58 protein-coding genes, 1 tRNA gene and 1 pseudogene (1 of these 60 running past the window's edge) are annotated in these 57,671 nt (G+C 40.1%); 46 read left to right on the forward strand and 14 right to left on the reverse strand.

Features of this window, described 5'->3' with window-relative positions; genetic code table 11:
- The 8 genes from BFJ94_RS24405 to BFJ94_RS24440 form a co-directional block, all read left to right on the forward strand.
- The coding region (locus tag BFJ94_RS24405) for a stalk domain-containing protein (RefSeq protein WP_240431929.1) at positions 1-931 on the forward strand (931 nt) is incomplete at its 5' end.
- Positions 932-1,246: 315 nt separating this feature from the next.
- Positions 1,247-2,386 (forward strand): copper amine oxidase N-terminal domain-containing protein, encoded by a 1,140-nt coding sequence (locus BFJ94_RS24410; RefSeq protein ID WP_120464936.1) that lies wholly within the window; start codon positions 1,247-1,249, stop codon positions 2,384-2,386.
- Positions 2,387-2,658: 272 nt separating this feature from the next.
- Positions 2,659-2,916, forward strand: coding sequence for a hypothetical protein (locus BFJ94_RS24415; protein WP_120464937.1), 258 nt, complete (start codon positions 2,659-2,661; stop codon positions 2,914-2,916).
- Positions 2,917-3,339: 423 nt separating this feature from the next.
- Positions 3,340-3,435 (forward strand): competence inhibitor ComI, encoded by a 96-nt coding sequence (comI, locus tag BFJ94_RS26005; protein WP_229717244.1) that lies wholly within the window; start codon positions 3,340-3,342, stop codon positions 3,433-3,435.
- Between the two features lie 392 nt (positions 3,436-3,827).
- Positions 3,828-4,403 carry a hypothetical protein gene (locus tag BFJ94_RS24425; protein WP_120464938.1) on the forward strand — a complete coding sequence of 192 codons (576 nt, stop codon included), beginning with the start codon at positions 3,828-3,830 and terminating at the stop codon, positions 4,401-4,403.
- A gap of 208 nt (positions 4,404-4,611) precedes the next feature.
- The gene (locus BFJ94_RS24430; protein ID WP_120464939.1) at positions 4,612-5,541 is read left to right on the forward strand and encodes a 5'-nucleotidase; all 930 of its coding nucleotides are present in this window, start codon (positions 4,612-4,614) and stop codon (positions 5,539-5,541) included.
- Between the two features lie 126 nt (positions 5,542-5,667).
- Positions 5,668-6,795, forward strand: a complete 1,128-nt coding sequence (locus BFJ94_RS24435) for a phosphotransferase (protein ID WP_120464940.1) — start codon at positions 5,668-5,670, stop codon at positions 6,793-6,795.
- A 48-nt stretch (positions 6,796-6,843) separates the two neighbouring features.
- The gene (locus BFJ94_RS24440; protein ID WP_120464941.1) at positions 6,844-7,533 is read left to right on the forward strand and encodes an MOSC domain-containing protein; all 690 of its coding nucleotides are present in this window, start codon (positions 6,844-6,846) and stop codon (positions 7,531-7,533) included.
- A gap of 252 nt (positions 7,534-7,785) precedes the next feature.
- Here BFJ94_RS24440 and BFJ94_RS24445 read toward each other — a convergent pair whose 3' ends face one another.
- Complete coding sequence (locus BFJ94_RS24445) at positions 7,786-8,640, reverse strand: IS3 family transposase (protein ID WP_120462979.1); 855 nt, start codon at positions 8,638-8,640, stop codon at positions 7,786-7,788.
- A 20-nt stretch (positions 8,641-8,660) separates the two neighbouring features.
- Positions 8,661-9,350: a helix-turn-helix domain-containing protein gene (locus BFJ94_RS24450; protein WP_162944263.1), complete on the reverse strand. Its 690-nt coding sequence runs from the start codon at positions 9,348-9,350 to the stop codon at positions 8,661-8,663.
- A 194-nt stretch (positions 9,351-9,544) separates the two neighbouring features.
- On the opposite strand from BFJ94_RS24450, the gene BFJ94_RS24455 reads away from it, so the two are divergent.
- The 5 genes from BFJ94_RS24455 to BFJ94_RS24475 all read left to right on the forward strand — a co-directional run bounded on the left by BFJ94_RS24455 (position 9,545) and on the right by BFJ94_RS24475 (position 15,918).
- A complete protein-coding gene (locus tag BFJ94_RS24455) occupies positions 9,545-11,179 on the forward strand; it encodes an AraC family transcriptional regulator (protein WP_120464942.1) in 1,635 nt (544 codons plus the stop codon).
- A gap of 106 nt (positions 11,180-11,285) precedes the next feature.
- The gene (locus BFJ94_RS24460) at positions 11,286-12,290 is read left to right on the forward strand and encodes an ABC transporter substrate-binding protein (protein WP_120464943.1); all 1,005 of its coding nucleotides are present in this window, start codon (positions 11,286-11,288) and stop codon (positions 12,288-12,290) included.
- 33 nt (positions 12,291-12,323) lie between these two features.
- The gene (locus BFJ94_RS24465) at positions 12,324-13,331 is read left to right on the forward strand and encodes a FecCD family ABC transporter permease (RefSeq protein WP_120464944.1); all 1,008 of its coding nucleotides are present in this window, start codon (positions 12,324-12,326) and stop codon (positions 13,329-13,331) included.
- A 1-nt stretch (position 13,332) separates the two neighbouring features.
- Positions 13,333-14,343, forward strand: coding sequence for a FecCD family ABC transporter permease (locus BFJ94_RS24470; protein ID WP_229717238.1), 1,011 nt, complete (start codon positions 13,333-13,335; stop codon positions 14,341-14,343).
- A gap of 18 nt (positions 14,344-14,361) precedes the next feature.
- Positions 14,362-15,918 carry an alpha/beta hydrolase gene (locus tag BFJ94_RS24475; RefSeq protein ID WP_120464946.1) on the forward strand — a complete coding sequence of 519 codons (1,557 nt, stop codon included), beginning with the start codon at positions 14,362-14,364 and terminating at the stop codon, positions 15,916-15,918.
- A gap of 124 nt (positions 15,919-16,042) precedes the next feature.
- Here the strand turns inward: BFJ94_RS24475 and BFJ94_RS24480 are convergent, their stop codons facing one another.
- A complete protein-coding gene (locus BFJ94_RS24480) occupies positions 16,043-16,660 on the reverse strand; it encodes a nitrogen regulation protein NR(II) (protein WP_120464947.1) in 618 nt (205 codons plus the stop codon).
- Positions 16,661-16,912: 252 nt separating this feature from the next.
- Between BFJ94_RS24480 and BFJ94_RS24485 the strand changes: the two genes are divergently transcribed.
- From BFJ94_RS24485 to BFJ94_RS24540, 12 genes and pseudogenes are all read left to right on the forward strand, one after another.
- Entirely contained in the window at positions 16,913-17,263 is a 351-nt protein-coding gene (locus tag BFJ94_RS24485) for a helix-turn-helix domain-containing protein (protein WP_120464948.1), read from the forward strand.
- 174 nt (positions 17,264-17,437) lie between these two features.
- A tRNA-Leu gene (locus BFJ94_RS24490) sits at positions 17,438-17,520 on the forward strand.
- 299 nt (positions 17,521-17,819) lie between these two features.
- Positions 17,820-18,098 carry a hypothetical protein gene (locus BFJ94_RS24495; RefSeq protein ID WP_120464949.1) on the forward strand — a complete coding sequence of 93 codons (279 nt, stop codon included), beginning with the start codon at positions 17,820-17,822 and terminating at the stop codon, positions 18,096-18,098.
- Positions 18,099-18,761: 663 nt separating this feature from the next.
- A complete protein-coding gene (locus tag BFJ94_RS24500) occupies positions 18,762-19,190 on the forward strand; it encodes a thiol-disulfide oxidoreductase DCC family protein (RefSeq protein WP_120464950.1) in 429 nt (142 codons plus the stop codon).
- Between the two features lie 151 nt (positions 19,191-19,341).
- A complete protein-coding gene (locus BFJ94_RS24505; RefSeq protein ID WP_229717237.1) occupies positions 19,342-20,487 on the forward strand; it encodes a P-loop NTPase family protein in 1,146 nt (381 codons plus the stop codon).
- Positions 20,484-21,344 (forward strand): annotated as a pseudogene (locus BFJ94_RS24510) (TadA family conjugal transfer-associated ATPase); the annotation flags it as partial. The gene BFJ94_RS24505 and the pseudogene BFJ94_RS24510, both read left to right, overlap by 4 nt.
- A 28-nt stretch (positions 21,345-21,372) precedes the next feature.
- Positions 21,373-21,582, forward strand: a complete 210-nt coding sequence (locus BFJ94_RS24515) for a hypothetical protein (RefSeq protein ID WP_120464953.1) — start codon at positions 21,373-21,375, stop codon at positions 21,580-21,582.
- A gap of 8 nt (positions 21,583-21,590) precedes the next feature.
- Complete coding sequence (locus BFJ94_RS24520) at positions 21,591-23,375, forward strand: recombinase family protein (protein ID WP_120464954.1); 1,785 nt, start codon at positions 21,591-21,593, stop codon at positions 23,373-23,375.
- A gap of 161 nt (positions 23,376-23,536) precedes the next feature.
- Positions 23,537-24,730 (forward strand): transposase, encoded by a 1,194-nt coding sequence (locus BFJ94_RS24525; protein ID WP_016311143.1) that lies wholly within the window; start codon positions 23,537-23,539, stop codon positions 24,728-24,730.
- A gap of 324 nt (positions 24,731-25,054) precedes the next feature.
- Entirely contained in the window at positions 25,055-25,852 is a 798-nt protein-coding gene (locus BFJ94_RS24530; protein WP_120464955.1) for a hypothetical protein, read from the forward strand.
- Between the two features lie 209 nt (positions 25,853-26,061).
- Positions 26,062-27,492 (forward strand): hypothetical protein, encoded by a 1,431-nt coding sequence (locus tag BFJ94_RS24535; RefSeq protein ID WP_120464956.1) that lies wholly within the window; start codon positions 26,062-26,064, stop codon positions 27,490-27,492.
- A 1,279-nt stretch (positions 27,493-28,771) separates the two neighbouring features.
- Positions 28,772-29,137, forward strand: a complete 366-nt coding sequence (locus BFJ94_RS24540; RefSeq protein ID WP_120464957.1) for a hypothetical protein — start codon at positions 28,772-28,774, stop codon at positions 29,135-29,137.
- Between the two features lie 773 nt (positions 29,138-29,910).
- On the opposite strand, the gene BFJ94_RS24545 is transcribed toward BFJ94_RS24540, so the two are convergent.
- The 3 genes from BFJ94_RS24545 to BFJ94_RS24555 form a co-directional block, all read right to left on the reverse strand.
- Positions 29,911-30,675 (reverse strand): hypothetical protein, encoded by a 765-nt coding sequence (locus BFJ94_RS24545; RefSeq protein ID WP_120464958.1) that lies wholly within the window; start codon positions 30,673-30,675, stop codon positions 29,911-29,913.
- A gap of 879 nt (positions 30,676-31,554) precedes the next feature.
- Positions 31,555-31,857 (reverse strand): hypothetical protein, encoded by a 303-nt coding sequence (locus tag BFJ94_RS24550; RefSeq protein WP_120464959.1) that lies wholly within the window; start codon positions 31,855-31,857, stop codon positions 31,555-31,557.
- A gap of 199 nt (positions 31,858-32,056) precedes the next feature.
- Positions 32,057-32,236 carry a hypothetical protein gene (locus tag BFJ94_RS24555; RefSeq protein ID WP_120464960.1) on the reverse strand — a complete coding sequence of 60 codons (180 nt, stop codon included), beginning with the start codon at positions 32,234-32,236 and terminating at the stop codon, positions 32,057-32,059.
- Positions 32,237-32,558: 322 nt separating this feature from the next.
- On the opposite strand from BFJ94_RS24555, the gene BFJ94_RS24560 reads away from it, so the two are divergent.
- The 4 genes from BFJ94_RS24560 (at position 32,559) to BFJ94_RS24580 (ending at position 36,475) form a co-directional block, all read left to right on the forward strand.
- Positions 32,559-33,428 carry a tyrosine-type recombinase/integrase gene (locus BFJ94_RS24560; protein ID WP_120464961.1) on the forward strand — a complete coding sequence of 290 codons (870 nt, stop codon included), beginning with the start codon at positions 32,559-32,561 and terminating at the stop codon, positions 33,426-33,428.
- Between the two features lie 126 nt (positions 33,429-33,554).
- Positions 33,555-34,949: an ATP-binding protein gene (locus BFJ94_RS24565; RefSeq protein ID WP_120464962.1), complete on the forward strand. Its 1,395-nt coding sequence runs from the start codon at positions 33,555-33,557 to the stop codon at positions 34,947-34,949.
- 290 nt (positions 34,950-35,239) lie between these two features.
- Positions 35,240-35,977, forward strand: a complete 738-nt coding sequence (locus BFJ94_RS24575; protein WP_120464964.1) for a DUF4365 domain-containing protein — start codon at positions 35,240-35,242, stop codon at positions 35,975-35,977.
- Positions 35,978-36,148: 171 nt separating this feature from the next.
- Positions 36,149-36,475, forward strand: a complete 327-nt coding sequence (locus tag BFJ94_RS24580) for a hypothetical protein (protein ID WP_120464965.1) — start codon at positions 36,149-36,151, stop codon at positions 36,473-36,475.
- Positions 36,476-36,609: 134 nt separating this feature from the next.
- Here the strand turns inward: BFJ94_RS24580 and BFJ94_RS24585 are convergent, their stop codons facing one another.
- Together BFJ94_RS24585 and BFJ94_RS24590 are read right to left on the reverse strand one after the other, a co-directional pair.
- A complete protein-coding gene (locus tag BFJ94_RS24585) occupies positions 36,610-39,645 on the reverse strand; it encodes a hypothetical protein (RefSeq protein WP_188831509.1) in 3,036 nt (1,011 codons plus the stop codon).
- Positions 39,638-39,901: a helix-turn-helix domain-containing protein gene (locus BFJ94_RS24590; protein WP_120464966.1), complete on the reverse strand. Its 264-nt coding sequence runs from the start codon at positions 39,899-39,901 to the stop codon at positions 39,638-39,640. Before BFJ94_RS24590 ends, BFJ94_RS24585 begins: the two co-directional genes overlap by 8 nt.
- 341 nt (positions 39,902-40,242) lie before the next feature.
- Here BFJ94_RS24590 and BFJ94_RS24595 point away from each other — a divergent pair, with 341 nt between their 5' ends.
- Entirely contained in the window at positions 40,243-40,584 is a 342-nt protein-coding gene (locus BFJ94_RS24595; protein ID WP_162944393.1) for a hypothetical protein, read from the forward strand.
- Between the two features lie 383 nt (positions 40,585-40,967).
- On the opposite strand, the gene BFJ94_RS24600 is transcribed toward BFJ94_RS24595, so the two are convergent.
- The 5 genes from BFJ94_RS24600 to BFJ94_RS24620 form a co-directional block, all read right to left on the reverse strand.
- Positions 40,968-41,588: a chromosomal replication initiator protein DnaA gene (locus BFJ94_RS24600; RefSeq protein ID WP_120464968.1), complete on the reverse strand. Its 621-nt coding sequence runs from the start codon at positions 41,586-41,588 to the stop codon at positions 40,968-40,970.
- A gap of 76 nt (positions 41,589-41,664) precedes the next feature.
- Positions 41,665-42,066 (reverse strand): hypothetical protein, encoded by a 402-nt coding sequence (locus BFJ94_RS24605; RefSeq protein WP_120464969.1) that lies wholly within the window; start codon positions 42,064-42,066, stop codon positions 41,665-41,667.
- A gap of 259 nt (positions 42,067-42,325) precedes the next feature.
- Positions 42,326-43,807, reverse strand: a complete 1,482-nt coding sequence (locus BFJ94_RS24610) for a recombinase family protein (protein WP_090725977.1) — start codon at positions 43,805-43,807, stop codon at positions 42,326-42,328.
- A 15-nt stretch (positions 43,808-43,822) separates the two neighbouring features.
- Entirely contained in the window at positions 43,823-44,302 is a 480-nt protein-coding gene (locus BFJ94_RS24615) for an ImmA/IrrE family metallo-endopeptidase (RefSeq protein ID WP_120464970.1), read from the reverse strand.
- Between the two features lie 113 nt (positions 44,303-44,415).
- Positions 44,416-44,847, reverse strand: coding sequence for a helix-turn-helix domain-containing protein (locus BFJ94_RS24620; protein ID WP_009226488.1), 432 nt, complete (start codon positions 44,845-44,847; stop codon positions 44,416-44,418).
- Between the two features lie 161 nt (positions 44,848-45,008).
- Between BFJ94_RS24620 and BFJ94_RS24625 the strand changes: the two genes are divergently transcribed.
- The 6 genes from BFJ94_RS24625 (at position 45,009) to BFJ94_RS24645 (ending at position 49,536) form a co-directional block, all read left to right on the forward strand.
- Positions 45,009-45,203: a helix-turn-helix transcriptional regulator gene (locus BFJ94_RS24625; protein WP_009226489.1), complete on the forward strand. Its 195-nt coding sequence runs from the start codon at positions 45,009-45,011 to the stop codon at positions 45,201-45,203.
- A 67-nt stretch (positions 45,204-45,270) separates the two neighbouring features.
- Positions 45,271-45,411 carry a hypothetical protein gene (locus BFJ94_RS25525; protein WP_156124767.1) on the forward strand — a complete coding sequence of 47 codons (141 nt, stop codon included), beginning with the start codon at positions 45,271-45,273 and terminating at the stop codon, positions 45,409-45,411.
- 28 nt (positions 45,412-45,439) lie between these two features.
- On the forward strand, positions 45,440-46,234 hold the full coding sequence (locus BFJ94_RS24630) for a transcription termination/antitermination NusG family protein (protein ID WP_036715676.1): 795 nt from the start codon (positions 45,440-45,442) through the stop codon (positions 46,232-46,234).
- A complete protein-coding gene (recD2, locus tag BFJ94_RS24635) occupies positions 46,234-48,465 on the forward strand; it encodes an SF1B family DNA helicase RecD2 (protein WP_052147469.1) in 2,232 nt (743 codons plus the stop codon). Before BFJ94_RS24630 ends, recD2 begins: the two co-directional genes overlap by 1 nt.
- On the forward strand, positions 48,458-49,123 hold the full coding sequence (locus BFJ94_RS24640) for a hypothetical protein (RefSeq protein ID WP_036715675.1): 666 nt from the start codon (positions 48,458-48,460) through the stop codon (positions 49,121-49,123). The genes recD2 and BFJ94_RS24640 overlap by 8 nt, the downstream gene beginning before the upstream one ends.
- Before the next feature lie 194 nt (positions 49,124-49,317).
- Positions 49,318-49,536, forward strand: a complete 219-nt coding sequence (locus BFJ94_RS24645; RefSeq protein WP_090725962.1) for a hypothetical protein — start codon at positions 49,318-49,320, stop codon at positions 49,534-49,536.
- Positions 49,537-49,603: 67 nt separating this feature from the next.
- Here the strand turns inward: BFJ94_RS24645 and BFJ94_RS24650 are convergent.
- A protein-coding gene (locus BFJ94_RS24650) for an IS3 family transposase (RefSeq protein ID WP_205571051.1) occupies positions 49,604-50,754 on the reverse strand; the annotation gives its coding sequence in 2 pieces (ribosomal slippage) (positions 49,604-50,499 and positions 50,499-50,754; 1,152 coding nt in all).
- A 281-nt stretch (positions 50,755-51,035) separates the two neighbouring features.
- On the opposite strand from BFJ94_RS24650, the gene BFJ94_RS24655 reads away from it, so the two are divergent.
- The 10 genes from BFJ94_RS24655 to BFJ94_RS24700 all read left to right on the forward strand — a co-directional run.
- Positions 51,036-51,281, forward strand: coding sequence for a DUF3850 domain-containing protein (locus BFJ94_RS24655; protein WP_036714832.1), 246 nt, complete (start codon positions 51,036-51,038; stop codon positions 51,279-51,281).
- 122 nt (positions 51,282-51,403) lie between these two features.
- Positions 51,404-51,679, forward strand: coding sequence for a stage V sporulation protein S (locus tag BFJ94_RS24660; protein ID WP_036714833.1), 276 nt, complete (start codon positions 51,404-51,406; stop codon positions 51,677-51,679).
- A gap of 41 nt (positions 51,680-51,720) precedes the next feature.
- A complete protein-coding gene (locus BFJ94_RS24665; RefSeq protein WP_036714835.1) occupies positions 51,721-52,134 on the forward strand; it encodes a DUF2538 family protein in 414 nt (137 codons plus the stop codon).
- Between the two features lie 22 nt (positions 52,135-52,156).
- A complete protein-coding gene (locus tag BFJ94_RS24670) occupies positions 52,157-52,996 on the forward strand; it encodes an HNH endonuclease (RefSeq protein WP_090725959.1) in 840 nt (279 codons plus the stop codon).
- On the forward strand, positions 52,993-53,535 hold the full coding sequence (locus BFJ94_RS24675) for an HD-GYP domain-containing protein (RefSeq protein WP_009225538.1): 543 nt from the start codon (positions 52,993-52,995) through the stop codon (positions 53,533-53,535). The genes BFJ94_RS24670 and BFJ94_RS24675 overlap by 4 nt, the downstream gene beginning before the upstream one ends.
- Complete coding sequence (locus tag BFJ94_RS24680) at positions 53,532-53,984, forward strand: metal-dependent hydrolase (protein WP_052147358.1); 453 nt, start codon at positions 53,532-53,534, stop codon at positions 53,982-53,984. Before BFJ94_RS24675 ends, BFJ94_RS24680 begins: the two co-directional genes overlap by 4 nt.
- A gap of 181 nt (positions 53,985-54,165) precedes the next feature.
- Positions 54,166-54,558 (forward strand): hypothetical protein, encoded by a 393-nt coding sequence (locus BFJ94_RS24685; RefSeq protein ID WP_036714838.1) that lies wholly within the window; start codon positions 54,166-54,168, stop codon positions 54,556-54,558.
- 338 nt (positions 54,559-54,896) lie between these two features.
- Positions 54,897-55,682: a hypothetical protein gene (locus BFJ94_RS24695; protein WP_120464971.1), complete on the forward strand. Its 786-nt coding sequence runs from the start codon at positions 54,897-54,899 to the stop codon at positions 55,680-55,682.
- A complete protein-coding gene (locus tag BFJ94_RS26375) occupies positions 55,675-55,848 on the forward strand; it encodes a DUF8096 family protein (RefSeq protein WP_498043782.1) in 174 nt (57 codons plus the stop codon). The genes BFJ94_RS24695 and BFJ94_RS26375 overlap by 8 nt, the downstream gene beginning before the upstream one ends.
- Before the next feature lie 9 nt (positions 55,849-55,857).
- Positions 55,858-57,671, forward strand: partial view of a VirB4 family type IV secretion system protein gene (locus BFJ94_RS24700; protein WP_120464972.1) — the 5' portion only. It continues 184 nt past the right edge of the window; only the first 1,814 of its 1,998 coding nucleotides appear in the window; its start codon is at positions 55,858-55,860; its stop codon lies beyond the right edge, outside the window.

Consider the following 57,671-nt stretch of genomic DNA (forward strand, 5'->3'; position numbering starts at 1 on the left):
GAAGCTAGGGGCCGATGTCAAGTGGGATAACGCAAACCAAATCGTAACTATTATCCATAAGGGGAATACGATTGTAATGCCAGTAGGGTCGAAAAAGGTCACTGTGAATGGCAGCGAAATCACTCTCGATACAATGGCGATTAAGAAAGAGGGTCGTGTTGTAGTTCCTCTTCGTTTTGTGAGCGAAACTCTCAATGCCGAAGTTAAGTGGGACGGTGCATGGAGTGCGGTGAATATCGTAAGTCCAGAATACCAAGAAAAGGTTAATGCTGGTTCTGTAACTCTGGATAAGTGGGGTAGAGAGCTTCGTGCGAACCAAAACTCTAAAAAGTGGATTCTTATGAGCGACACTCCAGATAATGTTTATGAAATTAAGAAATATAAGATCTATCATATTGACGGGGAACAGGTAGCTAAAGAGTTTGGACAAGGCTTCCATAAAGACGAATTGGATCGTATTGTGAGGAACGTCAAAGAGTACTACAAGCTAGCTCTTAACATAGATTATAGAACAATAAATTACAGTACTTACTATAATAGTAGTTTCAAGCTACTTGGGCACAATGGGTACATGAATCCTGAACCTTTCCAAGAGTTCGTAAGCTATATTAAGAAGATTAAAGTTATCGTAGAAGGTTATGCATACCCAGATCCGACGACAATCTACTCTTATTATGGTACACCGTTCATTAGAACTAAATTTAAGTTTCGTGTATTAAGCGCTACTGATTATAATCAGTTCAATGCTGACAGCTACAAGCCTGGAGATAAGTCAGAAAAAGTGACATGGGTTAAACCAGGTCAGTGGTATGAAACTTATTCAGACGTGTCCCTATTTAGTAATAGCCAAGATTTCAGAGCTACACTTAAAATAGGATCTACTGCGAATATGTTTACAAAAGGAGCGTATCGGCATAAGGAGTTGAAATAATTGAAACAAAAACTGTTCAATATCTGTATGATATTGGTATTACTAATTACGATGATTCCAACTACAACAAGTGCCGATGGTGCGAGGCGGTGGGGGTAATGACGGTATCGCTGTACAGGATCGCTAGGTCTTACGTTCATAAAGGAACCATATAATCCAAAATATGGAGATATGCATTGCGAAGCTCTCGACACGACAGCGACCACTAGCATACATACAAAGCCGTATGAGAATAAAGAAGTCATGGCCGTATTTGAAGAAGCATGTCGGTAAATTAGCAATAGATTTAAACGTCTAAAAGGAGATGTGATAAATATGTTTAAGAAAACGTTGATGGCAATTATTGTGGGTACTACTGTATTTACCTCTGTTGGTGTGGCGAGTGCAGCGACTTTACCACCTGTACAAAAGCCTTCATTAGCTATTGATCTTATTGTAGACGGAAAAAGAGTTACTCTTCCAGACACTGAGCCATTTATCGACAATGCTGGAAATACGATGGTTCCTATCCGTTTCGTGAGTGAGAAACTGGGAGCCGATGTTAAGTGGGATAATGGAAAACAAATCGTAACTATTATCCACAAAGATAATACAATCGTTATGCCGGTTGGTTCGAAGAATGTTACTGTAAACGGAAATACTACCACTCTTGATGCAATGGCAATCAAGAAAGAAGGTCGGGTGGTAGTTCCTCTTCGGTTTGTGAGTGAGACTCTCAATGCCGAAGTTAAGTGGGACGGTGCATGGAGTGCGGTGAATATCGTAAGTCCAGAGTATCAAAGTAAGATTGATAATGGTGCTGTAACACTAGATCGCTGGGGTCGTGAGCTTAGAGCTAATCAAAACTCTGATGAATGGATTCTTATGAGCGATACTCCTGATAATGTGTATAAGATTGGGAAGTATAAAATTTATCATATGAAAAGTAGTATTAATGCCCCAGAGTTACAAAAAGACTTTATAAAAGAAGATTTAGATCGTATAGTCAAGAATGTTAAAGAGTACTATAAGTTAGCTTTGAATATAGATTATAGATCGTTTAACTTTAGTACATACTATAATACATCATTTAAATTAACAGGACATAATGGTTACGTAGATCCGACTTCTTACCAGAAATTGGCGAATTTTGTCAAGAAAAATAAAGTAATAGTAGAGGGGTATGCATTTCCTGATCCTGATACGATCTACTACTATCATGGTACTGAATTTATCAGAACTAAGTTTAAATTTAGAGTACTGAACTCTAATGATCTTAGCCAGTTTAATATGGATAGTTTTAATCCAACCGAAGCATCAGAGTCTCCTAAATGGATAAAGAAGGGCCAATGGTATGAGACGTATTCTGATGTGTCTTTATTCTCTAACAGTCAAGACCGAAATGGTACGTTAAAAGTAGGGTCTGGTGAAAATATGTTTAGAAAGGGATACTATGTTTACAAGGGGTTGAAGTAATTGTAAATCAATGTTTTCACCTGTCTAATTCTTCTAATAACAACGATGCCCACAGCCTATGGTGCAGGTGCTGGTACCGGAAACGACAGCTTTCAATTAATAAGGTCCGTAGATTCAATCGTATTTTGTGAATTTACGAAGTTCGTGAATGTTATGTTATGAAATCGGCGGAAATAAGGTGAAGTAGTAAATGTATTCTGAGAACGCTCGACTATAAGTAATAAAATTAAGATTGAAAGAAGAATTAGGGCGAATTTGTAGGAGGTAGAACGATGAAATGGCAAGAAGTGAGAGAACTGTTCCCTGACCAATTTGTTCTGGTTTCCATACTTAATTATCATGAAGAAGGCAATAAAAAAATAGTAGATGAAGTTGCTCCGATTCGCTCAATACCCGAAGAAAATGCTACTAAAGAGCTTTTCCAAGCAAAGCCAGGGAATTTAGTATACCATACTTCAAATCAAGACTTCGTGATTCATCTTCGCCGGGATCCATTAATGAGAGTGAGACGTAATAGTAATGAAAATTAACTATGACGGACGGTTAATTACGACATTACATACCGTGATATTCAGAGGACGAGTGAAGCATAACGGATTGGCGGAAGCATTCCTTCCTATGCCTAAATTACGGACAAGATTGAAATTGGTGCATGAAGCATTAAAAATATAGCAATAGATGTAGATTCTGCCTAAGGATCATATAGGGCTACTTGGATTAGATAACGAAATTGAAGAGTATTCAGACAACACACGACCCGACCTAAGATAAAAGCTATCTAAGGTCGGGTCGCGTCATAGATACAGGACGTTATATGACAGGGATACAGGATAAAGACTGTAAACAAATAAAAAGAAATATAGGAACGCTTGTACGCAGATGTAAATAAAGGTAAAATATAACTACAATTGAATCTTGGGTGGGCATGGTTTCCCTTGAAAGGAGGTGAAGCCATGGAAGTTAAGGATGCAATAACGATTATGTTCCTATTTGGATCATTCATTCTTGCTCTTTTAACTTACATTAATAATAACAACAAGAGAAAGTAAAAACCCACCCCAAGGTTACGAGCCAAAGGTGGGTTTTCGTTCTTAACTGACTAAGAAGGGAATACCTATCCAAGCCAATTGTACTGGCCAAGTGTTCGCCGCACTTGGTCTTTATTAACTATATAATAACACATGTAAAAACATGTATCAAAACAATATTGAAAAATGATAAAAAATGATTTATTTAAGTAAATCAAGGAAGGCATCACCATCATATAACACAGTATCTATGCCGCCTTGATCTGCTAAGGAATTTCGAGGAAGCAGACTCAGCAGACAACCCTGCAAGGCTAAGTAGCGAAGCCACCAGTCGCATACGCTCCTTTAAGCCTTTCGTAGATACAATAACGTTATCGATGATGCGAAGAATGTAATAAATGGAGGTATATGCTATGAAGTTATATGAAGAGCTTAAAGCAAGAAAAGAAGCAGGTGAAAAATTAAATCTAGAAGAACTCACCCCAGAACTACTTAAGAAACTGTTTTTTGAAGAAGAACTGTCTGATTACCTTATCTCACAATTATATGATGTAAAAGAATCTAGTATTGCGTATAGAAGAAGGAAGTACGGGATCACAATAAGGAATTCTATACTTGATGAATTACTTCTAGCGAAGACTGATGAAGCAAAGAAAATTAATGAAAAATATAAAAATAATCTAATGGTTAATGATAATTTAACAATGATTTCAAAAGCAATTACGCATTTTGCTTTTAGAAATGGTCCTATTGAAGATATGCATGCGAGCCCGAAAAATCAACTTTCTCAAGATGATATGAAAACGCTTAATAAGTTTATGGTTAATAAAATAGCATATGTTTTTAAGTTGATTATTGAGAATCGATGGATTGAACTTGACTTTCTTATTAGACACACTGATATGATGTATGGTCAAGATTGGGATAATGCTGAACCAGATGATGGTGATAATAGAGAACTCATCCAAATGATGATAAAAAGGCAATGATGCGGGTATATTCAAAGTATCATAGTATAACACAATACCTATGCTGCGGAGGTAAGCCCCTTAATCTGACGAAAAATTTTTAGGGAAAGTAAATTCAGCAGATAACTCTGCAGTCGCTAAGTTCGTCGAATCTGGGCGATGTTCCTTAAGCCAGTGGTGGTTTATGAATAACGGACGTTATACATCATGAAAAGGAAGAGATTTTACTATGGCATATAAAATTGAAGAAAAAATAGTTATAGCAGTAGCATCGAGTGCTTTATTTGATTTAAGTGATTCCGATAAGGTTTTTCAAGAACAAGGTGAAGATAAATATAGAATATATCAAAGGGAAAATGAATCGAAAATATTGGGCCAAGGTGTTGCATTTCCACTAATAAAAAGACTTTTAAATATTAATACGAAAACAACTCAGCCTGTGGAAGTTGTCTTATTGTCGAGAAATGATCCAGATACAGGCTTAAGAGTATTTAAGTCAATTGAACATTACAACTTACCTATAAGTAGAGCGGCGTTTGTTACAGGTAATAATCCGTTTCGTTATATGGAGGCATTTAATGCATCACTATTTCTCTCAGCTAATAATGAGGATATAGAGAAGGCTGTAGCAATGGGGTACCCCGCGGGGTGTGTTTATCCTAGTGAATTTGTAGATAATGAGAATGATCATGAATTGAGATTAGCTTTTGATTTTGATGGAATTGTAGCAGATGATTCAGCAGAAACGATCTTTCAAGAAGGAGAACTTAGGGAATTTCAAATCCATGAAACAGAAAAAGCTAATGAACCTTTGCCGGAAGGTCCATTATTTAGATTCTTTCATGAAATATCTAAATTACAAAAGAAAGTTTCTGAGATTAGAAATAATGATCCGCAATATAAAATGAAAATAAGAGTTGCAATAGCAACTGCCAGAAATGCACCAGCACATGAAAGAGTAATAACAACATTAAGAAAATTTGATATACGTGTTGATGAGGCATTTTTTTTAGGCGGTATTGATAAGGGGAGGGTATTAAGTATATTTCAGCCCCATATTTTCTTTGACGATCAAAAAAGTCACATTGAACGCGTTGCTAAAATCGCACCGTCTGTGCATGTTCCGTTCGGAATAACTAATCTAAAAGTTGAACAATAAAGCTTATAATTACTTATAACACCTAATTCACAACAAGGGAGTACCTCTGAATCGGAGCTAAGATAAGATTTATCCAAAGATCAGAATATTCCCTAAATAACCCTAAAGTGAGGGATCATTATCAAAATGATAATAAACAATACCACCAGTTTACCTATAGAGAAGAAAGTAGACCAGCTCTATGCTTGTATCCATAAGATGATCGGTGAGAATGATTTTGAGATAGATGCCTTCACGTGTGATGCCTTAGACAATGAAGCTCTGAATTTTACTACAAAAGGTATTTATCATTTATACGGTTTCTTAGAAGCTGGCAATGAACAGCTACCATGGTCTATTATTCTAAAAGTAATCAAGCCAGATAGTGAAGAAAAGGATGATATCCAACATCACAATTATTGGCGTCGGGAGGCGCTTTTGTTTGAATATAACCTTCTTGATGATCTTTCTGAATATATCATAGCTCCCAATATTTATCTTGTTGAGGAACAGGATGATGGAACTATCTGGTTGTGGATGGAGCGGGTAAATGGTCGTTTTCCTCATTCAAGGGAGCAATTCAATTCTATTGCACATCGACTTGGTATGTTTAACGCAGAGTACCTTACTGCTGCCAAAGCCCTACCAGATGAGATATGGATCTGCAGAAATTGGCTTAAATCGTGGACAATCTCAAGTCGAATGTATGCGCCTAATCCAGAGTCGTACATATATAAGTTACAAGATGAAGAGACAAAGTATATTTGGGATTGGTTCAAGAATCTGAGTGAAAACACAAATGAAATGTTGGATTCTCTTAGCCAATTGCCACGTGTGTTAGCACATCAAGACCTAGGACAAAAAAATATGATTTTAACTTCAGATGATCAATTGGTGTTCATTGATTGGCAATTCTTGAGTATCTCAGGTATTGGAGAAGATCTGGGTAAAATGTTTGGCGTAAATATGAGCCTGGGCATCATTCCTACAGATCAATATGAAACTTATCGAGAATCTTTGTTCTACTCCTATATTAAAGGAATGAGGGAATTGGGGTGGAAAGGAGATGAAGGGTTAGCTAGATACGGTTATTGTATAAGTACCGCTTTACGAAGTGTCTGGGAAGTTCCTCAGCTCTGCTCTTTAGCTGCCGAGCTTGAAAGTAACCCAACGAATGCTAAACTGCAAGAAAGGGTATATCAGCTAAAACAAATAATCAATATTCATAAAGCAATGGATTACGAAGCAGAATCATTAAAGAGGACTTCACTATAGTTTGCACAGCATTTCTCATCCTAAATTCACAAACCGAGGTGATCACTTATGGAAAATGCCAAAATCATATCCATCAATATAGGTAAACCGATACAGGTGCAGTACAACAATAGAGAAGTCTCCACAGGTATATTCAAGAAGTCCATCGATGAGCCGGTGTTCTTGACTTCACTCAATTTTGAGGGGGACGGGCAGGCGGATCTTGTCCACCACGGGGGCAGAGATAAGGCGGTCTGTGTGTACCCCTATGAACATTATCCCTATTGGGAACAGGAATTGGGGAGGGCGTTGAAATACAGCGCCTTCGGTGAGAATTTAACGACCCAAGGTTTGCTGGAGACGGAGGTTTGTATCGGCGATATTTTTCAGCTGGGAGAAGCGGTCGTGCAGGTGAGTCAGCCCAGGCAGCCATGCTTTAAATTGTCTGTAAGATATGGGGCGCCCGACATGCCGATGAAGGTGCAGGAAACTGGCTATACTGGCTTTTATTTTCGCGTGCTTCAGGAAGGGCTTGTATCAAAGTCGGATAATCTGATTAGGACCAGCCGTCATCCGAAGGGGATTTCGGTTTCCTATGCTAACCAGATCATGCACCGGGATAAGAATGATAGAGAAGGAATTAAGAAGATCCTTGAAGTGGAGGAGCTCTCGGCAAGCTGGAGAAAAACTTTTGTGAAGCGTCTGGAAGGAAACGTGACGGATACGAAGGAAAGACTAACAGGGGATAAGAGGGAGTAGTGTGCCACTAAGGGACCACTCCTAAGCTTAGCGTTATAAAATGAGTTATATTAAGGTAAGAATGAGTAAGGAGCCGTGCGGTAACACGACTCCAGTGTACAATAACTGCATAAAGAGCAAGTCGGCCACATAAGATGGGTCGGAAATAGACCGTTATCCTAGTGAAGTGCTCCCTGTCAAGTAGACAGTGTAAAAAACAAAATAGTTAGTTTGCATTCCTCAGCTCGGTTAAACCGAGCTGAGTTTTTTTCATTATGCAGCACGTCGGTATTCGTTAGGTGACAAGCCATCCAAACACTCTGTATAGCGATAGTTGTTGTAATAATGAATATATTCCTTAACGTCTTTGAGGACGTCTTCATAGGTATCGTGCTTTGTAAGATAATAGCTTTCTGATTTGTAAGTGCCCCAGAATCGTTCAATAGGTTGGTTGTCCAAGCATCGGCTTACACGAGACATGCTTTTCATAAATCCGTATTTTATATGGAGCCAATTATACTCATGTGAGGTATATTGGAAGCCTCTATCGCTATGAAGAAGTGGAGTGACCCCCGAATTCTTACAGTAGGCTTTCTTCACCGTATCCATGACGAGTTTATTGTTGTTGGAGGGGCTTAACACCCATGAGACGATAGAGTTATCGTATACATCGAGAATAGCACTCAGATAGGCTTTACGACCGTTCCCGTACTTCAATTCTGTAACGTCGGTACACCACTTCATATTAGGAGCATCTGCTTGAAATTCACGGTTCATTACATTTTCCGCTACATGAATTTCTGAAGCTTTCACATAGTTGGGTCGTTTCCTGCGAATGACTGCTTTCAATCCAAGAGCACACATGATTCGATAGTAACGCTTTTTGTTGTAATTTTTCTTGAGTTTTCGGTTTAATTGGGTGCGGATTTGACGGTATCCGAGTGCTCCTTTTCTCTTGTCATAGCGCAGCTTTACTTCCTTAGCGAGTGAAATCATTTCAAGTTCTCTGGTGGATGGCTTCCATTTCAGCCATTTATAATAGGCAGACCTAGCGACTCCAGCTAGCTTACACAGCTTTGTGATGGCGTAGCCTTTCTCCGAGTGCAGTTCTTGGATGGCTTGATACAAGTCTACATGTCGAACTAAGGTTAACGTGTATTTCGTCGCCGGATCTCTGCCAACTTTTTTGCAAGGGCGTTCTCCATTTCCAGGTACTCATTTCGCGCCTCTAGTTCTTTGATCCGAAGCTTGAGCCGTTCATGATCATTTAGCTCTTCTACAGGCTTATTACGTCCCCGATGATCATGAAGCGCATCCTCACCGCCAGATTGATATTTACGAACCCATGCATACACCTGTTGATAAGAAACTTTGTATTTCTCAATCGACTTCTGATAATCGAAATCATTAGCGATCGTATATTGAGCAATTTCAATACGTTCTTGGAGAGTGGTTTTACGTCCTTTATTCATATGAGATAGTCCTTTTCCTTTACGAGTAGGTTTCATTTCTTCCCCACTAGTATACTTGGAAATCCATCTCGTCAAAACACTTTTACTCGAAATATGATATTTCTTCGTCGCCTCCCGTATGGAATGATTACCGGATAGGACATCCATGATTGCAGTAAGCCTCAGATCCTTTGAATAGGCTTTCCACCCTCTAGACTTCTTTAATCCCTCAAAACCATCTGCTTTATATTTTCTAACCCATTCTGTGACGGTGTGCCTATCTACCCCAAGCCGTTTCGCTTCATGAGTTGGGTTAGTTTCATTCTGAAGACAACGTTCTACGACATGTAACTTGATCTCAAAAGAAATTGGACTCTTTTTGGACATTAGAAAAACTCCCATCATTATAGAAGTAGAAGTTTTTGTTTTTTTCTACTGTCTACTATGATGGGAGCATATCAGGATGATAGGGGGCTTTTTTATGTTTTTGCCAAGGTATGAGGGGAGATGTGGGCAGCCGTTTATGATAGAATGAGTATGCAAATGATAACCATTCTCAGCATAAGGCGATAAGGTGGTACATGATGATCGATTCAAAATATAGTGTTACGGATTTTCACCCCAGCGCTGTAAGACTGTGGGATGTAGATTTCTTCCACCGAACGGTATTGAATATGGAGCAGCAGCTGGCGATCCAGAATGTGCTAATCATCATCTTAAAGGGGGAGCTGGATCTTGATCTGAAGGAGCGGACGATCCGTATCAGTGAAGGAGATATTCGATTATGCCCTAGTGGCAGCACATTTGGAGTGAGAAGCAAGGGATCGCATGGAGTGACAGCGGCTCTGTTTCATTTCAGTCTGTATCAAGCTGATACCTCGCGCAAGGACAGGCTGATCGAGATGGAGGATGTAGCGGCTGATATGTTTTGGACAGCTGGCGCGACGACGTGTCCGGCGGAGAACCTGCAGGCGATTTGCCGCAAGGTATATAGGCATTTCCATCATAGTCTTCCGCATAAGCAGTGGCGGGCCCAGCTTGATTTCCAGGAGCTGCTCTATGAGCTGCTGACAGAGAGCGGGGGCGGGGACAGGAATGACAAGGTTCAAGCCATCGAACGGGCTAAAGCTTATATCGAAGACAATTACAGCGAGGAACTGACGGTGAATCGGTTGGCGGATGTAGCGGATTTTAGTCCGAAATATTTTGCCGACTTGTTCAAGAAGACGTATGGATACAGTGCGATGGAATACGTCACGCGGGTACGGATGAATAAGGCGAAGCAGTTGATGCTGGGGTCCGATGTTCTGCTGAAGGAGGTGGCCCATTTGGTCGGCTATAAGGATGAATTCTATTTCAGCAGGAAATTCAAGAAGGAGGTAGGCTTATCGCCTTCTAGCTATGTGAAGGAACGAGGCAGCAAGATTGCGCTGTATGGTTCTACCTCGCTGCTGGGCTATTTAACTCCGCTGCAGATCATTCCTTACGCTGCCCCGTTGCATCCCAAATGGTCGGCGGAGCTGTATCATACGATAGGGCCGGAAATTCCTATTCACTTGGATGCTTATCGCCAGAATCATAATAAGGAGGCGAATCTGACCAAGCTGGAAGCGGCCCAGCCGGAGCGGATTATCTGTCCCCGCGGTTTGGAGCCATGGGAGAAGCAGAGACTGGAGCAAATAGCTCCGGTAGATGAGCTGTCACTGGAAGAGGACTGGAGGGGGGAGCTAACTGCCCTGGCCGGATTACTCGGCAGGAGAACGGAGGCTGAGCAGTGGCTGCATGCGTTCGAGCAGAAAATAAGCCGGCTCCGCCAGCGGATTGCCGAGCATACTGCGCTTCCCACACTGGTAACCGTCCGTGTCTTTCGCAATCAATTTACCTTATACAATAGCCCGGCCGTGCAAGAGGTGCTGTACAATCTGCTTGGCTGCTCAGTGCCGTCCTCCTTACCGGCAGAGCCCTTTGTTTCTCTAGCTATAGAGCAGCTTGGGCTGATCGAAGCGGGGCATATCTTCGTGCTGGTGCGTCAGGATACGGAGACGCTGGCCTATTGGCGGGAGCTCTCGTCATCGGCAGCCTGGATGTCCCTGCCGGCGGTAAGAGAGGGGAGAACCCATCTGATCACTTCCTATCCCTGGCGTGAATACTCCCCAGCATCGATCGAGCATATGGCTGAAGCGGCTGCACAATTACTAACTGAGAAAAATCCATGATAAATCGGAAGATTGTCCATGGCGAATTTGCCGATCCTCCTATACTATCAATAATGATAATCATTATCAATTATGTAGGATCGTCGAAGGGAGAAGTTAGAGAGAAATGAAAAGAATCAAGTTGTTATTAGGGGTAATTCTGTCATTAACCGTAATCCTGTCGGCCTGCGGTAAAGACAACTCGGCGTCAGAGCCAGCAGCATCGCAAAATACAAATCAAACCGCCGCCGAGCAGTCTGCGGAAACGGCAGAACCGGCAGCGTCAACGGATACAAGAGTCATCAAGTATTTGGATCAGGAGTATACTCTTCCTGCGAAGACGGAGCGGATCGTTATTACCGGTGCCGTGGAAGCGATGGAGGACTCCATCGTGCTCGATGTGAATCCGATCGGAGCTATTTCATTCTCGGGCAAGTTCCCGCAACTCTTCGAGTCGATTACTAAGGATGCCAAGTCGATCGGTGAGAAGACAGAGCCGAATTTCGAGACAATTCTATCGCTGAAGCCGGATGTTATTCTCGGCTCGACCAAGTTCAAGCCTGAAGTGCTGGAGAAGCTGGAGAAAATCGCACCGACGATTCCATATTCCCACGTATCTACGAATTGGGAAGCTAACCTGAAGCTGCTCGGCCAGCTCAGCGGCAAAGAAGCCCAAGCGGATGAAGAAATCGCTAAGTATAAGGCAGATCTCGATGCAGCCAAGACACAAATCGGGGATAGCTTGAAGGATAAGAAAGTTGTAGCAGTACGGATTCGCGGCGGCGAAGTGTATGTTTATCCGGCAGCGGTCTTCTTCAATCCGGTACTTTATGAAGATCTTGGCATAGCTGTTCCAGCTGAGGTAGAAGCTGCCAAGGCTCAGGAATTGGTCTCCAAAGAGAAATTTGCCGAAATGAACCCGGATTACCTGTTCATCCAATTCTCGCCGGATGAGAATAAGGATACGCCACAAGCGCTGGACGACTTCCAACAGGATCCGATTATTAAAAGTCTGAATGCGTTTAAGAACGACAAAGTATTCGTGAACGTGGTAGATCCGCTGGCGCAAGGCGGAACCGCATATAGCAAGATCGAGTTCCTGAAAGCAGCAATAGCCAATCTTACCAAGTAAAAATACAACAGTTCAGTATAAGGCGTGTTGACGATGCGATTAAAACGTACGCTGCCGGTGGTCATTCTCGGAATGGCCCCGGCAGCCATTGTATTATTGATCCTTGCTTCCATTCTATATGGCGCCAAGAGCATTACAGCAGCAGAGGTATGGAATTCCATTACGGCCTTTGATCCGGATAATGTAGATCATCAGATCATTATCACTTCTAGGCTCCCACGAGTTATCGGAGCACTACTGATCGGGGCTTTTCTGGCCGTGTCCGGCGCTTTGATGCAGGGGATGACTCGGAATTACCTCGCTTCGCCATCGATCATGGGGGTGTCGGATGGCTCCGTGTTTGCGGTTACCCTCTGCATGGTATTTTTGCCGAATGCCAGCCCCAATTTATATATTACCAGTTCGTTGATTGGTTCTGCCTTGGGAACGGCCATCGTGTTCGGGCTAGCCTGGCTTATTCCTAATGGGCTAAGTCCCGTCAAGCTGGCCATTCTCGGTTCGATCATCGGCACCTTTCTTAGCGGAACGGCTCATGCGATGTCGACTTATTTCCAGGTCTCGCAGAATATCAGCTTCTGGTATAACGCCAGATTACATCAGATGGACCCCGAACTGATCCGGCTCAGCATCCCGTTCGCACTCGTCGGCTTGACGCTGGCTTTGCTAATTTCCAAGTATATCTCGGCCCTGTCTTTGGGAGAAGAGGTGGCGCAGGGACTGGGCATCCGCACCTGGATCATCAAGGCTCTGGCTATACTGGCGACCGTTTTGCTGACCGGTATCTCGGTTGCGCTGGCTGGGAAGATCGCCTTCGTTGGCCTGATTATCCCCCATATTGCCCGCTTTCTTTCGGGTGTCGATTACCGCTGGATCATTCCGGTCTCCGGGGTGCTAGGCGGACTTTTCCTGGCGGCATGTGATATTGCAGCCCGTTTCATTAACTATCCGTTTGAAACTCCGGTAGGAGTGGTCACCTCGCTGATCGGCGTACCGTTCTTCCTGTATTTGATCAAGACTAGGGGAGGTGCGCAGCGTGAATAACATATCTTCGCGGAAATTCTGGGCTGTCATTGTCACCGGGATTCTGCTGGCCATTGCCGCCGCTTATCTTAGCTTGACCAACGGCACATTTGACATGTCGGTGTTAGAGGTGATCAAGACACTGTTTAGAATTGATCCACAGCAGGATCATACTCTGGTCGTGTTCGAATTCAGGCTGCCGCGGATTGTGCTGGGGGCGCTCGTCGGCTTCGCGCTTGGGATCGCAGGCGCGATTATCCAAGGGGTTACGCGAAATGGTCTCGCCGACCCGGGCATATTGGGCATTAATGCTGGGGCAGGTCTGGCTGTCGTGCTGTTCATGTTCCTGTTTCAAGGAGTCATGAACTTAACGGGTTGGCTGGGCGTCATGCTGATGCCGCTATTTGGCATCGTTGGCGGACTGCTGGCCACGTCTCTGATATACATATTCGCCAGAGAGAAGGGCCGACTCGATCCGCAGCGGTTGATTCTGGTCGGTATCGCGATTGCCTCCGGCTTCGGCGCGCTTACGATGTATATTTCGCTCAAGATGAATCCGAAGGATTACGAGATGGCCGTGGTGTGGCTTGCCGGAAGTCTACATAGCGCGAATTGGAAATTCGTCGTCACCATGCTGCCGTGGCTGCTGCTTCTGCCGGTGATCTGTCTCCGGTCACGTAAGCTTGATCTGTTCCAGCTTAGTGAAGATAGTCAGACCAGCGTAGGGCTGAATGTCGAACGGGAGAAGAGTATATTTCTGCTCTGCAGCATCGGTTTGGTCAGCGCAAGTGTCGCTGTCTCCGGCAGCATCGCTTTTATCGGTCTGATCGCGCCGCATTTGGCCAGGCAGCTGGTCGGTCTGCGGCATATACGCATCATTCCGGTCAGCGGCCTGGTGGGCATGATTATGGTGCTGATCGGCGATTTTATCGGTAAAACGATATTTGCTCCGGCTGAATTGTCGGTCGGCATCGTCGTGTCTATCATCGGCGTGCCGTATTTCGTATATTTACTGCTCCGCACTAGGGGATAAGAGGGTACAGGAGGGAATATGAACCGATATCAACAGCTTAATCTAGGAGACTGGAAGCTGATTCTCCATTTACCGCCATCCTATGAGGAATCCGGTCGCCATTATCCGGTAGCCTATGTTCAGGATGGGGGAGAGCTTTTTAGTGTATGTCTTACTTATCTGGATCATTTGTATATAAGCGGGCAATTGGAAGAGGTTATCCTGGTAGGTATTGAGCCGCACTCACGGAATGACGAATATACGCCCTGGCCTGCTGCGGCATTGGTCGATCATTTCCCTGCCTTTGGCGGTCAGGGACGGGCCTATGTGAATGCAGTCGCCGATGTGATCAAGCCTTATATTGACGAGCATTATCGCACGAGAAGACAGGCGGAGGACACGGCGATGATCGGCGGTTCGCTGGGCGGACTTATCTCGTGCTTCGCTGGCTGCTGGCGGCCTGAAGTGTTCGGCAGAATCGGCATGCTATCCGCTTCTTTCTGGTATGATGGGGTGCTGGATTATATCCGTGAACATGCCGGCTTCGGAGAGAAGCAGCGTATGTATATGTCTGTCGGAGATAAGGAAGGAATCTATAAAAAAACGCGGCAGCGTCATATGGTGGAGTACACCAAGGAGGTTCATCGTTTGTGGCTTGAGAAAGGGCTGACGGCGGATCGGCTGAAGCTGGATGTAGAGCCGGAAGGCACGCATGATGATCTGTTCATGATGAAGCAATTTCCGCAGGGATTGAAGTGGCTCTTCGGCGCTAAGCAGGAGCGGGTTCAGCCTGCGCAGATTTCTGAGGAAATGATGCATATTCCCGGTACTCGCATCTGGCATATGAAGGCGAGCAAGACCGGGCGAGAATACCGTATCTTCATCGCCGAACCAATGGCCCCTCCGCCTGAGAGCGGCTATCCGGTTCTCTACACACTGGATGCCAATGCCAGCTTCGGATCGCTTGCAGAAGCGGCCAGATTGCAGACGAGAGGGCCCCGCGGTATGACTCCGTTCGTGATCATCGGCATCGGCTATAATTCTGACGATCCGCTCGTGACAAGCGAGCGCTTCTACGATTACACGGTCTATGCGGATGAGAGTGAGCTGCCCCAAAGACCCGGTGGGTCTGATTGGCCGTTGACCGGCGGTGCTGAGGCCTTTCTTGATTTTATAGAGCATGAGCTTAAGCCAGGGGTAGAGAAGCAATTTCCTATTGATCGATCGAGACAGTCTCTATTCGGTCATTCATTGGGCGGCTTTCTGACCCTATATACTCTGTTCACGCGGCCGTCTATGTTCCGGCGTTATTTTGCTGCCAGTCCGTCTATTTGGTGGAAGAATCAGGTATTGCTTCAGCTATGGGAGGAAGGGAAGCAGCAGATTGCTCTCCACGAGATGGATGCAGAGCTTTATCTGAACGTAGGCAGCCTTGAAAAGCCGGATATGGTCAGCGCTTCCCAGAAGCTGTATCAAATGCTGAAGGCGAGCCCTTATGGTCCGAAGAGCCTGACGCTCCATGAGGTTCCTGGCGAGGGGCATGTCTCGCTCCTGCCTTCTTTAATCAGCCCGATGCTTCGTTGCGTGATCCGCTGATCCGCTGAAATGAAGATTGAAATATCCGCTCGGATTCAAAAAGGGAGCGCTCTTTGCCATTGTGGTGGACGAAGGGCGCTCTTTTTTATCTGGATGTATCTTGATTGGTATAGTGGACTCGTGCTCAGGAGCAGGAGGGCTCGTCCAGCATGGACGAATATTCGGGATAGAGGCGGCGGATGCATTCCGGACATATGTCATGGGTAAACTCGACGTGGGTGTGCTTCTCCAGGAAGCTCTCAATCGAGCTCCAGATGTTATGTTCATCGCGGATCTTCTTGCATACGGCACATATCGGCAGAAGGCCATGCAGGGTGCAGATTTGCGCCAGCGTCTTCAGATGATTAAGCTCAAGCATCTTGTTCCTCGTAATATCGGCAATACAGATAAGCGCCCCCTTCACCGTTTGCCCATCCATCTTATAAATGGTGGAAGCCTCGATGGTATACCATTTCATTTCGAGTCGCCGTGAATACTGGAACTCTCTGCGAAGGTAGGGCTGGCTTCCCGTTAATACGAGATCCAGTTCCTCCCCGGACAAGCCTTCAGCTTCGGCCAGAGCGTAATAGACCGGCAGGAGATTGACCCCGGTCCATACGAAGGAGGAGGGAATGCCTTTGTCCAGCGAATGCTGATGCCATGCGCGATTAACCAGCAAAATGAAGCCCTCACGATTGATGACAGCGACACCCTGTTTGAATGAGTTGATGATTTCAACCAAATTATTATCTGAATTAGGCAAATAAGTTCGCTCCCTCGAATTGAGATGGAACTGCTTGTAATTAAAAGGTCAGGGTGGGTGTATTGGGAATTATAGCCAATATTTAGGCGAGTGTTCATGAGGAGTCCATAGTAAAAAGCATGGAATTAATGGTACAATTACCAGTATGCTATAATTGCTGTTGCATAAAGAAAAGTATATACGTTTTTGCGTTACATCGCAAGGGAAAGTTACTGAAATGCGTCTTAATGAATTTTTGGAAGGCGGTTTTATATGCAATCCATTTACGATCGAATTGAATCGTTAATCAAAATGCGAGGAATGACCAAGAAATCATTCTGCGAGGAAGTCAGCATTAGTACAGGAAACTTGGGAGATTGGAAAAGAGGAAAATCGACACCGAGTACGAATAAACTAGTTGAAATTGCCTCTTTCTTCGATGTTAGCCTCGATTGGCTTATATTAGGCAAGGAGCAGCAGGATATATACCTGAAGGAAAATATGGAGTCCTACTCATGGGATGAGCTAAGAGAGAATGTGTCATTGTCGGAAAAAGAAAAGGAATTTATTATGGAGTACATTAACTTTACACGATACCGGAGACAGCAGTCTTGCGATAAATAAACGTACTAAGCTTTTCTGATGCGCTGAGGCAAGAAATGCAGGCCTGTAAATCCATGAGGATTGACGGGCTTGCCAGCATCCATTAGCGATAAACCAAGCATATTTCAAAAAGAACGTTTACTTTTCGAAATATTCGGTGTATAATAAAAGAGTTGCTGAAAAAGTTAATAATATGCGGTAGTGGTGGAATGGCAGACACGCTATCTTGAGGGGGTAGTGGGCGTACGCCCGTGGAGGTTCGAGTCCTCTCTACCGCATTAATGATAAAAGATTCTTACTTAAAAGTAAGAATCTTTTATTGCTTTTTGGGGTATGATGAACTGTATGACACTCGTTCGTTGTAGGTTGATGAAAACGCTTGAATTTATTATTTTTCTGAACTTTGCTGATCGGGCAGGCCTTGACAATTGGATTCAAGTTGACATGTAGTGAAAAATTATTTAATATGACTTAGGTACAAAAGTGAGAGTTCCAAAAGTCAAGCTTTGTTTGTAAAGATGATTTTTTGAACTTCCGCTTGAACAGCTTTTCTAATTTAATAAAACGGGTGATGACGATGTCTTACAGACCAAGTATTCAGAATGTGTCCATAGCCGGAAGCAACGAGAAGGAAGGATTGTACGAATTTGCCGTGAAATTGGCCGATGGAACGCAGTGCAGAGTATTTTATCACCGTTTTCCAGAATGGCGCCTGACCAACATTAACCGACTGCAAAAGACGCCATGTCCGGTATGCCGTAAGGACTACATTTGCAATTGCATGGAGGGCTTTGCGGAAGAATTCCATAGCCAGCTTGTAGGCGATCAATGGATCGAGAAGCTGCTAGCGGAATAAGCTGCGCGGGATGAAGAATACGGGGGAGAGCTACTCCTTCGTATTCTTTTTTTATTTCTCTGAGCGGGGGATACTATGCAAGTTCTCCTATGTTCCCTGCTCCTCCGGGCACGAACCTGCATAAATGCAGGTTTTATCGCCTCCCAGCCCCTATTCTTAAGGAATTCCTGCAAATGTGCAGGCTTTTCCTCCATTTTACGTGGAAACAGTCCAGCATGATGGAAATACCTGCATTCTAGCAGGAATTTAACGTTGCGGGTCGGATTATTGGTGAAATTCCTGCATAAATGCAGGCTTTCGTATTTACCGGCTCGGCCCCCTAGATCTGGAGTCTAGCCCAACAAAAAGGCTTTGCTCGCAGGCCGCCAGCTGTAATGAAACTAGGTAACGCTATTTGTGCCCAAAATCGGCATTTGGGATTCTAACGAAACTGAGGATTGCTATTGGAGTGAATTAGGCACCTAGAGGGGGGATTTCGCCGGAATAACGATATGGAGTAGCGTTAAAATTTTTTTATCGCTGTTTTTGAGTAAATAACGCTCTCTAGTTTCGTTAAAGATCCAACAGTTTGAGCCATCCCTTTACCTGTTCCCGCTCCTTTTTGTACTAGTATGAAAGAAGGATTATAATTAAGCTAATGAGAGTAGCGGGGAGGGGTCCTTGATGCCAAAAGCAAGAATGAGTGATGATGCAGTCGTGTTGTTCGATGGCGTATGTGTTCTATGCCAGGGGGCTGTGAAATTCATCATTAAGCGTGACCCTCACGGCTGCTGTAAGTTCGCAGCGATGCAATCCGAACTGGGCCAGCAATTGCTGCGTCAGAATGGAGCAACAGGGATTGATGGCGTGCAGATGGATACCATGTTCCTATTGGAAAATGGCGTCCTATACAATCGTTCTTCCGCCGCGCTTAGAATTGTCAGGAGACTTCGCTTTCCTTGGCCGCTATTGTATGTGTTTATTTTTGTTCCCCGGGTAGTTAGAGATGCGATGTACCGCTGGATCGCCAAGAACAGGTACCGTTGGTTCGGCAAGGCTGAGGCTTGTATGCTGCCCTCCAAGGAAATCCGTGGGCGCTTTTTGGATTTATAGAAATTGAAATTGGGACTTGTCCGAACCATTAATCTATGATATCCTGACTGTAAATATTAGGAACTTGAGAACGGTAGCACCGTCCATATGACCGAGAGATCGGTATGTGGGCGGTGTTTTTTTGTTTTCGGGTAGGGAGGTAGGTGAAGAATTGAACCCCGTTAGACTGGTTCTGGCCGTGCAGGACGAATTGTATATGGAGCCTTTTTTACAATATGTCCACGGTTCAGAGTTTGAGCGGCGGCTTATTATTACAGGCTTCAGCCAGCAGGATGCTTTCGTGAAGTATATGAAGGATTCGGGTGAACTGGTAGATGTTTTGCTGGCTGAACCGGGATTTCTGGATCATTTAGAGGCTACGAAGTCGGGACGTTTGACAGCTATTACTCTATGTGAGCGGGAGGAGTCTGTCTCGGGATTAAGTCTCCCTAAATATCAGCCCTTGCATCAATTGCTGTCCGCCGTGTGGAGCATAGCTCAAGGAGATCTCGGCAAGAAGGAGGGTTCGGAAGGTAAAGCGGATGTGATCGGTGTCCATTCAGTGGTTGGTGGGCTGGGCAAGACGACAGTGGCTTTGAATATCGCGAGGCAATTGGCTGTCGAGGGGGCTAAGGTATTTTATTTAAATCTGGAGACTGTTAGTAACAAGCTTCTCTTTGAAGGACAGAATGCCTATGAAGGGCAGCCGGGGGGATTAGCACGTCTGCTCTATGATTTGAAGGCTGCGGCGGAAGAACAACAGCTCCCGAAGTTGCCTATCTCTGCTTATGCCAGCAGACATCCGCTGCTTCAGGGGGATACCTTTGCTCCGTTGGATAATTTGAATGAAATGCTTGAATTGCAGCGTCAGGAGGCGGTAGATCTAATTGAATTCATCGCCGCAAGCGGCCTTTATGATGCCGTTATTGTCGATTCGGATTCGTACCCGAACGGCAGGGCTGAAGCGGTGCTGGAGCGCGCAGATAAGCTGGTCTGGCTCGTTGCGGATGACGAGAATGTCATGCGTAAGACAGGGCTGTGGTTTCACCATTTAGAGCATTCTCACCCGGCATTATATAGCGACATCATGAAAAAATCTTTACTGACGGTAAACCGATACGTGGGCGAAATGACGACCTCCTTGCCAGTGAGTGGGATGATGATTGAAGTGATGCTCTCCTACATATCCGCTTGGAAGAACGGAATCAGGCAGGCTTCAGCGCTCTATTCTCCGCTCTATCAGCGTGACGTACAGCAGCTCTGCCGTCGACTCTATAGGGATACTGGAGTCCTTCAAGGAGGGAACGGAGCAAGATGACAGAGGAGAAGTTCGCTCAGATCCGGGCAGAGATTCGCTCCGGTCTTGATGTTACTTCGACGCTTCAGGATGAGCAATTAATGGACTATATCGAGCAGCATGTGCTCCGGGATAATCGGCTGTCCAATCTTACCGCATCGGACAAGCGAAAATGGGTTCGCCGGCTATATGACTCGTTTCGGGGTCTGGATGTACTGCAGCCGTTGGTGGAAGACCGTACAGTATCTGAGATTATGATCAACAGCCATGAAGAGATCTTTGCCGAGCAAAATGGTAAGGTGCGCAAGCTTGCGCTCCGCTTCGAATCACAGGAAAGATTGGAGGATATTATCCAGAGTATCGTTTCCGGGGTAAATCGGGTCGTGAATGAATCGTCTCCGATTGTGGATGCCAGATTGAAGGACGGTTCCCGGGTCAACATCGTACTGCCGCCGATTGCACTGAAAGGGCCGACTATGACGATTCGTAAATTTCCCGAGCGTCCGCTCACCATGCAGCAGCTGATCGAGAAGGAGTCACTCAGCGAGGAGGCGGCCCGCCTCCTGCAGACTTTGGTTCGCAGCAAATACAATATTTTCATTAGCGGGGGTACAGGCTCGGGGAAGACGACCTTCTTGAATGCTCTGTCACGATTTATTCCCACGGATGAACGGGTAATTACGATTGAGGATTCAGCAGAGCTGCAGATCGTGACGCTGCCGAACTTGGTATCACTGGAGACTCGCAACGCGAACACGGAGGGCAAGGGAGAGATTACGATTCGCGATTTGATCCGTTCTTCTCTGCGGATGCGGCCTGACCGGATTATCGTGGGTGAGGTCAGAGGCAGGGAGGCGCTGGATATGCTGCATGCTATAATTAACAAATAGGACACGGAGTGATAAAATGTATAACGTTAGATTAAATTCCATTGAACAATTAGTTTTCTTTATGGATACTAAGGGAATGGTTTCAATTGAGTATGGTGAAGAAATCGAAACAGGTTTAATAGAATTAGTTACTGAAGAGCTGATTAAAGTGAATGGGATTTATTTTTTTTGGGAATACTGCAATATTTATTTTTCATTGACCTCATCCTGTAAATCAGAAAGGTAGGAAATCCATTGAAAGTTACGTTTTACGCAAGAGTAAGTAGTGATAGCGAGGAACAAAAAAAATCTATACAGTCTCAAATATCGTATTTTAATGATTATATAGAAAGAAATGGATATGAACGTGTTGAAGAGGGAATATTTTATAGGAAGGACGGGACATGTGAACTTACTGAAGGGTACTATGTAGATGAAGGCTATTCTGGAGCTAAGTCATATAGACATAGAAAAGCCTTTCAAGAAATGATGAAGGATGCTAAACAAAGAAAATTTGAAATGCTCTTTGTTAAAGATATAAAGAGATTTGGTCGAAATGTTCGTGAAACATTAGAATGTATTGCAGAACTAAAGAAAAATAATATTGGTGTATATTTTGATGATATTCAGGCTAATACACTAAAAAAAGATGATGAATTTAAAATAAATATGTTCGCTGCACTGGCTGAACAAGAATCTACTTCTAAGAGTTCAAGTGTTCATTTTGGAAAAATGCAAGGATTTAAGAAAGGAAAGTGGGGAGGGAAAAAACCCTACGGCTATAATATCAAAGAAGGAAAATTAGTAATTAAAGATGAGGAAGCAAAAATAGTTAAAATAATTTTTGATTTATACATAAATCAGGGAATGGGCTTAAGGAGCATTGCAATGAAGTTAAATGAACAGGGGATTCCAACCCAGTCAGGTAAAAATGTTTGGGATCAAAGTTTAATTTCAAAGTTATTATCAAACAAAGTTTATACGGGTGAGATTAGAAATCATAGAACTAGAAAAACTGATATTAATTTAAATATTATTGAAAAGGTTCCTCCTGAAAAACAAATTATTGTTCAAGATGAATCAATTAGAATAATCGATGATGAGTTATTTAATCGTGTACAAATAGAGAAAGATAAAAGACTCAAGATGCACGGGAATTTTAATTTGAAGAAAACATTAGTTATTCATGAAGACGGATCGGAAGAATTCGTTTCGAAGAATACATTAAAACGATCGGATACTAGGTATTCTAACAAACATATATTTTCAAATTTATTAAAATGTGGAAATTGTGGTGGGAGTTTGAGAAGAAAGGTTCAGAATAACCCTACTAAGACTTATATACTTTGGTTTTGTAGGAATAATGATCAATTTGGAAAATATAAATGCTCGGAGAGAAATTTACAACATGAACAAGAACTACTAGAGAATATTCAAGAAGAAATAAGGGCATATAAAGATTTAAATATTATTTGGGAGCGTTATTTTAGCTATTATTTGTATCTAAAATACGAGACAACGGAATCAGATGAATCAATTTCAGAATTGAATGAGGGATTAAAAAAGTTAGAGAATAGGAGACAACAAATTCTTGATTTATATCTTGAAGGGAAGATAGAAAAAGAACATTACGAAGTAGTATATGAACAAGTAAATAATGATATTTCAGATATAAAAGAAAAAATCAATAGGCAAGTATATAAAGAAAAAATGATTTCTGAAGATGTATTACGCTTTAAACATTTTATTGAAAAAATCAATAGTGTTGATGTAGATAATTTATCTAATACAACCTTACGTGAAATTTTTGAATGTATAGTAATTAATACAAAAGATGGATTTAGGGATTACTCCTTGAAATGGAAGTTTATGGGCACTTCGTTTGATGAATTAGATTTGGCACTCAAAGAGAATATTAGATTCAGAAAAAAAAGAATAGGAATCCAAAACAATGGAACTGTTGAAGAGGAACTAAGTGAAGAAGAGGTAGAAGCTATGATGAGTGAAATAGAATTATATGCTGAACCTTATTTAATCTAGAGGTTTTCGGGTTGTAAACTGATGTATATAATTGAGCGTTTTGCAGTAATCTGAGGCCTTGAGCCGTAAGGATTTTCGGACATAAAAAAGGGACTTCACCCCAACTTGGAGAAGTTTTCAAGTGACCAAACCCAAAAACCTCAAGGATGGAGGAAGTCACTTTGTATATTCTCCAAGAATGTCTGTTTTCCTTCGAAGAACTTTTAAAAATTCAACCCAAGGAGAGATTGCCGATCTTCTTCAGTTCTCTCGATCTGAGACCGTATGCCAAGGAACTGAGAAGCCGTTCACCCCGAGGCGCTGAGGGATACTGCAGACAAGGTATTCTACGAGCACTCTTGGCTGCGCCGCTTGAAGGAATAAGTACCTTTTCAGGGTTGCATAAGCGTTTGGATACGGATCTCCGGTTTCGTTATCAGTGTGGTCTTCCGCTGGATCGAGAAGCTCCTTCCATATCCACATTAAGCCGAGTTTTCTCAGAACTGACGAGAAAGGACTTGGCAAAACGGCTTTTTGAGGATTTGGTCACACGCTGTCAGCAGGAAGGTATCATAGAAGGCAGTAACGTCGCCATAGACAGCGCCGCTCTCCGCGCTTACGAGAAAAAGCAGCCCAAACGCAAAAGCGAGCAAACGGGTAATGCGAACTGGGGCGCAAAAATTGATTCCTTCGGCAATAAAATCACATGGTTTGGTTACAAAATTCATCTGGCGGTCGATACGAAAAGTGAATTGCCGATCGCCTTGGAAGTAACGCCGGCGCATGTCAATGATGGAGAAATGGCGCCGGGCCTGATCGAGAAAACAGCGTCCAGGACGAGCACACGATTTTTCATACTCGATGCGGGCTACGACCAAATGAAAGTTTATGAGGCCGCCCGCAACGTCAAGGCACAAGCCATCATTCCCCTTAATCTGCGGGGGGAGAAGGAACCGCCTGCTGGCATGACCTCGAACGGAACACCGTGCTGTTCCATGGGTTATGCGATGACATACTGGGGAGTTGACGGCGATATGCATAAATTTCGCTGCCCGCATGCCACGGGTAAAGTCGACTGTCCGCTTGGCATGGCTGCCTGCTCGTCTTCAAACTATGGAATGGTCGTCAAAGTAAATGCGAAGGATGATCTCCGGCGATACAGCATCCCTCATCGGGATACAAAGCGTTGGAAGGAACTTTACAATGAACGAACCAGCGTAGAACGCTGCAACTCCCGATTGAAAACCTATTTGACGGCAGACGCCGCACATGTCCGGGGCATTCAGAAAGTCACAACTCACCAGTATTTGAATGCCATTGTTCTGCTTGCATCTGCGCTCGCCGTTTCTCATCATTCAAAACGGGCTGCCGCTTAAAAAACGAGCTGTTCTAAAATTCTGCAAGTCTGCCCTTTTCTTCACCCATATAATACCATTTTCGAAAATTACCCCTTAACGACAGTGAATATGCTATCGCTTCTTCTCTGAAACGGAATTATGCAAAACACTCAATTAAGAAATAAAGAATCAATTTCATAATATCTTTAACTGCTTCAATTAAGAGTTATGAAATTGATTCAAATACTAATCGACATTAGATGCTATATTAATAACACATACATTGGTCGTATGTAACTAATATTATTATTATGTTTTATTAGTATTTTCTAATGTCTAAATTGACAGAGGAGAGATGCGATATTGATTGATGTAAGTGTTGATACTCTATGCCTAGTAAGTAAATTAAACAGTTCACAGATAAGTGAAGTCTATAATCATATTGACTTTACTCAATGGAACGGTAACAAAGTATGGAAACATTGTATTTACAACAAAGAAGAAGGATACTATATTTATTTCATTCCAAGAGGTGGCAATGGAAAGTGGCTAGGGAAACATTATAATATTATGATTTTGCTACAAAAAGAAGCGTTGCTTAATAAGCCAGCAATAATAGAATATTTAATTAGAGCTTCCGAATGGACAATCAAGCGTTTAGATATAGCCTTTGATTATTATGAATCTATTGATAGAAGCTTCTTATTGCGGTCGGGGAAATCTAAATTCAAACCTTATAAGGGTACGAGTAATTATTATTATTACGGAGATCGTAATAGTAAAAAAATATGTCATTACGATAAAAAAAATCAACTATTAGAACGAAAAAATATAGTGATAGATGAAGATGTACTAACAAGATTTGAAGTAAGATTAAGACCTAAACTAAAAGATAGGCATCTTATTAATGGTGATTTTGGTTGGGTTCAAAATGAGCTTTCAACGATAAAATTTGTTGCTAACTCAGGTGTGATTACTAAACATCTAAAAACAAAAGAAGATAAACAATATTTTAGGAACATTAAAAGACGACAAAAACAAGATTGGACGAGTATACCTCGCTCAAATAAAACACGAATACGAAAGGTGATAGATGAACATGCTATTGACCTACATGAAGAATGTAAAAAACATGGAGTATTTGATCAGCTCAAATTCTAAAGAAAATAAATAACGTCCCGATTCAATTTAACTGATTGAAATGGGACGTTATTTATTTTCTATTTCATATTAAACTGGGTACAAGTGAATCAAAAGGTTATTATATTTATTATCTGATTGTTTATACAAAAATGATAATATATAGAAAACAAAAGAAGTATCTATTATAATATAGGAAAAAAGAACCAAAATTGAAAGAGGGGACGACCATGACTGATGAAGTGAAATCATTAGCTGAGTTACCTGAAAACAAAATAGTAAGTGGAGTGGAGAATTTCTCAGAAGGTCTACATTCTTTTTTAAGTTATCTCGGTCTTCCAACAGAGAATGTATTAGTAGCTTCAGAAGAAAGAAGAACTGTAATTAATAATCTCCCAGCTATTATGGACAAGATTACACCTGAAATTAGAGCTAATTCTATGTACCTATCACAGTTTATTGCAGCCTGTGGTGCAGGTTTGTTCAATGCAGCACTGAATATGATCTGGAATGAGGTTGTGGTTAATTTACGTCAAAAAGTAATGCACTTTGACTTTCAATATTTCTTAGATAGTGTTGTTACAGATGTAAGGAGAAGAGCTTCCATAAAATCTGAAGAGGATTTAGCAAAATTAGATGAATGGGAGTTAATTAAAGGGTGTAAAGATACAGGGATTCTTACTGATATTGGATACAAGCATATGGATTATATCAGAGAAATGAGAAATCATGCTAGTGCTGCCCATCCTAATCACAATGATTTAGATGGACTACAATTGGCAAGTTGGCTTCAAACTTGTATCAAGGAAGTGTTAGCAAGAGAACCTGAAGGTCCTGTACTGGAAATTAAGAGATTACTCCATAATCTTCGTACAAATGATATTTCTAGAGATGATGTTCAACCAATAAAAGCGAGTATTCAAAGACTACCTGTTGATCTTGCAGATTCAATATTAAGAGCTGTCTTTGGTATGTATACAGATCCAACCTTGGATGCAAGGATTAAAAATAATTTAATTCTGGTAAGTCCAAGTTTTTGGGAGTGTAGCTCGAAAAACGCAAAAAATGATGCAGGGATGAAATATGCAGTTTTTTCTGCTAACGCTGATATTCAAAGGAAACAACTTGCTAATGAGTTTTTATCATTAGTCGGAGGTCTATCATATCTGTCTGTGGAACAAAGAGCAATAGAAATGGATCAGATTCTGGACGGTCTGTATTCAGCTCATTATGGGTGGAATAATTTTCATAATGAGCCCCCTTATGCAAAGATGTTAGTACCATATGTACCTAAGACAGGCGAAATTCCAAATGAAACTAATTATAAATATGTAAAAGTATTAATATTGTGTCGTATTGGGAATGGTTATGGTGTCTCTGATGCGGCAGCATACTATTATGATGAATTAATTTCGCGTTTTGGTGAATCCCAATTTTTAATATTTGTTAATCTGTTATGGGAATCTGATATACAATCACGATTAACTCATGCAGACTGTGCAAATCGGTTCAAAAATTTCGCTGGACAGTTTGCTAATCGATCTATAAATGTGAAATTAAAAACTGCACTTGAAGAGATTGAAAAGACTTTTTATTCGGCATTGAGTAAGCTCTCTAATGTCAGTAAATTCGATGAATTAGTAAAATCAATAGTTATTTAGTGACTTTTTGAATTACCGTTCAATATATATTTGTAACCCACCTTGGAGGTGGGTTTTATTTTACAAATTTCGAAGAGCACTTAGTTGCTCTTTATAGCTTGTTCACTAGAACCGCCTATTTACATCCAAGTAACAGTAAAATCTAGTATAACTTGAACTCTTCTTGTTGTAAGGCGCCCAGAAGCTCTGAGACGAACAGAAATGATGAAGAGGTGTTATTTGTTATCTTTAAGTTATAATGCGTTCTAGGCAAGTTACAGGGCTTCTTATTATGTTCCTATATCGGGTTGAAGTTGACTAAAAAGAAAATCTGTGTTTTATACTGATTTTACGGCTGAAGACCTATAAATCAGCTACAATTCCTCATATCTTTCCGATTGGAAGACACTCAACTGAAAAAGCAGCAGCAGCCAGTTTGAAATGCTTAGAGTAGCTAATTTAATATAGAAAAAATAGTAATTTCCAATTAATTTAAAAAGTGACTTTCTCAAAAGTATCATATTTTACCTGCCCTATATAATTAGAATTATATATTATTTATTAATATAATTATTATTAATATACTAGTATATATATTATATATATAATTCTTATTATATAGGTGAGGTAAAATATGATACTTTTAGAAAAGTCACTTTTTCAAGTTACTGGAAAAGTACAGTCATGTATTTTATACGCTCTCTACGCCCGTTTAAATCGATTTTAATTTCCCACCCTCCGACTTTACCACATTGTTCATTCAGAGCCTTCTAGACACCTTGGAGATTGTCTGAGACGACGTTCATAGCTTGGTGTGCTGCGGTTAATAACCAACTATCTACCTAATGAGTAAACTTAATCTAGGAGCCTATAACCATAAATTTTTTAATTATGAAATAAACTGATATTCTCTACTTTCTCTTACCAGAGACCCTTAATTAGTTCATTCTTACTAATAGTCACTATTTTGATTCATGATGGATAGTTAATAAGTTGGGCAAGGAACTGTACTACAAAGCCGGACAATAATACCCTCAAGCCTAATCTAGATAATTTTCCATGATTGATCATTTTTTTGTAGTATCCATATCACTGAGAGATTACGATTCACTCATAATATGTATGAGCAAAGTAAAGTGGGTTAAATATTTTAAATACATACTGTTAATTCCATCTGTGGTAAATATAACAAATTAGTAGTATAATGAATTTAATCTCATAGCTTCATTTATTATTTAATATGGTGTCTAATAAACGAAAGAGTAGATATTTTTATATTTGATAAGGAGACTATCTAAATATGCTAAAAAAAGCAGTTCTAATATCAATAATGATAATATCGCTAGTTGGTTGTACTACTACAATAAACTATAAAGGGGAAAGTACAAGCTGGAGAGGAAATTACAGCGCAACAATCAATAGCAAAAATAACCGTGAACAAGGTACTTATGAATTTGTATATATTGGAAATATTAGGATTGATACTATTCAGAAGGCAATCATAAAAAATGGAAGTAGAACTACTGAAATTACGGATTTTTCATTGCTCGACGGAAAGATGCAAATACCTACATCTTGTTCTGGTTGTTCAAATAAAAATAATCCAATAGAAGTAACAATTTGGTGGAACGATACTGAAGAAACTTTTGAATTAATATATCGGTAATTCTAATTCAAAGATACTTGACAAGCTCTTATAGTGATTTAGTTTAAATTCTTTTAGTAGGTGTTTTTCGCATATTAGTTTTCAAAGTATTAAAAGAAGAGCAACACTTAAAAGTGGGATAGTGAACATCTTAATAAATAAAGTAAATAGAATATAGAAGAATGCGTTTTATTTCTTCAAGTGACGTTACTCTCTGTTCAAATTGTCCTCTAGAATCGTTAGAGTGATGTTTATTAATTGTTGTAGGGTAAGACTGACTGAGCCACACTTGCGATGAAGAGAAATGTCTTGAGTACCCGTATCGCTCTCTAAAATGATCGCTTTGTCCAGCAGTTCGCTCCTGTTCTGATAGGACTCGAAAATGTAAGTTTGGAACTTACTGTTTCGGTCGCGAAGTGCCACTAGATTTTTGATATTGATCTATTGTGCAGGATGCATGTGCAATAATTTCGACTACTTGTCGATTTTCTTGTTTGTTATCCATGATTACTTATTTATTTAGTGCCATTTAAAACTACAGTTTGTCTTATATAAACTGGGTGACAACATAGATTCTCAGACGTTTTGGATAAGTACTAATTGGGTAGGGTATTTCTCGGAGATGATGTTTAAACTTCGAGAAGATTATCCTACTATTTTTGTGCCATACTTGACCCAAAATAATCATATGTCATCACCCACTAAAAACAAGTTACTCTACTAGTTTGAATTCTATAATAAAACTAAGACGACAAGATAGAATCTGAATTATTTGCTTAACCTGAGTATTTCCTTTAATTTGTAAGATTATTTTGTAAATGTAAAGTCCATTCATAAGTACCGCTTTGACGTTTAAGTGTAATGTAAGTATTGACTCCCATTACAACATTAGATTCAAGAGCAGGCCAAGAAGATGGGGCTGTGTAATCAAACGTATTTTGATTAGGATATAAATCTCCAGAGGACTTAGAAACAGCTATCCCACTTCCTTGAGCATTTCCTGTAATACCGTATTTAACTTTACGCTCTATTATTAAAGTACCATGATCATAACTATTCCAACCACCACTTACAGAGTCTAATTTATAAGTATATAAGTTATTATTAGTTGATCTTGTATATTTTACTGTAGAATATGCCCTTACACCTTTAGAGCTATCCCAGTCCTCTTCTTCTTTACTACCTCTAGGTTGAATAAGGCCGGGTTTTTCTTCGTCGGTAGATTTTTCCTCCGTATATACTAGGAATGAAACTGTTTTGAAGCTCTCCTCAAGTACTCCATTTTTTTCGACTGCTAATAATTTTTGAGTTGTTGTATATTCCTTTATAGTTCCATTAATAGGGGCATCGCTAACAAATGCTATATTCTGGTCAGGGTTTTTACTAACTACATCGCTGATCCCGTGTTTAGCTCTTTCATAAAGTAAATCTATATCAGTAATTTCTTGAGCATTGTAAAGAACTTTACTATCTAACTCGGATAAGGAATTTGCAAAACTGACATTTCCAAATGAAAAAATAAAAATAAAAGACATAACAATACCAACGATTTTTTTCAATTGAATCACTCCTTAGTAATATTTTATAATAATTTGTATTATAAAGGAAAATCAAGGAAAATCAAAACATTTTTTACATATTTTTCATGTATGTAAGAATAAATAGTGAGTTTTATGATTACACTCTGCTTAAAACTATTAGGACGAAGTGTTCTCTGCCAATTGATTTTTCAATTTTCAACAACTTTGGAACAGGAATTCCTTCATTTTTCTCTGTTCTATTTTTTTGAAGTATAAAATATCGATGAATTGTTCAAAATTACATTTCAAAAACTGATTTTAATAAAATTTGTGGTTTTTATAATGATGCAATCGGGAAGACGCTTACGATATAAGATTCTTAATCTTTTACTATGTAAGTTCCAAATAAACTACCTCAATCGTATCGTAAATAATATTCACCGTGATTTTGTGCGTGTAAGTGTTTGGGCAGTATGTACAGGAATATGAAATGCATAAAACTGTAAACCCTCCCCCCTCAATAAATATATCTAATCATCCAATAAATGGATGGTAATTGCGTTTGCTTTGGAGATTAAACATTTCTCACCACTTAAAGAAAAAGTAGACCGTCCTCTTGGATAAGGAAATACGGTCTACTTTTTGATCGTCACCTATTCAACAGCCAACCGTCTTTTAAGCGGTAGACCATGTACGAGTCAGGATGGTAGCACATCTTGGCTCGCACATATATACTACTACAATTAAGGGAAAATACCCAAGGATTTGAGACATTAATTGTACAGAGATTATTATAAGCGTTACTAAAATTATTAATGGAGCAAATGCAAAGAGGTATGTAAAATTCTGATCAGCCGACATTATAAAAACTATCCTTATATGAATGTATATCTATTATGTCTTTAGGCAGAATTAACATTATTTATTTTCATACCCTTCTGCCCAATTAACATGATCAGGATTGTTTCTATCTAATATTACTTTCCCATATATGCTAGGAAGTCTCTTTGCAGTTTTTAGAAATGCTGAACTAACTTCTTCATCATCTCTCATTGCTTCCATGCTCTCACGTTTATCTTTTTCTGTCATTTTGTGAAATGGAATAGCCTTATACCGATCAGCTTTTTTATTCTTAGTTTTTATTTTTGAAGGAGAGTTACCAACCAGATTAAGTCTTGGTACTGTAGCATTCATTTGTCGTTCTCCTTGTTTTCTCTTCATCTTTAACATCTCCTTTTCAAATTATATCTATCCTCATCAAGGGATTCGTCATGTAGAAAATCATTCATATCTTGAGAGTATCCTTCTATTATTCTTTGCTTCCTTCGAGCAGTTCTAGGAATAACTACACAATCAAAATTAGCTAGATATTCCAAATCTTCTTCGGATAATCTAGCTATAGTATATCCCTCATCATAGTTTACTTCCTTTTATTTTCGAACTCCTTGAAATAAGAGATAAGTTGTTTTGCGTTTTGCCGTGACCTATCAGAAGGTTTATTTTTTAACGATTCTAACAATCTTTGTGCATCTCGACCCTCCAGAGTTGGGGTAGCAGCCATTTGTGTAGCCATTATTCTTCCTTCTTTTTCTCGCTTCATCCATCAACATCTCCCTATCGCTTAAATAAGAAATATTCATATTAACAGTTACATAAGTTTTCGATGTTTTCAACGAGAACACGTTGGATAGTATCCTGTTATACTCATTGTAACATATTGGAATTACCATTCGTTTTTTAATTTCAGTACTTATAGGGGTTTAGAGATTGATGATGAAGTGATAGAAGAGGAATCCTACTAATCACTTGTTGACGAACCACTCAACATTTTTATGCTTCAAGTTACGAAAACATTGCTTTTCGTAACTTGAAGATGATATAATTAAGTTACCTGAAATATCCATATTGAGGTGATTAGCGAAATGGGTGAATTGATAAATATTGATGTATTTGTAACAGATAAAAAAGTGAATGATGCGATTCAACTACAGGTTGATAAGAAATTAAATGTTTATAAAGGAGATTTTAAAAGATTTAAATACTACTGTTCAATAAACAACCGTGAAATTAACTTTGAATCACTTGAAGTATATTTATATGAAACAATCGAAAATGGTTTAAAACTATCTACTTTTAATAGAAGATCAGCAGCAATTAAATATCATCTTGAGAATGTATATGAGTTATTGCAAACATCAGAGCAGCGAAAACGAATTGCACAATTAAGAAGTATTTATAATAATCAGGAGTATAGTGAACAAAAACGGATTCAAGGTCAATCAGCACAGCCTAAAGATGAAGTGTTGATGCTTATTAAGCAACTTGATGTTCGAGCCAAAGCAATAACTCTACTTAATTTAGTAACTGCTGCGAGACCGAGTGAAATGATTACCCTTAGAATAAAACATATTGATTTGCAAAGTCGCTCAGTGAGTGTATATATGAAGAAACAAAATGAATGGAAAGTAAAGAGGCTTACATTAGAATGTACTAATGCAGTTAGGTCGTATATAAAAGAATACGGCTTACAAGATGAGGATTATTTTGTTGGACAAGTAGACAAGCATGGAAATTATACAAGTGCGAAAATCAGTGATACAGCTTATCGTAAGACTATACATAAATGGCTAGGCTTTGCCCCATATACACTACGCAAAACTCAAATAACAGCGATGCATGAAGTTGGGGCTGATATTGCTACAATTGCTAAACAAAGTGGTCATAAGAATCTAGAGACGATTACGAAGCATTATCTTGAAGTAAATGATACTTTGGTAGATAAATATATTTGAATTGGAATGAGTGAGTGCGCAAAATTATGAAGAAGATAATGGTTCTAAAATTGGTTAGAACATCTCTTACATCTCTTATTTCAATCTTGAGATTGAAGTATAGAACACTTTCTGAGGGGGATTTATATGTATAATTCTCTAGAAAAATTTTTTGAATTAGTTGAAAAGGGAACAGAGAATAATAAATGGGACTATAAAAGAGATATTCACTTAAATCCAAACATTTCATTTGCAAATTTATTAAAAGATATATTAGCGTTTGCAAATAGCGGTGGCGGCTGGCTAGTCTTAGGTGTTGATGATAATTGTAATATAGAAGGTATAGAAAATAAGATCGACCCGACATCATTAGGTCAAAAAATATTAAGCCAAACTGGTGAGCAAATAATATTTGATTTAAATTACTATAATATTTATAAAGAATCAGAAAAAATAGTTGGTTTATTGTATATTCATGATTCTGAAAAAGTCTTAGTCTCGCCAGACAACTTATACAATGATAAAGGAAAACCAATAGTTAGTGAAAATACTGTTTATTATCGTAGAAATGCAAGTTCGATTAAAGCAAATATAGATGATTTAAATACTCTTATTTATAAAATTAGTCAGTTAGGCAAATATGAATTTAAAAAAGAAGACATTAATTTGCTAGAAAGTAAAAAGTCAGAATATTCATTGTTTAAAGAAGAATCTAATTTTTATAAAGGTGAATTTAAATTTGATGTTGCAACATTTGCTGATAAATTGAACACTATTTTCCATTTTTATCAAACTAAGTACACTAAATATGAAATAGGAATTTTGTTAGGTTTTGAGGTTAATGCAATTGATGATTATTTTGACGGTAAGAGATTTCCTAAACTAGAGCATTTATTACGTGCTGTTGAGATATTTGATTTACCGCATGATTACTTTTTCCAAACAACAATCTATATGAATAAACCATTTATACAGGAGCCTTTGATAACATATGTAATATTAGAGAAAACGGAAGATAAACTAGGATTGTTTAATTACGGTTTTGGTAATGCTGTTGAAAAAATATTCAGCAATACAGCAGAAGAGTTTTCTTATTTTAAAAAATGGTTGTCTTGTAATAAAAGAGAAGAATTAAAACCAAAAGAAGATGAACGGAATTGGTTGAATGAAACTATGATTATGTATGAAAATTATGAGAAGTATTTGGATAATATTGGGGAATCATCATACAATGAATTTAAAAAGCATTTAAGTGTTCAATACTATAAGGAATTGGAAAAAACCCCTGGAGTAAACGAAAGATTTTTAAATGAAAAAATAATGACTAATTTAACACATAGTAATACTAATTTTGTATGTAAATTTATTTCAGAATTAATTAGAAGAATACATATAATAGATGGAGAAATTCATATAGAGTATAATTTTATGTACGAAGTACAAAATAAATTGATTCGTCATAGAAAATATGATGAAAAGAATATGAAAGTGATTTTTAGTGGTGAAAGAACTTTAGATATTTCAGTTGACTGTGATTATTAAGCCTAATGCAAGTAAAGCTAAAAGAAAAACATGCGCGACTTAATAAATTTTGCAGAAACTTTGAGTGAGTGTTATGAAATAGACCAAGGAGAGATGAACATTAGTAAAGAAAAAACATCACACATGAAAAGAAGACCATTACAACATATAATGGAATCCGACTCGCTAAGCCTAATAAATGAATCTCTCCCAGCAGAGTGGGTAATTCGAGATTATAAACCCGACTATGGTCTTGATCTGGCTATTGAATGTTTTGAGTATGTTAATGGTCAACCAAACATGGCTGAACATTGGGAGAACATTTCTTTGCTCAAGTAAAAGCCATACATTCAACAGAAATTAAGACCATAAAAGTGTATGCTCGGTATAATGTTGAGAAGACAGCATTAAGAAACAACGAAGAAGAAATGATTGAGATTGAAGTGATTAAGTTCCCGATTGACACAAGCTTACTTCTAACGGTTCAATCGATGGGGTCAGGAATACCTGTGATACTCTTTGTTGTTTCTCTTGATATGAGAAAAGTGTTCTTTGTATGTTTGAATGACTTGATAGATAAGGTCATAGTTCCTGAAGACCCCAATTTTTACGAGAAAGAAAGTAAAGTCATAAACGTCCCCGTAAAGAATGAGGTTTCCAGATTACACGAACATTTAGTAGGAATAAAATTCTACGCTAAAAGGATAAAATTCTATTCTGCTTTCATGAAGTTTATCTATCAGGAAAAGGAGTTGCACTACCTTGATTGGAGTGATCGAGATAGTGTGCTTACGACTCTCAGACACTTCATAGGTATAATTAGCAGATTTGACATTTGGGATGCACAGCAATGGCGTATCGTGCAAATATACTATCATAGGATTTTAGAATTAGAGCGAGGTTTGGAGACTGAAGATTTTGATCTGTTGTATCATAAAGTTATACCACTTTGGGAAGGATTGACTACCCTTTCGAGAAATTATGAAGAGATGTGTCGAGAATGGTTTCTTCCAACATACTTAGCGCAACTAACATCCTATCCAGAGTAATACACCTAGTTATAGTCAAGAAGCCGAAATTTAAATAAGCAATTTAGAGCAAACACATTCCTCGGACACGTACATACTTGTTTTCACTGTCTACTCAACACATTTTGGGTTGGTGTAGTAGGCTTTTGGTAATATCCTTAAACAGAAACAAAAAAAAGAGGAAGAGGAAAATTGTACATAAAACAGAGAAATGACGGGTTAAGATACGCTGTTTACTATGAATTTGATAAATATTATGTTGAATTAATCAATCAAAAGAATGAAGTGGTCAAAGGATTCAGCATACCATTTCAATCAGAAGCAGACGCTATAGAACTTATTAGCTTTTTAGAAGAGATATATAACGATGGTACAAAGAATACATTAGACATGTTTGAAAGACAGGTTAGCAAGTTTGAAAAAAGTGTTCCTGAGACTGTCACTAAAATGGAACATGAGAAAACAATTCGGATTATTAGAAGTATTGCAATTGAGGTTAAAGAGACAACAAAAAAATAAAAAGAATCTAGTCAATGTGATAGTCCCTTTATGCTAAATTTGACAGTGTCTTGGATACTTTCCTAAATTGGGGTTAGAAAAACATAAAGAGGCAGTAGACTCGATGTCTGCTGCCTATAAAAATAAATTATTAATTAGTTCAAATCAATTCTTGTACCAGTGATTTTAACCCCATTAGGACTTAATACTATACCGCTACCTCCACATGAGATAGTAACTTTAGTATCAGAATCAATTTTGATTTCTCCAGCTTCGGCATAAATACGCAATGCATCTCCTTGACTTGCATTAAATTCAATTGCTCTTGTTTTATTTGTATCGTTATTGTACTGAAATTGAAATGCATTAGATGTTTTTTTTATATATCCAATATTACCACCATTTACACCATTTCCCTGACCCCAAATCATTTCTGGATAACTATATTGATTATCGTCTTTTGTTAAATGCAACTTGAACTTTGTAATATCACTTTTTGCTGATGTCCCTGTATTCAGTTTAATGAAGTTATCACGAATATAAATATAATCTTGTTCATCCTTGCTGTTTCTAACGGCTTTCAAGCTATTTACCATTAGATCGGAGATATATCCATCGGTTTCTTCGTCTAGAACTAAACCATCTTCCATATCTGGTTCAATAATTAGCTTTCTAGCGCGAAGAGTGCCATCATTATGAATCCAGAATCTCTTTTCGCCTTTAACATCAATAGTTATACCTTTATTGGCATTCAATCTAATTTGCTCATCATTCTGACCATTTATAGTGATACCTTCAAGTGAGTCAAAGATAATTGCATCTCCAAGTTTAGCGTCAAGAATTCTCAGTCTCTTAGTACTCATATCCTCAGCGAATAAATTACCATCCACGTCTACATAAAAGACTTTATACCACACTGGAGAGCTTGCGGTTCCATCGTTTCTTTCAATCTTGATGCCCTCAGTCGCATTTAGAGTAGTTTTATTCTTATAGTTACCTCTGGTGACTACTACGCCATTCACAGCGTCTATAACAGTGTTGTTATAGTTCCTACCCAGTTGTAGCGAACTCTTCTCTAGGAAGTCAGACAGCTTCGCTCTAGCGCCCTCATAAGCCTTGTAGAAGTCTTCCCACTTCTGGTGGAATATAAATCTAGTAGAGTGAAGATCGTTCACTATATGGGTCGTAGCGTTCATATTAGAGAATATAGGATTCATGTAATTGGTCAATGCATCATATGTTGACTCTAACTCATTTCCAGCTCTGACCAATTCTTGTTGAGCAGTATCTAATCCATAATAGGAAGAATCCCTATCATCATAAATAGTCGTTGCGTACCGATATATTTGCTCTTTGAGAGTAATATATTGTTGTGTGATAGTCTTATAAGTGTTAGATAAAGTGATTTTCTCCATTGAGGTAATAACATCGTCTAGGATGATATTGTCAATAACGCTAAAGTCAATATTCAATCCATCTGAATCAAGGATTACATCACCAAACTTATTTTCGATCCTCAAACGCTTTGCAACTAAGTCTTCTGCAATCAGAGTTCCATCTTCATATGAAGAGTTACCAATAGAAGCATATACCTTATTGACCCACTTGTTCTTCTCCCACTTCTGCAATGCTAAACCATTTGTAGCATTCAACACTGAACGATATTTACCATCACTACGTAGAGCAATGAAGCCATATTCTCCAATGACAAGGTTGTTGTAAAAACTACCCATATTAAGACCAGAATAAAACTGAGCATCCTCGATCAAATTCCGTAATCTCTTCTCTTCATCATAATAAGTTTTAAATTTGAGAATGAATTCAGCTCGATCAGGTACTTCACTAGTTTTTTCGGTTAGAGGAGAGTTAATATCGATATTCAATGGCACTTGAGTGACAATTGAAATGTACTGAGACATATAATCAAGTAAATCAAAAAAAGCCTTCGTCAAAGGCTCCGTGGAGTACAAGTCTTTTGTGCTGCTGGTCTTAGTAAGGAATTGAGCTTCTATATCAAATTCATCATCACGTTGGGATCGCTTATATTTTTCAGCTTGCTCCAACATTCTATAATATGCAGATTCGATCTTATGCAGTTCAGTGATGAGCTGCATCTTTTCTACGGATGTTAATTTGTTATCCATGATGATATTACTTAGATCGCCAAGATTAAGATAGTTATTCTCAGCATCTAGAATGATATCTCCAACATTGTTAACGATCTTAATGTTCTCAGCAACCAGATCATGAGTATATAAGGTTCCATCTGTAGGGTCTGCCCACATGATCTTCTCCCAGCCATCAGGATGATGTAATTTATCAGTTGTTGCACGATCAATAACAAATCCCTCAATATTGTCCATTTTAACTCTGGTAATGTCGTTAAATGACCATAATCCAAACTTGTCAGGATTCTCAGCTACAAGACCTGATTTCATAACTAAGATTCCGTTGCGATCAAAGATTTCTCCTTTAGAACCTTGGAATTTTAGAACACCATCTTCATCTTGAAGTGCAAGGTTAACACCCATCCATATTTTTCCGTAAATACGTTCGCCAACGATCAAATGTTTTTCAAAATGATCCAATGCAATCTGTACATTAAAAATGTTTAGATTTTCTTTTTCTTTAACCTCACATTTTAGAAATTCGCTAATGCCTTTTTGATTTATTCTATATACAGTTAATGTACCACCAATACCCTCATAAGATATTTCATCAAATACGGATTTAAATACTTCAGGAACACTTTTTCCTATTGAGATGTATTTACAAACTGAATTATAGGATTCCTCTGTTTTGATTCCCGCCGAGAGAATATTTACTCCATCCTTAGGAATGTCTGTGTATGTGATAATATCGAACTTATTATATGGTGAAAGTTGATACAACCACGTTTTATTATCCTTATACTCACCAATAACTACATCAATTTTTTCGCCGTTGTAGCTATTAAGGAGAATTTCTCTTAGCGAATAAACATTTTTGTTACTTTGATAAGAGAATTGATTCATTACACTATAGCAATAGTCTAGGTTTCCTGAACAAAAAACAACCAAGTTGTCGAATTTAAACAACTTGGTCGCTTTTGTATCTAATCTATATAATTGACCACGTAATAGTACTGAGGTCGCTGAATCAGAGCCTATGAATATATCACTATTTGTTTGGATAATAGTAGCATTACTCAATATTACTCACCTCTTTCATGGGATATAGATTTTTTATTGTCTGGTTAGATATTTTGATAATTGATGTGCGATATTTTTCCTCTTTGTCTCTGCTAAGATTAACAATTTCATTCTCATACATTGATAACATTGGTACCGACACTCCTACTATGGCGGAAATTTGTTTGAGTTTGATTCCTTTAAATTGTCGTAATAACTTATATTTCCCCCGTAAGCTAATGTCATTAAAACATTCGAATTCATTTTTAGTTTGCATTTATATTCCTCCTTAAGATGTCTTCTACCCATTAAAGTCATTACGACTTAAAAAGTTACTTAAAAAGTTAAGTGATTTTGGGATGGAGAAAACTCTAAGAGCGGGTTGTATTCTTTAGCGAATTGCTCTGTAGACGTTTGAGTGATCTTGTATTTACGGATACTAGCGTAGCTCTAACATCTTGACTATTACTGAAAAGAGTTTTCTTAAACATATTTTTATCACGGAGGAAGCGGAATGCGGATGAGAGCCTATTCGTTACATTAAATTAGTTCTATTTGACCGCTAACCTATTGAACATTTAATCTCCTAGACCTATATTGTCGATTAATGATATAATTATGGAAAATATTGAGATTGGGGATATTAGAGGGATGGAATCCAATAAAATTGCAAAAGTCATTCTATGGATCGGTATCATAGAAATTTTTTTAGCTTTCATTGTAGGAATTGTATCAGGGCAACCGGAAAGCAGCTATGATAGTTTCCATTGGGCAATTGCTTTTACATGGTGGGTAGGTGGTTTTGTATCTGGGATGCTCTTTTTAGCATTTTCAGAGGTAATAAACATTCTTCATGAAACACGATATTATACATATCAAAATTATCTATCGCATGGTGGGGAACGAAAAGTTGAAAAGGAAACAGCTTCTCGTTTTGAATCTTTTAGACCAAATTTTTAAACTATATATTCTGAAGTACTAGATCTATTTCTTAGACGAGTTGGAGCTATTGTTGGTGGTATGAGCGGAATAGCTATAGAAAAGACAGAGGAAATAGTAGAACAAAATTACATACTAATTGAGTGATAAAATAAAGGCGAAGAAGTAGTAAATGTTACCGTCCGAATATACAAGTTCATTTTGTGATGAAATTATTAAGAAGGCTTAAGGGGAAGGACTTACCAGTTGAAGGAGTTAAAGATGTAGTAACTAAAGAACCATATGAAATATTATGAAAAAGAGTGTCCTTTTCTGGACACTCTTTCTCTGTTAGTAGTGGTTATTCTTGTGAAAATATTCAGTAAAATTATTATCCATATCTACACCATCCTTGTTGAATTAACTCAATTTACTAGTCTTTTCTTGCCAACAATCATTTCTTCTATTGAGTCTATAACTTTCACAGTATCCTGTAAAAAATATTGTTCTTTACATGACAAACATCTAGCAGCACCTTTTACAGTAACTCCTCGAATTGATTCTTGACCTGGAAACGATAAATCTATTTGGGTATTCTCAACATTGTTGCAGCCACAAGAACAATTTATTAAATTGACAGCCATTTCTTCGTAATCCTTCTGTAATTTCCTGTTCTGATAAAGTACGGAGTGTTTCTCTATTTTTTCTTTGTTTAACTTAATAAAACTCATAAGTTCACTTTCTTCAGGGGATTTTTCATTTTTAATGATTTCTAGAAGATCAATTTGAACCCTAACTACAGTTTTAAGTGACTTTTTCACTAAGGATGAATATCTATTCTCTAACCATTCAATCCTTATCTTTATATCATCATCGAGTACTATAACAAGACTATTCATTATTTCCTGTAGGGTTTGCCCTTTAAAGTAGTCTTTAAACGAAGGGGCATTAACTTGATTAAGAACTTTGGATAATACCTTCAAGCTATATTCCAATCTGGCTTGTTCTGTTATCTCCTCAGAACACTCATTAATGTTATCACTCATACTCATACTCCCTTGTTATTTTTCCGTTAGCCATCTCAATTGAACATGGATTTTATTTAGAATTTAAGAGATTGCTTTATAGGATTGTTAATTTTGGCTTTTGTAAGCAAAGTAACTGCATCTCCTCACCAGTCTCCATACAAATCAATGACACTAAGATAGGTTTCTTTTCATCATAGCTTTCTAAAAACTTCTCATAACCTGATCCTTTTGTATCAGTTAAACCAGCGAACCCAATAATTTTTGACTTTGCTATAAAACTAAAGTTTAGGGAAATACAGTCTTCCTTTTCAATAATTTCGACTTGGCTTGTCAATAAAAAATTAACACTAGAGTTTTTGGTTTGATTACTAAGACCAAGAAAACTTTTGGACTCAATGACCTGATTAACAATTGATAAGTACTCTGTCCTAGTAGTAAAAGCCTTTCCAATAGCGGGACTAAATCCTATTTGTCCAATAAAGATTTGATTTTCCATAGATGTCATTCCTTCGAGGTGTTTTTTGAATCATCAATGTATCATAACAATATTAAATTGTAAAGTTATTACTTTTATTCCAGTACTTTCTCTAGAACTAGGTGATTAATAACCTTTTGTATAGCCAATCATCAATGTTCGTAATCTAGACAAGTATTTTTTTGTATGACCTATTTGTTATCTGTTACGCAGGCGATGAATACCGGACATGATGGAAGTCCATCATGGGTATTGTGGTAGTGAATCAAACATGGAGTCTTTAGTTGAACGAGATCTCTTGGATGTAAGCATCAAAAAACTTGTTTTTTACACCTTTAATTTTTCTTAAGTCAGTGTTTACTACAATCTTGTCGAAGACAGTATGAATAATTTCTTTTTTCTCTTGATCATCGAAATACGCCCAGCCTTCTGCTAATCCAACCAGTTCTTCAATTCGAGGTATGCCAGAAAAAGCCTTTTGTTCTTGGGCAATCCGTTGGCGAATTTCCTTCTCACGCTCATCCTCTTCAGCCATTCTCTTACGAATTTCCTGCTTCCCAATCAAGCCTTCAACAAACATGTACTGCCACTTTTCCCGACGTTCAGCTACCTTTGAAAGTTCGCGTTTGGCGCTGTCGATTGCACTTTTCTTTTTTCCTTCATCAGCAAATATTTTCATAGCCTCTTCGTTAAGTTTTTCCATATCTTCTTGAATTTGATTAATGTATTGGAACACCAAGTGTTCGATATGTGTCTGACGAAAGATGGGAAGATCGCATGTTTTACTGTGATGACGGTTAGAGCAGATGTAATACTGAGTTCGAACAGTCCCTTTGGTTGTTGTTCTTTTCGTTGTCATCCTTCCGAACATAGCTGCTCCACAACGGCCGCAACGCAGTACGCCACTAAACCAGTATTCACCCACTTTGCTGAATCCGCCTTGAGCTTTCCGTTTCATGAATTTCTTGAGTTCTTCATACTCCTCTTGAGTAAAAATAGGTTCATGTGATCCTTTACCATATACGCACTTTACCCTCTCATCCCGTTTGCTGTTAACATATGTACCGGCAGGGGTCTTTGAACTAATTCTAATGATTCCTGCGTAATATGGGTTCTCTAATGTGTAGGCAACGGTAGCATCAGTCCACTCTCGCCCTCTTCGAAGCTTACCCGAGCGATTCATAATCATAGCCACAGATTTATAACCTTTACCACTCATATACAAATCTCTGACTTCACGAATCAGTGCAGCCTCTTCAGGAATGAGTTGCTCGTCCTGCGTGTATCCATAGGGCACTACGCCACCTGGACGTCGCCCCTCCGCAACCATTTGCTCGACTCCGAAGCGTACACGCTCTGAGATCGTCCCACGCTCCCACTCAGCCATTGCACCGACAAGGGTGATAAAGAACCTCCCCATTGCTGTCGTCGTCTCAAAAATCTCTGTAGCGCTCTTAAACTTCACGCCATAAAGATCAAATGTTTTAAGTAGGGAGTGTAGGTCGCCTACGGAACGAGTAAGGCGGTCGAGTTTGTAAACGAGAACAACATCAAACAGTTTCTTCTCCATATCTTCCAACATACGCTGCATATCTGGGCGTTTTAAGTCTTTTGCTGAATAGCCATCATCAACGTAAAAGTCGTGTATGACCCAATCCTGTGATTCTGCAAAGCTGATTAAACGACTACGTTGCCCCTCAATGCTAAAACCTTCTTCTGCTTGCATGTCTGTTGATACACGAATATAGATAGCAACACGCATTTATACATCGCTTCCTTAAACATTAATATTTTTTGCATTCCAGGCTTCCCATCTATTTTTGGCTAAGTCGAGTGGAACGACAAATTCTTCAGCAATCCAGCGAATACCTTCATCAAGGTAATTGATGTGTGCAATATCGTCATGATTGATCATGTGAAGGGGTACAAGCAGATACTCTGCGAAATGTGCTGCTTGTATTTCGTGGCGCTGGATATGTAAGTTCGATATTTCTAAGTGGGAGGCTACATGTAGAACATGATGACACAACTCATGGGCTACGGTCTGTCGCCATTCAGGCAGAGATAACTGATCGTTGATATATAAACCGCTCCATCCAATTTTTGTGGGATGGGCGATACAATGACTGCGGATTGAAGTTGGAAAGACTTCGGCTTTACAAGCATAAGCGATGGCTTCGATGTCAATTTCGTGTGGGTAGTGGATATTGAGATAATTCAAGAGTTTATTCACTTGCTGCTCTAAGTTTAAGTTCATGAAACATCGTCCTTTTTCTTGGTGATTATGGTGTTCTAAGCTTTGAAAACACGTTTAAACGGAACGTATGTTCTGTTTAAACTGTAAAAGAAAAGCCCTAAAGGGCTATAGAATTATTTATCTTTCAAATCCCAAGCGGATTCGTCAGTGTCTTTTTCTGTAGGAGGTACTTTCTTTTTCTTTTTGATTTCTTCATGCCAGTAGCGAATAATTTCTTCCTTTTCTTCGTTTGAAGCCTCTAAAAAACCATCGAAAAAAATTTGTTCAAGAAGTGGTGGCTTTGGAGAATTAGTGATTGAATTCTTCAAGACTTGTCCGGAAATAATGGGTGAATCAACAGAACGTACATCTGATTTTCCTACGAGATAATCGATAGACACATTAAAGACGTTTGATATTTTTATGAGGGTGTCCATGTCAGGAGTTCTATTTCCATTTTCATAACCTGAAATGGAAACTTTAGTTAGGTTCAGTTTTGCACCTAGCTCTTCTTGTGTCCACTTATGCTCTTTTCTAAGTTGCTTTAAACGATAGGGAAAAGACAATTTAATCACTCCAGAACAAGTTCAATTAACTTAATAATAAGTTAACGAGCGGCTAACTTCAATGTAGTTAACTAAATAGAAATTATTCATTGACAATTCACTAAACGCTAACATATACTGGGTATAGTTCACTAATGGTTTATTCAAGGAGGTGCTGCATAGTGCTCTTGACTTTAAAGCAAATAAGAAAAAATAATAATAAAACTTGTCAGGAAGTCGCTGATGCTGTAGGGATAAGTAAGGTTTACTACTGGCAAATCGAGAACGGTAAAAGGAAACTTTACTATGATCTTGCAGTAAAAATAGCAGCATTTTTTAATATGTATCCTGATGATATTTTTTTACCTCAAAAGTAAACTAAATGAAAACATGATTTCAAAAAAAGTATTCTTTATAGAAACTTTGTTGGAGGCGATTATTAGAATGCAAATCTCAAAACCATATAACCCTGGTTTATCTGAAAAAGCTTGGAATAAGCTGCACAAAATGCTGGCAGCTTTAAATATCAAATACGCTGCTGAGATTCAAGCTAGCCGAAAAGCAAAGCAAGAAAAAGCTATGTAGTAAGTAAAACGATGAAGGAGGTACTCTGATGGGAGCTGCGTTTGCAATACAGGTTATGACTGGTAAAGAGAACAATGTTAAAAAGCTGATGGAGTGGGCGTTTGCTCGAAATGAATCCGCTCAAAATTGGATCAAGGCAGTACATACATTTACAACAACTACTCGACGATTGCTCGGTCAGGGAAAGCTTGGAAAAGAGATTAAACGTGCTATTATGCCCGGTTATATTTTTATTGAAATGAATTACTCAGTCGATGAAAATAATTGCTCGGCGCATTTACCTGTCGATGTGTGGCATCTCATCAAGAGTATCCCCGGAGTAATAAAACAATTTACTGGCTCTGGACAAGTTATCGGAGCTGATGAGTTTCAAAAAATGCTCGGGCTGGAACCAGAAGAACAACAAGTTGAGATAGCAGTCCCTGTTGAAGAAACATCGGCATCTAATGAAGTCGATGAAGTTGAGAAAAATATGAAGAATGCTCTGCATGAAGTCAATATGGCCAAGACTAAGGAAGAGCGCGCGCAAGCACTAAAAGCTTTGGATATTGCTGAACAACAGATGAATGTATTGGTTGAAAAGGTTTATGAAGAGCCGGTTGGAGTAGTAGCGAAGGAACTGAGTGGTATTCAGCAGCTTAAGAATCGTATGGCTGAAAGGGTACGAGCATTTGTAAGAAATAACAAAGAAATTGTGAGTTTTCCAAGAACCTTTTTGGACAAAATTATATACTCTGTTGATCTTCAAAGCAAATGGCTGCAATCACCGCGATCATTGATAACTTTATTGTTTAAATATCTTCGTGAGCCAGGTGTTAGCTGATGGAAGCACCATTACTAGAAATGAGCACAGGCCATGTGGTGTACTTCATCCATCCACGTAACGGTAGTTTGAGTGAGGAGGATACCTTTGGTGTAGCGCGTTGGCAGCCGGAAAACGGCGGTGAACCCTTTGCCATTAAAGGCAATCTTTACGGAGTAAACAAAGGGGAGCGGATTACTGTTCATGGTAAGTGGGAGACTCACCCCAAATATGGACTACAGTTTGCTGTAGATCACTGGGAGCGGCCTTTGCCTAAAACCAAGGACCAGATTATTTCCTTCCTCAGTTCTAAATTCGTCAAAGGGTGCGGAGTGAAAACTGCTGAATTGATCATTCAAAAGCTCGGTGATCGGGCACTGGAACGAATTATGCATGAGGGTGCCGCTTGTCTAATGGGTATTAAGGGGATTGGCACGAAAAGTGCAGTGAAAATTGCAGATAGCATTAAAAGCAATTTTGAAATTCAGCAGATTATGATGACGCTGTTGCCCTACGGAATTTCTGCGGATACTGTAACGAAAATGTATAAGCAATGGGGGAACGAGTGCGTTGATATTGTGCGGCGCAACCCATATCGACTCACGGAGATTCATCTAATCGGGTTTCTTAAGGCTGATGAGATAGCTATGACAATAGGTATTAGTATGGACTCACCGTATCGCTTAAATGCAGCGTTACAGCATGTTCTTAACGAGACGTGCTATAAGGGTGGTCATTGTTTTGTCTTTGAACACGAACTAATTGATCGGACTAAAGAGCTTTTACGAGGCGTTTCAGAACAGGATATTGAAACAGAGCTTCAGTTAATGGCAGCTCACGAACAAGTAATATGGGAAGAAGATAAGATTTATCCGAAGCACCTGTATATCTATGAGAATAAACTTGCTCATAAGCTGGCTTGCATGGCAACCCGGAGTGGTGGAGCTATGCCTTCTATAGAAAATTCAATCAAACAGTATCAGATGAAGCATGGTATAGTTTTGGCTGATAAGCAACGTGAAGCCATTAGAGAAATGTTTCGTCAGCAGATTCTAATTGTTACAGGGAATCCAGGCACCGGCAAAACAACTGTGGTAAAGGCTATGATCGACATATATAAAAAGCACTATCCCGAAGCATCCATTGGGCTATGTGCGCCTACAGGCCGTGCAGCTCGTAAGCTTGGAGAACTGACGGGAATGAACTCTTCAACTATTCATATGATGCTTGGCTTCCGACCAGGAGCAGAACCAGAGTATGGGGATGATATGCCGTTGCCGTTTGACCTGATTTTCACGGATGAAGTGTCGATGAAGGACTTGCAATTGGCTTATCATCTATTTCAGGCAATCGGGCCAAATACAAAAGTGGTCCTTATAGGAGACAGCGATCAGCTTCCATCTGTGGGGCCGGGTAATGTTTTACACGACATGATCACAGCAGGAGTTCCGCATGTTCGTTTAACAGAGATATTCCGCCAGGCGCAAGAAAGCCAAATCATTATGAATGCTCATCGCATAAATAATGGAGAACAGATCGTCATTGATAAAAATAAAGACGATTTCTTTTTCATCGAGCAGCCTGAGCCTGAACGGATTGCTCATCTGGTTGTGCTCAGTGTACTGAGATTTTTGGACAAGGGGCATAAGTTAGAAGATATTCTAGTTCTCAGCCCAATGAAGAAAGGTGTAATTGGCACTGAGGAACTGAATAATGCACTCCAAGCGGCGGTGAATCCTCCGGCACTAGATAAAGCCGAGATAAAGACCGTTGGGCGTATATATCGTCAAGGAGATAAGGTTATTCAGATTCGTAATGACTATAAGAAAAAGATTTTAAATGGTGATATTGGCGTTGTCATAGGTACAGCCTTAGTGAAGGATGAAGAAGGCGAGTTGACGGATGAAATAGGGCTTGCCTGTGATTTTCACGGGAAAGTAGTGGTCTACAGTAAGCATGAATTAAAAGACTTGCTCTTGGCCTATGCCATTACCATACACAAGGCTCAAGGTGGACAAGCCCCTGTAGTTATTATGCCTGTCTCTACCAGCCATTACGTTATGTTGGCTCGAAATCTGATCTATACTGGCCTGACGAGAGCTGAGGGTGTCTGTGTCATGATTGGAACTCGTAAGGCACTTAGTGTGGCTATAAGCAACAACAAGATGGTGCAGCGTAATACAGCGCTAAGGGAGCGGATAGAGAGTAATATGCAGAGTATTCCTACAGGGCAGAGGAAGGTATATGGATAAGATTGGGGCGTTAAAGCAGACACTTCAACAGGCAGAATTGAAGGCGAAAAGGCGAACTGAGATTGATCTAGGTAAGGTCAATGATGAAGAAGCCAAAGCCAATGAACAAGGCTTCATGATTGTACGCAAAAGGCAGAGAGCAGTAAATCAAACAAGGTTCTCTCAAACCATTGATGAAAATATAGCCTATTTATGTCAGACTCAATATTTAACTAGTGCTGAGTTTAGCTTCATCTTTACACTGGCTCCAATGCTTAAAATGAACGTTAATGCTATCGTTGATCCTGTATCGGGCCAATACTGCTCGGTATCTGAGATCGCAGCCTATTTGAAGCGAAGTAGGCAAAAGACAAGTGAAATGATATCTGTACTCATTGAAAAAGGGATTATGTATGAATTCGCTAATGTCCACGAACTTAAAATACACGGTCGCCATGTCACTCGGCGTCCGTTTTTTTTGAATCCAGAGATTTTATGCTGTGGGGATAAAAATAGGCTTCAAAGTGGGATTGTCCAACTGATGATACATCACAACATTTTGGAAAGGGCTAGGGTGAAGCTACCTATTAAGGCTATTGTCGAACCACATAGTCAGTATGGAAAGTTGGTTAAGCGAAAAAAGTTTTTGGAAGTTTTAAAACAGCAGAAAGGAAAATAATACCGTTAAAAAAATGCAGGTTTTTTGTGAGCAGGGGGTGTCACCAAAAGGGGACACATGTGTCACGAAAAGGTGACACCCAAAAATGCGGAAAAATGCTTATGTATCAAGGGTTTCGCGATTTTAGCGGGTGGTCTTCTTTCTTAATCTATATAAAATACAGAGTCCATGGAATTCAGGAGGAGATGAAATGATTGAGGATAACAAAAAACGTGCGTATTCAATTTAGCTTTGGTGAAGATGATGAAGATACAGAAGATACATACGATATTGATCTTCAAATTTCATGGGAAGCATCAAACCCAACAGAAACAGAGATTAAAACGTCGTTGGATGAAGTAGTACGAAAATGGATCAGAGAAAATGTGAGTTATACATGGGAAGAGGTTGAAGTTGAGGAGGATGATCCTTAAAACTCAGGGCATGCGCGTGCGCACCATGGACCTCTGTCAATAGATTGGACAGCCAGAATCGAGAAAATTACGCAATTTGACCGTACATTTGTTCGTATTGAAAAGGTGTAAGATACCCGATAGCGGAATGTACGCGTTTCCGGTTGTAGAAAAACTCGATGTATTCAAAAATCCGACTTTGGGCTTCCTTGCGGGTTCTGAACTTCTCCAGATAGACGAGTTCCTTTTTGAGCACGCTGTGGAACGATTCGATGCAGGCATTGTCATAGCAGTTGCCCTTGCGGCTCATGCTGCATTTCATCCCGTATTTCAAGAGCCGTTTTTGGTACTCATGAGATGCGTATTGGCTGCCGCGATCGGAATGATGCAGGACTTCGCCTTTCGGCCGTTGACGGTTGTAAGCCTGATCCAGAGCTTGCAGGACCAATTCCTTGGTCATTCGCTCATCGGCGTGCCAGCCTACGATTTTGCGCGTGTACAAGTCCATCACGCTCGCGACATAGAGCCATCCCTCGTCTGTCGGAACGTAAGTGATGTCCGCCATCCAGACTTGATTGGGAGCTTGTGCCCTGAACTGCTGGTTCAGCACATTGTCATGCACTGGCAGATTGTGGTTCGAGTTCGTCGTCGCCTTGTATTTCTTGACGGTGCGCGACTTAAGCCCCAGTTCCTTCATGATGCGGGCGACCGTTTTTTCGGATACCCGAACACCTTGCTGGCGCAAGACTTGAGCGATCTTCGGGCTGCCGTACAGGCGACGCGAGTCCACAAAGATACGGCTAATCTGTTGTTCCAGTTCTCGGCGACGTTTCTTTTGCTCGCTTTCCTGGCGCCTGGTCCATTGATAATAACCACTCCGGGATACGTTCAAAACCTTGCACATCTCCGATACCGGATACTTGGAGCGGTGTTTGTGGATAAACGCAAAGATCAGTTCCGGTCTTTTGCGAAGATGTGCATCGCCTTTTTTAAAATTTCGTTCTCCATCTCGAGTTGGCGGATTCGTTTCTGCATTTCGAGAAGGGTTTTTTCCTCGATTTTCAGGTTGCCGCTGCCGCGAAACGCATTGACCGGATCCTGTTTGAATTCGTTGATCCAGCGGTACAGAGTATTGTCGGATACGCCCAATTCTCGGGCGACCTGCGCCACCGGCTTCCACTGTTCCTGAATCATTTTTACGGTTTGGATTTTAAACTTTTTGTCATATTTCTGACTCATCTTCGGACTCCTCGATTTTGCTAGGTTTATTGTCGCATTTTGGATTCTCGGTGTCCACTATTTAGTCTAGCATCACCATGAACAGTCTTTGAAGCACCGGCTGTGGTGGGTGTCACTTTGGCGAATGGGCTGAGGGGCACTGGAGGGAGGAACAGGGAGCGCTAAGCAGGCATGATGGCGTCAGGCAGACATGGAGCAATCCCATCCCTAGCCCTGTCAGCCCCATATCTCAAAGCCTGTTATTGCACTAAAGACACAAATAGCGAAAGGAAGTGAGATAAATGACAACGCATGAACTAAAAATCCATCCGAAATATTTTAGCGCTGTGGTAACTGGAATAAAAACATTCGAGGTACGCAAAAAAGATCAGGATTATAAAGTTGGAGATGTCCTTTTACTCAAGGAGTTTGATCCTGTTACCAACAAGTACACCGGAGGTTACGTTGGTCGGGAAGTGACTTACATTTTCGACGAGCAACCATTTGTACCAGAAGGGTATGTAATTATGGCGATTGAGCCGGCTTAATGCACATTCCGAAATTTAATGCAACGCAATAGATAGCCTTTGACTGCTTATCAGGTCAGAGGCTTTTTGTATTTTATAGAGAGTGAGACAACTCTTAAAAAGTAAAAACGGAGGAATTCGATATGTCTGAAAATGTATTTAAAGTATCTTCAAAATCTTCGGTAAACGCACTAGCTGGTGCTGTGGCTGGCTTTATCCGCGATGGAAAGGTGAAGCTGGAGTTACAAGCCGTTGGTGCAGCAGCTGTCAACCAGGCGCTTAAAGCTGTAGCTGTAGCTAGGGGGTATGTATCATCCCAAGGTATCAACTTGACTTGTATACCTGCTTTTGTGGATGTCGTGATCGAGGGGGAACAGAGAACAGCTATGAAACTGATTGTCGAGTCTGAGAGCCATTGATCAATGACAAACTTTCTGGAAAGTGGAAAGGGGCGGGAAGGATGTACTTTGCTAACGAACAACACAAAATTAATTTTCAACGTATTGCAGCGAAATTTCCTGACGTAAAAAAGGCAAGAGATTATTACGCTGCTTGTTACATCGGAGCATATCCTGAGATTTACAAATGCTTTGTTTTAGAGAAGCAAGTACATGGTCCGTTTGACTGGTATTTTGATTATTTAAGTGATCCGGGTGACTTTGCCGAGCGCAGAGATCGCGGAGAAACAACTGGTGATACTGCCCCGCTTACCGGACAAACCAGAAGCTTGTTGGAGCTTGGTTTGAATCTTTGGAATGGCCGCGATTTTGACTTGTCCGTGGGTTTACGTTCTTGGGATCAGGCGTTATACCTTGTAGCACTACAGGCCATTGATTTGCGCCGCTCTTCTCCAATATTGTCATTAACTCAATAATTAGCTTGGAGGAATCGTTCATATGAGCACATTAACAAAGCCTGAACGAATTCGTAGTAGAGAAAACATCCAGAACATCCGTGAAGAATCTGGACATAGTTGTGAGTACATCGACCTTGCTACTGGAGAACGTTGTAGTCATCCAGCAGAAGGTGAACCTCATCATATTCGTACTCGTGGGGCTGGCGGGGATGATCGAAGGGAAAATCTAATTCATTTGTGTGGTTGGCATCATAGACTGTTTCATGATGGCAATTTGGACAGAAATGAATTAATAGCTGTCGTTGCCAAGCGTGAAGGGCTAACACCAGAGGAAGTGGCGGATATTTTGAAACTGAGCTATCAGTCTCCTCCAGCCCAGCCAGCCCCTCAGCCCAAGGTTGAGGAACTGCTGCAAGCGTATATCCAGATTGATGAACAAGAGCAAGAAACAAGGTTCGTTAAAGGGCAGTTGCTGGACGCAATGTTGGCTGCCGGAGCCAAGCAAAAATTCCTGTCATCTCAGATTGGAATCAGCCCGGCGCAAATTCGGGAGCTGGTGCATGTGTACCGTACATTCCCGACACCAGAATCTCGTATCCCTTCGCTCAGTTGGTATCACCACCGAGTAGCCAGTCATTCAAACCAACCTGCTGTGCTATTGGCCAAAGCTAATGATGAATCTCTGAGTACGAGGGATTTAAGAAAGGTCATTTTGGAGCAGGAGGGGGATGGTGAGATTGTTAAACAAGAGGAAGATCAGGAACAGAAGAAGGCTCAGCGGTTATTGGCATCTGTACAAAAGATGCTGGCTACCGGAGGCGAGGCCGCCAAGTGGCTTGAAAATGAATTAAAGCAGTTGCTTAAGGAGGAGCAAAATTGATTTTAGAAAATGTGCTAAATATGCTTGATCGTGATCATGCCAGACGAGTCAGCAAATTTTCAATGTCACTAGCACGCCAATTGGGTTTATGTGAGGATGAGATTCACCTCATCGGTCAGGGAGCTTTATATCACGACATTGGAAAAATAGCTATTCCTACGTCTTTGCTGGAATCGAAAGAAAAGTTTAATGAAGATGAATATAGGTTGATGCAACGGCATGTAGAGTACGGATTATCCATTCTATCTGTACATACAGGCGAAGAGATTGAAGCGGCGAGGGAGATTATTGCCTCACATCATGAACGTTGGGACGGTCGTGGCTATCCTCATGGTCTAATGGGTGAAGAGATCCCACTGTATGGTCGTATCGTTGCTGTATGTGATGTGTTTGATGCTTTATGTTCTGATAGGCCATACAAGGCAGCTTGGCCTGTAGGAAAAGCGTTGGACTATATTAAAGACCAAAGTGGAGAGTCGTTTGATCCAAGAGTGGTTGAAGCATTCTTGCAGATGATGGCAGAGGGGGTAGCGGTATGAATGGGGCTTCTCATCTAGTTGGCGGAGTGACCGCCGCAATGGTGCTTGGCATCCACTCTCCAGCCCAGCTTGCTGTTGTAGCAGTATCATCCTTATTGCCTGATATAGACCGTTCCAACAGTTTGCTGGGGCGCTGGATTCCATTTCTACCGTTCATGCTGGAGCAAGCGCTGGGTAAACGCACTTTGACGCATAGCCTTCTCTTTGGATTAGGCATTTGGCTATTACTAGGCTTTCATTCAAGCTGGCAGTGGCCTTTTTTGATTGGTTATGTTTCGCATCTGCTGTTGGATGTCATTACAGGTAGAGTTGCTTTACTGTGGCCGATTCCATGGAAATTCGGTATACCACTCTTTGGTATACCTCCGGTATTTGTGGAGACAGCAGCAATGGCAGCTTGGGGAGCATGGATGGTACTTGGAGGATACAGTTATTTCTATATCACATAATCGAACGACTTTGAGGCTCCTGCATATTGCGGGAGCCTTTTTGCTTTTATCGAGAACATATGAAAGGAGGAAACCAAGATGTTTGCAGGTTGGATTAGCAAAAAGTACGGCATTGCGTGGTCGGTAAGTGAGTTCCGGAAAGACAAACGAGTAGGAGTATGCAAATAGGGAGGTCATTCACTTGAAAAGGTTAAAGCAGATTTTAGTTGTTATGATGGCAGGTTTGTTGTTTATGTTCAGTGCTGTCCCTCTTCAGAATTCTGTACATGCACAGAGCATCAAGGAGAGAATTCAAGGCAGCCAAGGCAGCGAAGTATCTAATTTGGAGAAAAAGGTAGATGAATCAACCACTGCGGGGGTTGATATGGCACGGCGCATTTTTGTGACACTCACAATTATCTTTGGGCTGTGGCTTGCTATCAGCTATTTCCGGGCAGGTTTTTCCCCGGACACTTTAAGAGAGACGAAAGGGAAAATTGTGTTTTTCCTTGCTTTCTTAGTTTTGTCGTTTTGGACAGAAGATATCTTGGGCGCGGTCTTCAAATTATTTGGTATAGACCTATCCAAACTGTGAGGAATTGGCTATGTGGGGACAATATCATCCGATACCGTACAAAAGCGCGATCAAAGAAAAGTTCATTACAATCTTTGGCATTGGCCTTAGTCTCAGTCAAGCGGCATGGTGGACAGTTGGAGGGTATTTGTCTGTTCAAATGTCCAAGGTGGTTCCGCGCATTGGGACAGACTGGTTCTATTCAAGGCTCCACTATTCTATACCGTTCTTATTCTGCATGTATCTTTGCTATTTCAAACATACCGGGACTAACCTCCCGGTATGGAAGTATTACTATCTGATGCTTCGGCTGAGATTGCGGAGAAGGAGATATTTGTACAAGAAAGGAGGAGCATGATATGGTCCTGATGCTCATTTTAGCTTTAGCGGCAGCGGTGTTCTATTTTATGAACTATCAAAAAAAAGAGAAACCACTTACCGTTCAGGAACTAATCGGAGCGAAAAATTCCAAAATCACATGGGATGGGCTTGCTCAAAACGGCAATAAATATCGCTTAGTAGTTGAAGTCGAACCTATTAATCTGGATAATGCCTCAATTGAGGAAAACAAAGCAGTTTGGCTTAACTTTCTTGGCCTCATTAACACGATCTCATTACCGGTTACATTCATCACGCAATCCCAACTGTTTGAGATGAAGGATTATACGGATGCCTACGGACAATCAGTTCAAGAGCTTCCTGATGAATATCCTGACCTGAAGAAATCGGGAGAATTGGTAAGACAATATTTGATAGAGAGTTTGGATCAAGGCACGATCAGAAATTATCACGGATATATTATTTTTGAATACGACCCTTTGAAGGCAGAGACAGGTGTGGCAGGGGCAGGGAGAATGAATGCGATTTTGGACAAAGCCGCTCCTAAGAAAAATAACTTATCAGAAGAAGAGCAATCTGATCTGGCATTGCAAGTATTAGAAGAGGTAGAGAACATCTTATATGGCTTCTGTGAACAAGTAGGAATGCGATATCAGCGTCTGGATAAGGCGGGAGTATGGAACTATACTTATCAAACCTTACAGCGTGAGCTGGCTCCACAAGCGCGGATGATTGATGCAATACGATCAGATTCATTCAAAAGATTAAAGCACTCTTTAACACAGGAAGAGTTGCAAAATGCGTAAAGGAACCTGGTCAGATGCAGTAAAAAGGGTCAGGAAGAATGAAATTGATCAAGTTTCAAGTAGGCCCGGAGTTTGTCCTTGTGGGAGTGTAAGATTTTCACTGAGCTATTTAGGCGGTCAGCTTGTGCGTACATGTAAAGTTTGTGGAGATAAATTAGCGGTGTAAGAAGGTGGAATGGAAGTGTTCAATTTTTTAAAAAGGAATAAAAAAGGTGAGGGGATGGGAAATGAAACCCAGGCTCATCTTGATACCGGGAAAGCTAGTGGAGCTGACTTCGCTGCCCCTTCATTTATTCGAGAAACAATTCCGAAAGATATAAGCGCTAACCAAATTAAGCTTGATGACTATGCGGTAGAAGTCGGTGGAACAATTACACCAACTCGATATTTCCGTAGTTTTTATGCTGAGATTTCTTCGGGCAATACCTGGGCAGGGATGCTGGATTCCTTAATTCGAGCAGATCATGGTAATGGGGATGTGGACTTAGCGATCCATGTTCAGCCGTCATCAAATGATCGAGAACTGGATGAGATCGGCAGACGGATAGCAGGATTGTTATCAGATTTGGCTGATGAAAAAGATGTTCGTAAGATTGATGCCATGAGAGACGAAATTGCAGACTTGAAAGAACGACAAAAACGCATTCGATTGAATGTTGAACGAAGTTTTCGAGTGTCTATTCAGGTCATCGTCAGCGCCCCTGAATGGAAAGAACTCATGAAACTGTGTCGCTCACTTGTTCAGCGCTTTGCTGGGAAGTCGATCTATCTCCGATCAGCCGATGGTCAACAACTTGCGGCGTTGCAATCCGTATTACCTACTGCCGAAACTACGGCAGTTCAAAAAGAGCACATTCTATCATTGGAAAGCTCTAACGTGGCCGATCTTTTTCCATGGGGTGGAGGTAGCTTAAATCATCGTAGTGGTGTTGTAATTGGTAAAGATAGGATGGGCCGCCCGGTGTGGCTGGACAACTGGCATCCAGAACTAGCGAATTATAATATGTGCATCATTGGACGTTCAGGTGCCGGGAAAACGTTTGTGACCATGTTAGTTACACATCGTTCCTCACATCTAAGAAGGCAAATTGGAATTATTGATTGGAAGGGAGAGTACGGCGACTTTCTTCGTGCTTTGGGCTGCCCATTTATTGAACTCCACGAGCATTCTAAGCATCGTATCAATCCATATGATGTTGACATTACAGAACTTGCAGACGGAACAAGATTTGTTGATATCGAAGAAGCGGCGAATTCTGTGCAGGCACTAGTCTTTAAAATGATTTCTGTTTATGACCGAAGTGTATTAACCGGCGAAGTGAAAGTATTTATTGGTCGAGCTATAAGACAGCAGTATGCGGAGTACGAGATAACTACAGATCCTGAGAGCTTATATACGACAGATCAAACAATGCAAGGTCAAGGCATTTTCAGGACTGGTAAGGTAAGAAAAGCAATGCCTGAATTGATTGGGTTATGGGAGAAAATGAATGCCCATAAAAGTGAAGCAATTCGAAAAGCAAGTGAGTTGCTACAGCCATTTACCAGAAAAGGTGAAATGAGTTCATATTCGATATTTGATGGTCCTTCTACAGTAGAGTTGAAGAATGCGCCAATCTTTGGTTTTGCTATCAACCGGCTTGATCCTGAGATCATGCGTCCAATTGGTTTATTTGTTACAGAACGTTGGATGATGGAACGCTGGGCGAAGAAACATCCAGAGGTCAAGAAACTCCTTATCATTGAGGAATGCCAGAATATCTTTCTTGACGAAGATTTTGGAGCTGTTTGGGCAGAGAGTGCATTTCGGGAGGGGCGTGCAACGAATACAGGAATCGTCCCTGTTACTCAGGGCTTGGAGGTATTTACTCGTTCTCAAGCTGGAATGGCTGCAATTAAAAACAGCCCAATCAAAATTATTGGTATTCAGGAAGCTTTGGATATTGATGCTGTTCGCGGGAAATTAGCATTAACCGAAGGTGAAGCAGA

Source organism: Paenibacillus aceti, from assembly GCF_003614185.1.
GTDB classification, from domain to species: domain Bacteria; phylum Bacillota; class Bacilli; order Paenibacillales; family Paenibacillaceae; genus Fontibacillus; species Fontibacillus aceti.

Bases quoted from the DNA above. Each gene is read 5' to 3' on its own strand.
- BFJ94_RS24410 (WP_120464936.1), top strand. From the start codon at position 1,247: ATGTTTAAGAAAACGTTGATGGCAATTATTGTGGGTACTACTGTATTT.
- BFJ94_RS24415 (WP_120464937.1), top strand. From the start codon at position 2,659: ATGAAATGGCAAGAAGTGAGAGAACTGTTCCCTGACCAATTTGTTCTG.
- comI (WP_229717244.1), top strand. From the start codon at position 3,340: ATGGAAGTTAAGGATGCAATAACGATTATGTTCCTATTTGGATCATTC.
- BFJ94_RS24425 (WP_120464938.1), top strand. From the start codon at position 3,828: ATGAAGTTATATGAAGAGCTTAAAGCAAGAAAAGAAGCAGGTGAAAAA.
- BFJ94_RS24430 (WP_120464939.1), top strand. From the start codon at position 4,612: ATGGCATATAAAATTGAAGAAAAAATAGTTATAGCAGTAGCATCGAGT.
- BFJ94_RS24435 (WP_120464940.1), top strand. From the start codon at position 5,668: ATGATAATAAACAATACCACCAGTTTACCTATAGAGAAGAAAGTAGAC.
- BFJ94_RS24440 (WP_120464941.1), top strand. From the start codon at position 6,844: ATGGAAAATGCCAAAATCATATCCATCAATATAGGTAAACCGATACAG.
- BFJ94_RS24450 (WP_162944263.1), bottom strand. From the start codon at position 9,350: ATGTCCAAAAAGAGTCCAATTTCTTTTGAGATCAAGTTACATGTCGTA.
- BFJ94_RS24455 (WP_120464942.1), top strand. From the start codon at position 9,545: ATGATGATCGATTCAAAATATAGTGTTACGGATTTTCACCCCAGCGCT.
- BFJ94_RS24460 (WP_120464943.1), top strand. From the start codon at position 11,286: ATGAAAAGAATCAAGTTGTTATTAGGGGTAATTCTGTCATTAACCGTA.
- BFJ94_RS24465 (WP_120464944.1), top strand. From the start codon at position 12,324: ATGCGATTAAAACGTACGCTGCCGGTGGTCATTCTCGGAATGGCCCCG.
- BFJ94_RS24475 (WP_120464946.1), top strand. From the start codon at position 14,362: ATGAACCGATATCAACAGCTTAATCTAGGAGACTGGAAGCTGATTCTC.
- BFJ94_RS24485 (WP_120464948.1), top strand. From the start codon at position 16,913: ATGCAATCCATTTACGATCGAATTGAATCGTTAATCAAAATGCGAGGA.
- BFJ94_RS24495 (WP_120464949.1), top strand. From the start codon at position 17,820: ATGTCTTACAGACCAAGTATTCAGAATGTGTCCATAGCCGGAAGCAAC.
- BFJ94_RS24500 (WP_120464950.1), top strand. From the start codon at position 18,762: ATGCCAAAAGCAAGAATGAGTGATGATGCAGTCGTGTTGTTCGATGGC.
- BFJ94_RS24515 (WP_120464953.1), top strand. From the start codon at position 21,373: ATGTATAACGTTAGATTAAATTCCATTGAACAATTAGTTTTCTTTATG.
- BFJ94_RS24535 (WP_120464956.1), top strand. From the start codon at position 26,062: ATGACTGATGAAGTGAAATCATTAGCTGAGTTACCTGAAAACAAAATA.
- BFJ94_RS24540 (WP_120464957.1), top strand. From the start codon at position 28,772: ATGCTAAAAAAAGCAGTTCTAATATCAATAATGATAATATCGCTAGTT.
- BFJ94_RS24550 (WP_120464959.1), bottom strand. From the start codon at position 31,857: ATGAAGAGAAAACAAGGAGAACGACAAATGAATGCTACAGTACCAAGA.
- BFJ94_RS24555 (WP_120464960.1), bottom strand. From the start codon at position 32,236: ATGAAGCGAGAAAAAGAAGGAAGAATAATGGCTACACAAATGGCTGCT.
- BFJ94_RS24560 (WP_120464961.1), top strand. From the start codon at position 32,559: ATGGGTGAATTGATAAATATTGATGTATTTGTAACAGATAAAAAAGTG.
- BFJ94_RS24565 (WP_120464962.1), top strand. From the start codon at position 33,555: ATGTATAATTCTCTAGAAAAATTTTTTGAATTAGTTGAAAAGGGAACA.
- BFJ94_RS24590 (WP_120464966.1), bottom strand. From the start codon at position 39,901: ATGCAAACTAAAAATGAATTCGAATGTTTTAATGACATTAGCTTACGG.
- BFJ94_RS24595 (WP_162944393.1), top strand. From the start codon at position 40,243: ATGGAAAATATTGAGATTGGGGATATTAGAGGGATGGAATCCAATAAA.
- BFJ94_RS24600 (WP_120464968.1), bottom strand. From the start codon at position 41,588: ATGAGTGATAACATTAATGAGTGTTCTGAGGAGATAACAGAACAAGCC.
- BFJ94_RS24605 (WP_120464969.1), bottom strand. From the start codon at position 42,066: ATGGAAAATCAAATCTTTATTGGACAAATAGGATTTAGTCCCGCTATT.
- BFJ94_RS24610 (WP_090725977.1), bottom strand. From the start codon at position 43,807: ATGCGTGTTGCTATCTATATTCGTGTATCAACAGACATGCAAGCAGAA.
- BFJ94_RS24615 (WP_120464970.1), bottom strand. From the start codon at position 44,302: ATGAACTTAAACTTAGAGCAGCAAGTGAATAAACTCTTGAATTATCTC.
- BFJ94_RS25525 (WP_156124767.1), top strand. From the start codon at position 45,271: ATGCAAATCTCAAAACCATATAACCCTGGTTTATCTGAAAAAGCTTGG.
- BFJ94_RS24630 (WP_036715676.1), top strand. From the start codon at position 45,440: ATGGGAGCTGCGTTTGCAATACAGGTTATGACTGGTAAAGAGAACAAT.
- recD2 (WP_052147469.1), top strand. From the start codon at position 46,234: ATGGAAGCACCATTACTAGAAATGAGCACAGGCCATGTGGTGTACTTC.
- BFJ94_RS24640 (WP_036715675.1), top strand. From the start codon at position 48,458: ATGGATAAGATTGGGGCGTTAAAGCAGACACTTCAACAGGCAGAATTG.
- BFJ94_RS24655 (WP_036714832.1), top strand. From the start codon at position 51,036: ATGACAACGCATGAACTAAAAATCCATCCGAAATATTTTAGCGCTGTG.
- BFJ94_RS24660 (WP_036714833.1), top strand. From the start codon at position 51,404: ATGTCTGAAAATGTATTTAAAGTATCTTCAAAATCTTCGGTAAACGCA.
- BFJ94_RS24665 (WP_036714835.1), top strand. From the start codon at position 51,721: ATGTACTTTGCTAACGAACAACACAAAATTAATTTTCAACGTATTGCA.
- BFJ94_RS24670 (WP_090725959.1), top strand. From the start codon at position 52,157: ATGAGCACATTAACAAAGCCTGAACGAATTCGTAGTAGAGAAAACATC.
- BFJ94_RS24680 (WP_052147358.1), top strand. From the start codon at position 53,532: ATGAATGGGGCTTCTCATCTAGTTGGCGGAGTGACCGCCGCAATGGTG.
- BFJ94_RS24695 (WP_120464971.1), top strand. From the start codon at position 54,897: ATGGTCCTGATGCTCATTTTAGCTTTAGCGGCAGCGGTGTTCTATTTT.
- BFJ94_RS26375 (WP_498043782.1), top strand. From the start codon at position 55,675: ATGCGTAAAGGAACCTGGTCAGATGCAGTAAAAAGGGTCAGGAAGAAT.